At 65.1% G+C, this 56,761-nt stretch carries 48 protein-coding genes and 2 pseudogenes (2 of these 50 only partly in view); 26 read left to right on the top strand and 24 right to left on the bottom strand.

Annotation, left to right across the window (positions count from 1 at the left end):
• The 5 genes from dinG to ACQ4MJ_RS21300 all read left to right on the top strand — a co-directional run.
• Positions 1-282, top strand: partial view of an ATP-dependent DNA helicase DinG gene (dinG, locus tag ACQ4MJ_RS21320; RefSeq protein ID WP_431151356.1) — the 3' end only. Its footprint begins 1,881 nt before the window's first position; 282 of the gene's 2,163 nt are visible here — the last part of the coding sequence; its start codon lies off the left edge, out of view; its stop codon occupies positions 280-282.
• Positions 283-344: 62 nt separating this feature from the next.
• Positions 345-704 carry a zinc ribbon domain-containing protein YjdM gene (locus ACQ4MJ_RS21315; protein ID WP_121422966.1) on the top strand — a complete coding sequence of 120 codons (360 nt, stop codon included), beginning with the start codon at positions 345-347 and terminating at the stop codon, positions 702-704.
• Positions 705-950: 246 nt separating this feature from the next.
• Complete coding sequence (locus ACQ4MJ_RS21310; protein WP_431151357.1) at positions 951-1,454, top strand: pyridoxamine 5'-phosphate oxidase family protein; 504 nt, start codon at positions 951-953, stop codon at positions 1,452-1,454.
• A gap of 297 nt (positions 1,455-1,751) precedes the next feature.
• The gene (locus tag ACQ4MJ_RS21305; RefSeq protein ID WP_431151358.1) at positions 1,752-2,177 is read left to right on the top strand and encodes a CopG family transcriptional regulator; all 426 of its coding nucleotides are present in this window, start codon (positions 1,752-1,754) and stop codon (positions 2,175-2,177) included.
• Between the two features lie 61 nt (positions 2,178-2,238).
• Positions 2,239-3,510 (top strand): extracellular catalytic domain type 1 short-chain-length polyhydroxyalkanoate depolymerase, encoded by a 1,272-nt coding sequence (locus ACQ4MJ_RS21300; RefSeq protein WP_431151359.1) that lies wholly within the window; start codon positions 2,239-2,241, stop codon positions 3,508-3,510.
• 37 nt (positions 3,511-3,547) lie between these two features.
• Here ACQ4MJ_RS21300 and ACQ4MJ_RS21295 read toward each other — a convergent pair whose 3' ends face one another.
• The 3 genes from ACQ4MJ_RS21295 to ACQ4MJ_RS21285 form a co-directional block, all read right to left on the bottom strand.
• A complete protein-coding gene (locus ACQ4MJ_RS21295) occupies positions 3,548-4,573 on the bottom strand; it encodes a M28 family peptidase (protein WP_431151360.1) in 1,026 nt (341 codons plus the stop codon).
• Positions 4,570-5,997, bottom strand: coding sequence for a serine hydrolase domain-containing protein (locus ACQ4MJ_RS21290; protein ID WP_431151361.1), 1,428 nt, complete (start codon positions 5,995-5,997; stop codon positions 4,570-4,572). Before ACQ4MJ_RS21290 ends, ACQ4MJ_RS21295 begins: the two co-directional genes overlap by 4 nt.
• 175 nt (positions 5,998-6,172) lie before the next feature.
• Complete coding sequence (locus tag ACQ4MJ_RS21285; RefSeq protein ID WP_431151362.1) at positions 6,173-6,793, bottom strand: LysE/ArgO family amino acid transporter; 621 nt, start codon at positions 6,791-6,793, stop codon at positions 6,173-6,175.
• 176 nt (positions 6,794-6,969) lie between these two features.
• On the opposite strand from ACQ4MJ_RS21285, the gene ACQ4MJ_RS21280 reads away from it, so the two are divergent.
• The 4 genes from ACQ4MJ_RS21280 to ACQ4MJ_RS21265 all read left to right on the top strand — a co-directional run bounded on the left by ACQ4MJ_RS21280 (position 6,970) and on the right by ACQ4MJ_RS21265 (position 9,175).
• Complete coding sequence (locus ACQ4MJ_RS21280; protein ID WP_431151363.1) at positions 6,970-7,581, top strand: 3'-5' exonuclease; 612 nt, start codon at positions 6,970-6,972, stop codon at positions 7,579-7,581.
• Positions 7,582-7,758: 177 nt separating this feature from the next.
• Entirely contained in the window at positions 7,759-8,340 is a 582-nt protein-coding gene (locus ACQ4MJ_RS21275) for an NnrU family protein (RefSeq protein ID WP_431151364.1), read from the top strand.
• 103 nt (positions 8,341-8,443) lie between these two features.
• Positions 8,444-8,701 carry a DUF3297 family protein gene (locus tag ACQ4MJ_RS21270; protein ID WP_010464995.1) on the top strand — a complete coding sequence of 86 codons (258 nt, stop codon included), beginning with the start codon at positions 8,444-8,446 and terminating at the stop codon, positions 8,699-8,701.
• Between the two features lie 3 nt (positions 8,702-8,704).
• The gene (locus ACQ4MJ_RS21265; RefSeq protein WP_255424244.1) at positions 8,705-9,175 is read left to right on the top strand and encodes a ribonuclease HI family protein; all 471 of its coding nucleotides are present in this window, start codon (positions 8,705-8,707) and stop codon (positions 9,173-9,175) included.
• 54 nt (positions 9,176-9,229) lie between these two features.
• On the opposite strand, the gene ACQ4MJ_RS21260 is transcribed toward ACQ4MJ_RS21265, so the two are convergent.
• From ACQ4MJ_RS21260 to ACQ4MJ_RS21245, 4 genes are all read right to left on the bottom strand, one after another.
• The gene (locus ACQ4MJ_RS21260; RefSeq protein WP_431151365.1) at positions 9,230-10,522 is read right to left on the bottom strand and encodes an RNA polymerase sigma factor; all 1,293 of its coding nucleotides are present in this window, start codon (positions 10,520-10,522) and stop codon (positions 9,230-9,232) included.
• 164 nt (positions 10,523-10,686) lie between these two features.
• Entirely contained in the window at positions 10,687-11,094 is a 408-nt protein-coding gene (locus ACQ4MJ_RS21255; RefSeq protein ID WP_121421735.1) for a VOC family protein, read from the bottom strand.
• Between the two features lie 71 nt (positions 11,095-11,165).
• Entirely contained in the window at positions 11,166-11,702 is a 537-nt protein-coding gene (locus ACQ4MJ_RS21250; protein ID WP_431151366.1) for an SRPBCC family protein, read from the bottom strand.
• Positions 11,703-11,726: 24 nt separating this feature from the next.
• A complete protein-coding gene (locus ACQ4MJ_RS21245) occupies positions 11,727-12,140 on the bottom strand; it encodes a YciI family protein (RefSeq protein WP_431151367.1) in 414 nt (137 codons plus the stop codon).
• A 235-nt stretch (positions 12,141-12,375) separates the two neighbouring features.
• On the opposite strand from ACQ4MJ_RS21245, the gene ACQ4MJ_RS21240 reads away from it, so the two are divergent.
• The 5 genes from ACQ4MJ_RS21240 (at position 12,376) to ACQ4MJ_RS21220 (ending at position 19,870) form a co-directional block, all read left to right on the top strand.
• Complete coding sequence (locus tag ACQ4MJ_RS21240) at positions 12,376-15,183, top strand: WG repeat-containing protein (RefSeq protein WP_431151368.1); 2,808 nt, start codon at positions 12,376-12,378, stop codon at positions 15,181-15,183.
• Positions 15,184-15,374: 191 nt separating this feature from the next.
• Complete coding sequence (locus tag ACQ4MJ_RS21235; RefSeq protein WP_431151369.1) at positions 15,375-17,399, top strand: TonB-dependent receptor plug domain-containing protein; 2,025 nt, start codon at positions 15,375-15,377, stop codon at positions 17,397-17,399.
• A 3-nt stretch (positions 17,400-17,402) separates the two neighbouring features.
• A complete protein-coding gene (locus tag ACQ4MJ_RS21230; RefSeq protein ID WP_218300712.1) occupies positions 17,403-17,948 on the top strand; it encodes a YfiR family protein in 546 nt (181 codons plus the stop codon).
• A complete protein-coding gene (locus tag ACQ4MJ_RS21225; protein ID WP_431151370.1) occupies positions 17,945-19,096 on the top strand; it encodes a diguanylate cyclase domain-containing protein in 1,152 nt (383 codons plus the stop codon). The genes ACQ4MJ_RS21230 and ACQ4MJ_RS21225 overlap by 4 nt, the downstream gene beginning before the upstream one ends.
• 3 nt (positions 19,097-19,099) lie before the next feature.
• Positions 19,100-19,870, top strand: a complete 771-nt coding sequence (locus tag ACQ4MJ_RS21220; protein WP_431173713.1) for a putative bifunctional diguanylate cyclase/phosphodiesterase — start codon at positions 19,100-19,102, stop codon at positions 19,868-19,870.
• A gap of 19 nt (positions 19,871-19,889) precedes the next feature.
• On the opposite strand, the gene ACQ4MJ_RS21215 is transcribed toward ACQ4MJ_RS21220, so the two are convergent.
• The gene (locus ACQ4MJ_RS21215; RefSeq protein ID WP_055393669.1) at positions 19,890-20,252 is read right to left on the bottom strand and encodes a YciI family protein; all 363 of its coding nucleotides are present in this window, start codon (positions 20,250-20,252) and stop codon (positions 19,890-19,892) included.
• A gap of 412 nt (positions 20,253-20,664) precedes the next feature.
• Between ACQ4MJ_RS21215 and leuA the strand changes: the two genes are divergently transcribed.
• The 3 genes from leuA (at position 20,665) to ACQ4MJ_RS21200 (ending at position 24,253) form a co-directional block, all read left to right on the top strand.
• Positions 20,665-22,344 (top strand): 2-isopropylmalate synthase, encoded by a 1,680-nt coding sequence (gene leuA, locus ACQ4MJ_RS21210; RefSeq protein ID WP_121508049.1) that lies wholly within the window; start codon positions 20,665-20,667, stop codon positions 22,342-22,344.
• Positions 22,345-22,475: 131 nt separating this feature from the next.
• Positions 22,476-22,985 (top strand): C40 family peptidase, encoded by a 510-nt coding sequence (locus ACQ4MJ_RS21205; RefSeq protein WP_431151371.1) that lies wholly within the window; start codon positions 22,476-22,478, stop codon positions 22,983-22,985.
• 167 nt (positions 22,986-23,152) lie between these two features.
• Positions 23,153-24,253, top strand: coding sequence for a 3-deoxy-7-phosphoheptulonate synthase (locus ACQ4MJ_RS21200; protein ID WP_055393663.1), 1,101 nt, complete (start codon positions 23,153-23,155; stop codon positions 24,251-24,253).
• Between the two features lie 29 nt (positions 24,254-24,282).
• On the opposite strand, the gene ACQ4MJ_RS21195 is transcribed toward ACQ4MJ_RS21200, so the two are convergent.
• On the bottom strand, positions 24,283-24,741 hold the full coding sequence (locus ACQ4MJ_RS21195) for a PaaI family thioesterase (RefSeq protein WP_176887660.1): 459 nt from the start codon (positions 24,739-24,741) through the stop codon (positions 24,283-24,285).
• Positions 24,738-25,181 carry a MerR family DNA-binding transcriptional regulator gene (locus ACQ4MJ_RS21190; protein WP_121421742.1) on the bottom strand — a complete coding sequence of 148 codons (444 nt, stop codon included), beginning with the start codon at positions 25,179-25,181 and terminating at the stop codon, positions 24,738-24,740. Before ACQ4MJ_RS21190 ends, ACQ4MJ_RS21195 begins: the two co-directional genes overlap by 4 nt.
• A 333-nt stretch (positions 25,182-25,514) precedes the next feature.
• Between ACQ4MJ_RS21190 and ACQ4MJ_RS21185 the strand changes: the two genes are divergently transcribed.
• Entirely contained in the window at positions 25,515-30,401 is a 4,887-nt protein-coding gene (locus ACQ4MJ_RS21185; protein WP_431151372.1) for an EAL domain-containing protein, read from the top strand.
• A gap of 1,011 nt (positions 30,402-31,412) precedes the next feature.
• Here the strand turns inward: ACQ4MJ_RS21185 and ACQ4MJ_RS21180 are convergent.
• On the bottom strand, positions 31,413-32,009 hold the full coding sequence (locus ACQ4MJ_RS21180) for a Spy/CpxP family protein refolding chaperone (protein WP_431151373.1): 597 nt from the start codon (positions 32,007-32,009) through the stop codon (positions 31,413-31,415).
• A 416-nt stretch (positions 32,010-32,425) separates the two neighbouring features.
• Between ACQ4MJ_RS21180 and ACQ4MJ_RS21175 the strand changes: the two genes are divergently transcribed.
• Positions 32,426-33,490, top strand: coding sequence for a recombination-associated protein RdgC (locus ACQ4MJ_RS21175; protein WP_431151374.1), 1,065 nt, complete (start codon positions 32,426-32,428; stop codon positions 33,488-33,490).
• 69 nt (positions 33,491-33,559) lie between these two features.
• Complete coding sequence (locus ACQ4MJ_RS21170) at positions 33,560-34,597, top strand: acyltransferase family protein (protein WP_431151375.1); 1,038 nt, start codon at positions 33,560-33,562, stop codon at positions 34,595-34,597.
• 22 nt (positions 34,598-34,619) lie between these two features.
• Here ACQ4MJ_RS21170 and ACQ4MJ_RS21165 read toward each other — a convergent pair whose 3' ends face one another.
• From ACQ4MJ_RS21165 to ACQ4MJ_RS21125, 9 genes and pseudogenes are all read right to left on the bottom strand, one after another.
• Positions 34,620-36,485 carry a beta-galactosidase gene (locus ACQ4MJ_RS21165; RefSeq protein WP_431151376.1) on the bottom strand — a complete coding sequence of 622 codons (1,866 nt, stop codon included), beginning with the start codon at positions 36,483-36,485 and terminating at the stop codon, positions 34,620-34,622.
• Positions 36,486-36,685: 200 nt separating this feature from the next.
• Positions 36,686-37,420, bottom strand: coding sequence for a gamma-glutamylcyclotransferase (locus ACQ4MJ_RS21160; RefSeq protein ID WP_228897051.1), 735 nt, complete (start codon positions 37,418-37,420; stop codon positions 36,686-36,688).
• A gap of 174 nt (positions 37,421-37,594) precedes the next feature.
• Positions 37,595-38,392, bottom strand: coding sequence for an enoyl-CoA hydratase/isomerase family protein (locus ACQ4MJ_RS21155; protein WP_431151377.1), 798 nt, complete (start codon positions 38,390-38,392; stop codon positions 37,595-37,597).
• 87 nt (positions 38,393-38,479) lie between these two features.
• Positions 38,480-40,278 (bottom strand): annotated as a pseudogene (locus tag ACQ4MJ_RS21150) (AMP-dependent synthetase/ligase).
• Positions 40,275-41,093, bottom strand: a complete 819-nt coding sequence (locus ACQ4MJ_RS21145) for an ABC transporter ATP-binding protein (protein WP_431151378.1) — start codon at positions 41,091-41,093, stop codon at positions 40,275-40,277. Before ACQ4MJ_RS21145 ends, ACQ4MJ_RS21150 begins: the two are co-directional and overlap by 4 nt.
• A 13-nt stretch (positions 41,094-41,106) precedes the next feature.
• Entirely contained in the window at positions 41,107-42,288 is a 1,182-nt protein-coding gene (locus ACQ4MJ_RS21140; protein WP_431151379.1) for an ABC transporter substrate-binding protein, read from the bottom strand.
• A gap of 17 nt (positions 42,289-42,305) precedes the next feature.
• A complete protein-coding gene (locus ACQ4MJ_RS21135; RefSeq protein ID WP_431151380.1) occupies positions 42,306-43,343 on the bottom strand; it encodes a branched-chain amino acid ABC transporter permease in 1,038 nt (345 codons plus the stop codon).
• Positions 43,344-43,519: 176 nt separating this feature from the next.
• Complete coding sequence (locus tag ACQ4MJ_RS21130; protein ID WP_431151381.1) at positions 43,520-44,410, bottom strand: branched-chain amino acid ABC transporter permease; 891 nt, start codon at positions 44,408-44,410, stop codon at positions 43,520-43,522.
• Positions 44,407-45,249 (bottom strand): ABC transporter ATP-binding protein, encoded by an 843-nt coding sequence (locus tag ACQ4MJ_RS21125; protein ID WP_431151382.1) that lies wholly within the window; start codon positions 45,247-45,249, stop codon positions 44,407-44,409. Before ACQ4MJ_RS21125 ends, ACQ4MJ_RS21130 begins: the two co-directional genes overlap by 4 nt.
• A gap of 156 nt (positions 45,250-45,405) precedes the next feature.
• Between ACQ4MJ_RS21125 and ACQ4MJ_RS21120 the strand changes: the two genes are divergently transcribed.
• Entirely contained in the window at positions 45,406-46,236 is an 831-nt protein-coding gene (locus ACQ4MJ_RS21120) for a TetR/AcrR family transcriptional regulator (protein ID WP_431151383.1), read from the top strand.
• A gap of 350 nt (positions 46,237-46,586) precedes the next feature.
• Here ACQ4MJ_RS21120 and ACQ4MJ_RS21115 read toward each other — a convergent pair whose 3' ends face one another.
• The 3 genes from ACQ4MJ_RS21115 to ACQ4MJ_RS21105 all read right to left on the bottom strand — a co-directional run bounded on the left by ACQ4MJ_RS21115 (position 46,587) and on the right by ACQ4MJ_RS21105 (position 49,124).
• Positions 46,587-48,242, bottom strand: a complete 1,656-nt coding sequence (locus tag ACQ4MJ_RS21115; protein WP_409889194.1) for an ATP-binding protein — start codon at positions 48,240-48,242, stop codon at positions 46,587-46,589.
• 123 nt (positions 48,243-48,365) lie between these two features.
• On the bottom strand, positions 48,366-48,884 hold the full coding sequence (gene cueR / locus ACQ4MJ_RS21110) for a Cu(I)-responsive transcriptional regulator (protein ID WP_431151384.1): 519 nt from the start codon (positions 48,882-48,884) through the stop codon (positions 48,366-48,368).
• Positions 48,885-48,920: 36 nt separating this feature from the next.
• Positions 48,921-49,124, bottom strand: a complete 204-nt coding sequence (locus ACQ4MJ_RS21105; protein ID WP_431151385.1) for a heavy-metal-associated domain-containing protein — start codon at positions 49,122-49,124, stop codon at positions 48,921-48,923.
• A 167-nt stretch (positions 49,125-49,291) separates the two neighbouring features.
• Between ACQ4MJ_RS21105 and ACQ4MJ_RS21100 the strand changes: the two genes are divergently transcribed.
• From ACQ4MJ_RS21100 to ACQ4MJ_RS21085, 4 genes and pseudogenes are all read left to right on the top strand, one after another.
• Positions 49,292-51,553, top strand: a complete 2,262-nt coding sequence (locus tag ACQ4MJ_RS21100) for a heavy metal translocating P-type ATPase (RefSeq protein WP_431151386.1) — start codon at positions 49,292-49,294, stop codon at positions 51,551-51,553.
• A 120-nt stretch (positions 51,554-51,673) separates the two neighbouring features.
• Positions 51,674-53,236: pseudogene (locus ACQ4MJ_RS21095) on the top strand (methyl-accepting chemotaxis protein); the annotation flags it as partial.
• Between the two features lie 54 nt (positions 53,237-53,290).
• Positions 53,291-53,668 (top strand): CZB domain-containing protein, encoded by a 378-nt coding sequence (locus ACQ4MJ_RS21090; protein WP_431173712.1) that lies wholly within the window; start codon positions 53,291-53,293, stop codon positions 53,666-53,668.
• Positions 53,669-53,838: 170 nt separating this feature from the next.
• Positions 53,839-54,426 carry a hemerythrin domain-containing protein gene (locus ACQ4MJ_RS21085; protein WP_121421759.1) on the top strand — a complete coding sequence of 196 codons (588 nt, stop codon included), beginning with the start codon at positions 53,839-53,841 and terminating at the stop codon, positions 54,424-54,426.
• Between the two features lie 135 nt (positions 54,427-54,561).
• Here ACQ4MJ_RS21085 and ACQ4MJ_RS21080 read toward each other — a convergent pair whose 3' ends face one another.
• Positions 54,562-55,668 (bottom strand): alkene reductase, encoded by a 1,107-nt coding sequence (locus tag ACQ4MJ_RS21080; RefSeq protein WP_431151387.1) that lies wholly within the window; start codon positions 55,666-55,668, stop codon positions 54,562-54,564.
• A gap of 170 nt (positions 55,669-55,838) precedes the next feature.
• On the opposite strand from ACQ4MJ_RS21080, the gene ACQ4MJ_RS21075 reads away from it, so the two are divergent.
• Positions 55,839-56,761 carry the 5' portion of a YbfB/YjiJ family MFS transporter gene (locus tag ACQ4MJ_RS21075; protein ID WP_431151388.1) on the top strand. Its footprint extends 304 nt past the window's final position, so the window shows 923 of its 1,227 coding nt (coding positions 1-923); it begins with the start codon at positions 55,839-55,841; its stop codon lies off the right edge, out of view.

The raw sequence follows: 56,761 nt of genomic DNA, 5'->3' as shown, positions 1-56,761 counted from the left end.
GAATCGGTCTTTATCACCAAGCTGCCCTTTGCCCCGCCCGACGACCCGGTGGGCGAGGCCCGCGCCGAATGGCTGCGCGCCGTGGGGCGCGACCCGTTCAGCGAGCTGGTGGTGCCCGCCACCGCCATCCGTCTGGCGCAATGGGTGGGCCGCGCGATTCGCACCGAAGAAGACATGGCGCATGTGTACTGCTACGACAAGCGCCTGACGCGCACCAGCTACGGCCAGCGGCTGCTCAAAGGGCTGCCACCGTTTGCGCTGGAGCAACGCGCGCCGCTCTGAAGCGGCGACACTTTGCGCACCGATTTCACAACCACTACAACAACGACAGAGAGGACCCCACCATGCCCCACACCACCCCTGCCTGCCCCCAATGCGGCCTGGAGAACACTTACCCCGATGGCAGCAACTATGTGTGCCCCGACTGCGCGTTTGAATGGCCGCAGGTGGCCGATACTGCCGAGTCCGATGCCGCAGAAGCAGGCGATGGCGTGGTGCGCGATGCCAACGGCAACCCGCTGGCCGATGGCGACGCGGTGATCCTCGTGAAAGACCTCAAGGTCAAGGGCTCATCGTCCACCCTCAAGAAGGGCACCAAGATCAAGAGCATCCGCCTGGTGGATGGCGCCGATGGCCACAACGTGGACTGCAAGACCGACCTGGGCAGCATGCTGCTGAAGTCGGAGTTTTTGAAGAAGGCGTGAAGCGCCTTCCCTCCACCTGGCGCACCGCGCTTTACCGTGACAGCGCGGCAGGTGCTGCGCAAGGCGGAGTTACCGGTGCAGCCGCACGGGCAGCATAGGTAACGCCCGGTCCTGACCCATCCTGTATGAGCGGGTAGGACGGGATGTCGGACAAGCGCCCACGCACAGGCGGGCAGGGGGACGACGCGGCGCATGGCGCGGGCGGCCTAGAGTCGTAGCACCCCCTCCATTTCACGGAAGCCCCCCATGCACCACGACACCCCCGGCCACGAAACCTTGTGGAAGCTCATCAAGGACATTCGGTTTGGCATGCTCACGCACCGCACCTCCACGGGCATGCTGCACGCGCACCCGCTCACCACGCAAAACCGCCAGTTTGACGAACACGGCGAGCTGTATTTCTTCATCCCCAAGTCGGGCGAGCTGTACGAACGCCTGCTGACCGATGGCGAAGTCAACGTGTCGTATGCCAACCCGGACGACGACAGCTACGTGTCGCTGTCAGGCCAGGCCCGCGCTGTGGACGACCCTGCGCAAAAACAAGCCCTGTGGTCCCCCATGGCCCAGGCGTGGTTCCCGGGTGGCGCGTCCGACCCCAACCTGGCATTGCTGGCCGTGCGCATCCGCCATGCCGAATACTGGGATGTGGATGAAAGCAAGATGGTGCAGCTCTTCAAGATGGCCAAGGCCGCCATCACGGGCGAACCACCGCGCAGCCTGGGCGAGCACAAGGAACTGACCTTGTATTGAGCTGAGCGGCAGGCCCCCGGGCGGCTGTTTCCCCAAAGTGGGGCAGGGGCCGGAGGCACGCCACACCCTGCCGCGATGCCAGGAAGAGCGTCAGCGTCTTGCACAGAAATTCAAGAAAAAATGGGCTCCAGCGCTTTTCTATCAAGCGCTAATAGCTACATATTTCATAGCAAAACTACCGAACCATGGAGCCCACGGGCTCCTTTTTCTTTGGGCCACGGCTCTTGAAACAGCGTGCCCGGGGATCCACATGCCATCCATACACCATCCCATTGGATGTTTTATGGAGTTTCCCCGATGAACAGTATCGTTCCCATCGCCCCGTCGCGCGGCAAGGTGCCCGAGTCCGAGAAAGTCACGATCAACCTGGGCTTCGTGGACCTGGGCCACATCGATCTGCTGGTCTCCGAAGGCTTTTACGCCAACCGCACCGACTTCATCCGCACCGCCATCCGCAACCAGCTGACCGCCCAGAACGACGCCGTGCGCCAGGTGGTGGCCCGCAAGATGCTTGTGCTGGGGCTGCAGCGTTTTGGCAGGGCCGATCTGGAGGCCGTGTTGGCGGCGGGCCAGGCGCTGGAGATCCGCGTGCTGGGCCTGGCCAGCATCGACGACGACGTGCCCCCCGCCCTGGCGCAGGCCACGATTGCCTCGGTGACGGTATTGGGCGCGTTCCACGCCAGTGCGGCCGTCAAGGCCGCACTGGCCGGTCGCATGCATTGAACACCACCGACCCGGACCGCAGCGCACCGCTGCCGGACGCACCAACCACCAAGGAGTCCCCATGGACTGGAACCTCAATCTCAAGCGCCTGATGGGCGAAGCCACTCAGCTGGTGCGCAGTGGTCAGCTGGCCGACGCCACGCGGGCCATCCAGCAGACCCTGGGCGCAGCCGTGGCGCGCCACAGCAACGAACCGACACCTGCCAGCGCAGGGGCTACGCCGTTGCAAGCGCCATCACCCGCAGGCGACGAGGCCCCACGCTGGCGCAGCGCCGCCGCCGCACAAGATGTGGAAGACGCCGTGGTCATCGACCGCAGCGCCCCCACCCCCCAGGCCGAGCCAAAGGCCCCCACAGCACCACGCCCCGCCGCCAGCAATCACCCGCTGGCGGAGCCGCCCGGCAGCTTCACCCGCGTGGTCTTCACCCACCCGAGTGCACGGCACCACCCACACCACTACCACCTGTACGTGCCCCCAGGCGCCACGGCAGGCACCCCCATGCCGCTGGTGCTGATGCTGCACGGCTGCACGCAGAACCCCGTGGACTTTGCCACCGGCACAGGCATGAACAACGCAGCCGCCCCCGCCAACGCCCTGGTGCTGTATCCCGAGCAACCCCACAGCGCCAACCCCAACGGCTGCTGGAACTGGTTTCGCCCCGGCGACCAACACCGGGGCAGCGGCGAGCCCGCGCTGCTCGTCGCCATGCTGCAGGACGTGATGGCGCGCCACCCGGTGGATGCGCAACGCGTCTACGTGGCGGGCCTGTCGGCTGGCGGCGCCATGGCCGCACTGCTGGGCCGCGAATACCCCGAGCTGTTTGCCGCCGTAGGCGTGCACTCCGGCCTGCAGGCGGGCGCGGCACACAACGTGATGGCCGCGCTGTCGGCCATGAAAAACGGCGCCAAACCCGGCGCCGCCACCCACCCCACCGCCGAGGCTCCTGCACTGCCGCCTCCGCCGATGATCGTGTTCCATGGCGACGCCGACACCACCGTGCACGCCCACAACGGCGAGCAACTCATCGAGGCAACGCTGTCAGCACTGGCCGCGGCCCCAGATGGCGGCCAGACGACGGTGGAGACGGTGCACCAGGGCCAGTCCCGTGGTGGCCAGAGCTATACCCGCAAGGTGTACACCGTGGCGGGTAGCGCCCTGTCGGCCAGCACACTGCACAGCACGGTCGTGGCAGAACAATGGGTGCTGCACGGCGCAGGGCACGCGTGGGCTGGTGGGCACGCGGGCGGCAGCCATACCGACCCACGCGGCGTGGCTGCCACGCAGGAGATGCTGAGGTTTTTTCTGGAACATCCGCGCGCTCCGAGGCATTGACTCCCCACACGCGTCCCCTCACTCGGTCTTCGATGCGCTAAGGCCGGTGTGCAAGATCGCGTACAACACCTTCGAGCCCCTGAACCACGCGGGCCAATCGGTCGTAGTCCACCTTATCGGATGTGTCCTCGCGGGTGTGGTAGTGCGGGTAGCGGTAGGGGGCGGTGTCGGTCACCATCAGCGCGGGGTAGCCCGCGTCGATGTAGGCCGCGTGGTCCGAATAGTCCACGCCAGGAATGAAACGCGGCGCCGCGATGCCCTCGGACGGGAACGCCGCATGCGAACGGAAAGACCGGACCACCCGGCGCGCCAGCCCCAGGTCGGGCGTGGTTGCGACGAAGGCGATGAAATCTCCCTGCGTGGGGTAGAACTGGTTCAGCGGCCAGGGGTACTTCTGCGACCCTTCGGCGTTCGAGAAATACCCCATGGTCTCCAGCGACAGCATCGCCACCACCGGCGCACCACGGGCCTGCAAGGCCTGGGCGTGCACCTGGCTGCCCATCTGCGGGGTCTTGAAAAAGGGCGGCTCTTCGTTGGTGTAGAGCACAAACATCACGTCCGCCTGCGCGGTGGCGCCCAGGTGCTTGAGGCTTTTGGCCAGGGCCAGCACGGCGGCGGTGCCCGTGGCGTTGTCGTTGGCGCCGGGTGTTTCGTGCGCCGAATCGTAGTGCGCGCCGATCACCACCAGGAGCCGCCCCGGCGCGCTCTGGCTGGGCACCGTGACCTCCAGGTTGCGCACCGCCACGCCCCGCGCCTTGAACTCGTCGCGCCGAACCTGGTAACCATACGAGACCAGCTCTGACTCCAGGTAAGTCGCCACGGCCTCCAGCGCAGCAGGGTGCTGGGCGTTGTGCTCCTGCGCTGCAATCACGGCCACATGCCGTTGCAATTGCTGCGCCAGCGCCTGCTGCGCAGCACTGGCTACTGGGAGCGCGCCACGGTGCGAGCTGCCCGGCATGGTAGTGAACACCAGTATGGCCGCCAGAAGCAGGCCAAACACGGCGGCGAGGGCGCCTGTGATGCGCAGGAGACTTTGCCCCACACGCAGGGCTACGTCGCTCACGCCGATGTGGCGCTGCGGCCGGGGCGCGCCTTGCTCTTGCGATAGCGCTGGGTGGCCTCTGCCAGCATCGCGTCCTTGGGCAGAAGCTTGGAGCCGCCCACCCACAGTTCGGTCGGCACGCCGTGGGCATCGCGCACGCGGCGCACCGCCTGGCCCGGGCTGGCGTAGGCCGAGGCTTTCTGGACCACCCCGGTGTCGCGCCCGGTGATGGCCAGCTCGGTGGTTGCTGCGTTGAAGGGCACGAACATGGCAGGCACCACTTGGCACACCACCTTGCCCATGGGCACCAGATCAGTGGCGCCCCACAGGCTCCACCAGCGCCCGGCCCAGGCGGCCTCCTTCTTGCCAGGCGCGCCGTGCTGCTGGAACGCAAACAGGATGCTGGCAATGCCGTCCACCCACTCGGTGGACAGTCCATCCTGCGCGTTGGTAAGCGCGGTCACCGTCAGGTCCAGCGCGGGGTAGCGCGCCGTGCGCGACAGAAACCCCTGCAGCCCGCCGGTGTGGCCGATCCATTCACGCGGGCCCGGCGCGCTGAGCATGGTGCCCAGCCCGTAGTGGGACTCGAACACGTTGCAGGGGTCGCGCCAGCGGCGCTGCGCCATCTCGCGGCGGCTGGCGGGCGAAAGGATGCTGTGCTTGCTGTCTGGCGACAGCTGCGAAAAGAAGCGGGCCACATCCGACGCGGTAGACACAAACCCGGCCGCCGGGGCCATGGCGTCGCACACGTTGTCGCCAGGCACGATCAGGCGCTGGCCGAACGGAAACTCACTGCTGTGGCCCACAGCCATCGGGGCGCCCCGCGCAAGGCGCGGCATGTCGGGCACCGTTTCCTGCAAGCCTGCAGCATCAATCACATGGCGCACCATCCAGCTCGCGTACTCCGTGCCCGTGACCTGCTCCATCATCAGCCCGAGCAGGCCATAGCCGTGGTTCGAATACTTGAGCTGCACCCCCGCCTCCAGCGGCGGCTTGTCGCGCAGGTCCGCCAGCAATTCTGCACGGGAGAGAAAGGCCCGCCGGTCCAGGAACTGGCCCGCATCGGGGCCGTCGCGCGTGACGCCTGCGGCGTGCGACAGCAGCTCGCCAATGCGCGCCCGGGCCAGGTCCTTGTGCAGGCCATCGACATAGCGGCCAATGGGGTCGTCCAGGCCGATCTTTCCTTGCTCGCGCAGCAGCATGACCCCAGTGGCCGTGAAGCTTTTGGAGTGCGATGCGATGCGCAGGCGGTGCCGGGGCGTGAGGGGTTTGCCAGTTCGCATATCGGCCACGCCCAGCGCCAGCTCTGCCAGGGTCTCTCCCCCGCGTGCGATGGCCACGGAACACCCGGGCTGGCGGAAGCGCTCCAGCTGCAGGCCCAGCCATTGCGGCACATAGTCCAGTGCCGCCTTGAGCCAGGCTGAATCGGTGCCGTTCTTCTTCATGCGTTGCTCCGCTCGATCCGTCGAGAAAAAGGGATGGGCAGTGTAGGGCACGCGTTCCCGCAGGGCTTGCGCACGCGCACGCGGGCCAGGCCCGCGGGGCACTGGCCGACGCCCAGATGCCCCAGGCCGCGCAATCACAGACCGCAGGGGGTCATGCAGGCCATCCCCGGGTGTTTCACCACAGGTCCCAGGACATCCAAAGGGCCATCCCCCACATCGCCAGGGCAATGCTGACATCCAACGCTCGGCATGCGCTGGAGGCTCCCATGAATCGCTGCGCTTTGCGTGCACCCAAAACCCATATCGAAAACCACACCAGCGACGCATTCACCGCGCCAAGGGCATAGCTCCAGCGGGTATCGACCGGCAGCGCTGCGCCCACTGCTCCGATGATCAGTACCGTGTCCAGCCAAGCCGCTGGATTGAGCAACGACACCAACAGGAGCTGGTGCAATCCGTGCGATCCGGGGGCCGCTGCGGCGACGTCATTCAATGACGCGGCAGGACAGGCACGCATGGCGTTGCGCACTGCCAACCCGCCGTGCAGGACCAAAAGCGCAATGCCAAGCACCTGCGCGGCCAACCGCAATGCAGGTTCCGCCTGTAGCGCGGCAGACAGCCCGATAAGCCCCAGGGCAATCAGCACCGCATCGCTGCCGCAGCCCACAGCAATCAACTGGGCCGGAGAGCGTCCACGCAGTGCTTCGCGAAGGATCAGGACATCCTTCGGTCCTGGGCAAATGAACACGCCCAAGCCAAGTACAAAGCCCTGTAACAAGGTAGAGAGGTCAATCATGTCGGCGCCTTACCGACAACCTCTCAAGCTGAACCGGACGATTTGAAGAGCGATGATCATAAGGCCCTCGCAGCAATGGCCCCGAGCCTGTCCTGTATCTTGGTGCCCTGGTGCCAACGAGAGGCGGCCCAACCCACACCACGGACAATATGTCCCTCAAGCCACCCGCCCCACCCATGCCCCCCATCGCCGTCATCGACTTTGAAACCACCGGCATCTCGCCCGGCCAGGGCGCGCGTGCGACCGAGGTGGCGATCGTGCTGCTGGAACAAGGGCAGGTGGTGGACCGTTTTCAAAGCCTGATGAAAACGGGGGTGTGGATACCGTCGTTCATCACCCAGCTCACCGGCATTACCAACGCGATGGTGAACGCCGCGCCCGATGCGGCGGGGGTGATGCAGGACGCGGCGCGTTTTGTGGGCGATGCGCCCATGGTGGCGCACAACGCTTCGTTTGACAGCAAGTTCTGGCAGGCCGAGCTGGCCCTGGCCGGGCTGCCCGCGCCGCAGCCGTTTGCGTGCACGGTGCTGCTGTCGCGGCGGCTGTACCCGCAGGCGCCCAGCCACAAGCTGGGCTCGCTGGTGGACTACCACGGCCTGCCGAGCACGGGCCAGGCGCACCGGGCGCTGGCCGATGCTGAGATGGCTGCTGCGCTGCTGGCGCGCATGCAGCACGACCTGCGCACACGTTGGAGGGTGGCCGAGCCCAGCTACACGCTGCTGCAAACGCTGCAGCGCTGCGCCAAGCCCAAGGTGGGGGCGCTGCTGGCGCAGCATGCGGTGGCCTAGCGAGAGCCCGCTGAGGGCACGCCAAGCAACACCCATTAACTATCAATTTGATAGCTATCAGTGCATGATGGACGAGCGCAGAAGGCCATTTTTATTCAAATTTCTTGCATACTGAGGCCGCGACAATCCCACACAAGGTGGCTGCGCCCACAACAACCCCCGATGAAAGGTCTTGCCATGGAAATTCTGGTACTTGGACTGGTGCTGTTTCTGGGCGTGCATTCGGTGCGCATCGTGGCCGATGGCTGGCGCATGCAGACGCTGGCACGCATGGGTGAGATGCCGTGGAAGGGGTTGTATTCACTGGTCTCTGCCGTGGGCCTGGCACTCATTGTGTGGGGCTATGGCTTGGCGCGGCAGCAGCCGGTGGTGCTGTGGGTGCCGCCCATTGGCATGCGGCACGCTGCGTCGCTGCTGACGCTCATTGCCTTCATCCTGCTGGCCGCCACCTACGTGCCGCGCAATGCCATCAAGGCCCGGCTGCACCACCCCATGGTGCTGGGCGTGAAGGTGTGGGCGCTGGCACATTTGCTGTCCAACGGCAACCTGGCCGATGTGTTGCTGTTTGGCAGCTTTTTGCTGTGGGCCGTGCTGAGCTTTCGGGCCGCACGGCAGCGCGACCGGGCGATGAACACCGGCTACGCGCCCGGCACTGCGGCGGGCACGGGCGTGGCCGTGGTGGTGGGCGCTGTGGCCTGGGTGGGCTTTGCGTTCTGGGCGCATGCCTGGCTGATCGGCGTTGCGCCTCTCGCGCGGTAGGGTGGCAGGGGCTTGGCGCAGCACTGCAGGACCAAATCCCGGAGAATCCGCGCTTTCCGTTTTTGTTTTCTTTCCCATTGCCTTTTCACACTGAGCCTTCTGCATGACCGACGCAACCACCTCCACCACGCCACCCCCCTTGCCCGATCACCTGTCGGTGGACCCCCGCAGCCCGCACCATGTGGCGGAGGTGTTCAAGCACGACATCGGCATCCGCTTCAACGGCAAGGACCGCAGCGATGTCGAGGAATACTGCGTCAGCGAGGGCTGGGTGAAAGTGCCCGCAGGCAAGACGGTGGACCGCAAGGGCCAGCCATTGATGATCAAGCTCAAGGGCAAAGTCGAAGCGTTCTACAAATAGGCCGTGGCCACCGAACCCGCCCACTGGGTGGTGCACTGCGACGGCAGCGCCGTGCCCAACCCCGGGCGCATGGGGCTGGGGGCAGTGCTGGTGGGGCCCGGTGGGGCCACGCAACACACCATTTCTGAAGCCACGACCTTCACCGGTTGCAACAACGAGGCCGAACTGCGCGCTCTGCTGCGGGCGCTGCAGTGGCTGGAACCCCAGGTGGTGGCGACGGCAACCACCGTGCAGGTGCTCAGCGACAGCAGCGTGCTGGTGGAGCAACTGGGCAAGCAGGCCGTAGCGCCTATCGAGCGGCTGGCACCGCTGTTTGACGAGGCGCGCCGTGTGCTGCAGCGGTTTGCACAGGTGGACCTGCAATGGGTTCCCCGCCACCGCAATGGGGCGGCCGATGCGCTGGCGCGTGCCGCGCTGGGTCTGGCGCCCAAGGTGGCCACGCCACACGGCCGCACCCAGAAGCGTCGACGCTGATCCTGCCCTGCTCCGACCTGCTTCACGCAGCGCGCCGGCTGCAGTGCATGTCCATCACGCTCGCGCTCGCGCCAGCAGCAATGCCTTCTCCTGCGCATTGCGCGTCAGGCTGGCGGCCCGTTCAAACTCTGCACAAGCTTCCGTCTGGCGCCCCAGCTTGGCCAGCAGGTCGCCCCGCACACTGGGCAGCCAGTGGTAGTGGCGCAGGCTGGGTTCTGCGGCCAGTTCATCCACCAGGGCCAGTGCTGCGGCCGGACCCAGGGCCATGCCCACCGACACGGCGCGATTGAGAGCGACCACAGGCGAGGGCGCCACCTGCAGCAGTGCGTCATACAGCGCCACGATGTGGTGCCAGTCGGTGTCTTGGGCGCGGTGTGCGCGCGCATGGCAGGCCGCAATCGCACCCTGCAGCGCATAGGGCCCCCAGGCATGGCCTGCGCGTGCCAGCTGCTCGGCCTTGTCGAGGGCCACCAGCCCCCGTCGCACCAGCAGGTGGTCCCAGCGCGCGCGGTCCTGGTCCATCAGCAGCACGGGCTGGCCTTGTGCGTTGGTGCGTGCGGGCAGGCGGGAGGCCTGGATTTCGAGCAGTGCCACCAGCCCCTGCACCTCGGGCTCATCGGGCACCAGGCTGGCCAGCACGCGCACCAGTCGCTGCGCCTCGCCACACAAAGCGGGGCGCATCCAGTCATCGCCCGCCGTGGCGGCATAACCTTCGTTGAAGATGAGATAGATCACCTCCAGCACCGAGGCCAGTCGCGGCGCGCGCTCCGCAGGGCCGGGCACTTCAAACGGAACGTGGGCCGCAGACAGGCTTCGCTTGGCGCGAACAATGCGCTGGGCCACGGTGGGCTCGGGCACGAGAAACGCGCGTGCGATCTCAGCCGTGGTGAGCCCGCCCAACAGCCGCAAGGTGAGCGCCACACGCGCCTCGGTGGGCAGCACGGGGTGGCAGGCGGTGAAGATGAGGCGCAGCAGGTCGTCACCAATGTCGTCCTGCTGTACGTGCATCAGGGTCTCCACCACGTCGGGCGCGTACTGCGCTTCGAGCGCTTCGAGGTCGTGGCCCAGGGCTTCGTTCTCGCGCGTGTGCAGCGCCTGCTGGCGCAGGTGGTCGATGGCGCGGCGCTTGGCCGTGGTCATCAGCCACGCCGCCGGATTGGCGGGCAGGCCGGCGGTAGGCCAGTGCTCCAGCGCGGCCACCAGGGCGTCCTGCGCCAGCTCCTCGGCCCGGCCCACGTCCCGCGTCATGCGCGCCACGCTGGCGATGATGCGCGCGGCCTCGATACGCCACACCGAGTCGATGGTGCGGTGCAGGGCATCGCGGTCGGGAACGGCAGAGGGGGTCACGCGATGAAGGTGTGAAAGAGTCTGGCGTACCCGAGCGGGCCGCACAAACGTGCGCCATCAAGGCGCAAAGCGCAGCCATAGCTCGGGCTATGGCGAGCATTTGCAACGCCGAGGGGGTGCGTTTTTGCGGGACGAGCGGGCATGGCAGGCTCCTTCACACCTTCTCAGCCCAGCGCCTTGCTCGCATCCACCATGTGCACAAACTCCCAGGTGTGGCCATCCAGATCGTCAAAGCTGCGCGAGTACATGAAGCCCAGGTCCTGCGCGGGGCGGGGGGTGGTGCCGCCCGCAGCCACGGCCTTGTCCACCAGCGCATCGACTTCTGCACGGCTTTGGCAAGAGAAGCACACCAGCACCTCGGAGGTGGTGCGCGCATCGGCAATCGTCTTGCTGGTGAAGGTCTGGTAGAAGTCCTTGACCAGCAGCATCACGAAGAGGTTTTCGCCCACCACCAGGCAGGCGCCCTGGTCGTTGGTGAACTGGGGGTTGAAGTCATAGCCCAGTGCGCGGAAGAACGCCTGCGAGCGGGCCATGTTCTCGATGGGCAGGTTCACGAAGATCTGTTGGTGCATGAGGTGCTCCTGAGGAGTAAGGAAGGTAAAGCGAAACGAAAGGTTTTGCAAAGCGCAACAGGGGATGGGGCTCAGCCGGCAGGCTTTTGCGCCACAGCCTGCAGGTTGACCAGGCCGTCTTCAAAGTCCTGGCCCACCATGCGGTCCATGTTGAAAACCAGGTGCGCAATCTTGGCCAGGTAGGGCACAGGGCCGTGCATGGCCCAGGTGACGCGGGTGGTGCCTGCCCCTTCGGGCTGCAGCGTGAACTCGACCTGGTTGTGGGCTTCGAACGGGGCCACAAAGTCGAGCTTCATTGCCACGCGCGCCGGGGCCTTGGCATCGACGATCTCCATGCTGCCGGTGCCCACCTTGTCGCCCTGCCACGCATAGCGCGCGCCGGGGCCGATGGTGTTGGCGCTGTACTCGCCCTTGGCGGCGGGATCCTTGCGTTCGTACGGGTTCCAGGTGTTGAACTGGCGCAGGTCGTGGATGAGGCCGTACACACGCTCGGGCGGGGCGGAGATGACGCGGCTGCGCTCCACGCGGAAGGTGTCGGGGCGGGTGGCAGCAAACGCCAGGAAAAGTCCCAGCGCCGCCAGCAGCGCAAGGGCAATGGTCTTGACCATGGTAGAGGGTCCTCCCGGTTGGTTTCAGCCGCGCATCGCTTCGAGGTCGTGGAATTTCTCCACGCCTTCGACGTCGGCAAAGTCCTCCATCTCAAAGAGCTGGCGCACTTCGATCTCGGCATCGAGCCCCTCACCCCGCGGATTGGGAAAGCGGCGCGTCCATTCCAGCGCCTCGCCCCTGCTGCGCACCTGGATCAGGGTGTAGCCGGCAATGAGTTCCTTGGTTTCGGTGAACGGTCCGTCGGTCACGGTGCGGCCGCTGGCGGTGTAGCGCACGCGCCAGCCCTGCGCGCTGGGCTTGAGGCCGCTGCCGTCCAGCAGCACGCCCGCATGGGCCAGTTCTTCGTGGTAGCGGGCCATCTCGGCCATCAGGGCGGCGCTGGGCATGCAGCCTTGTTCGGATTCGGCGGTGGCTTTGACGATGATCATGAATCGCATGGGGTTCTCCTGAAAGCGATGGTTGAGGGCCCATGGGTGGACCTTCACCTGCACGACGAACGAAGGCCGGGCAGATCGACAGGACGGTTCAAAAAATCAGGGTAACTACGTAGAAAAAAGTCGCCAAGGTGTCAGGTGCAGCCCAAGGTGTGGGGCATTTGCCAAGGCGTGCAAATGGTTACGCGCCCGGCCAGACACCCTCGGTAGGATGCCGCGCGGAGAGCCCCCGAGCACAATGAACGAAGACAGCGACATCACCACCGAACCGGCCCCTCCCTGGCTGGCCAGCATTCCGCTGGAACCCAGCTGCCAGACCCCGGCCCTGGTCATCGTCCACCCAGGGCGGGCCGTGGTGCCACCAGAAGGCTTGAAGGCGGTATTGCGCTTCAACGCCGACGGGCGCGGCGGCTGGGTCAGCGCTGCCCAGGGCGACAACTCGCTGTGGGGCTATATCGATGGTGAAGGCTGCTGGCGCGTGCCGCCCGCGCTGCAGAACGCACGCAACTTTTCAGAAGACGGACTGGCGCGCTTTTGCGACGGGGGCCGCTGGGGCTTTGTGGACCTGGCGGGTGCGGTGGTCATTCCCCCGACCTTCGACAACGCCCACCCATTCCGCAACGGGGTGAGTGCCGTGCAGGTGGGCCAGGATGCATGGCGCCCCATCGACCGCGAGGGCCAGCCCACCAGCGACGAAGTTTTTCATGAACTGGGCCTGTTCGGCGCGAACGGCCTGGCCCGCGCCACGCTGTGGAAAAAGGATAGCAACCAGCGCACCCAGGGCTTTGTGGACCGCGCGGGTCGCTGGGTGGTTGAACCCCGCTTTCGCGATGCCAAGCCGTTTGGCGAGTCCCCCACCACGGCCGCATCGCTCGATGGAGAACGCTACGGGCTGATCAATGCCCGGGGCGATTGGGTGCTGAAGCCGCATTACCCCAGCATCGACGCCTTCAACAGCGATGGCCTGGCCTATTTTGACGAACCCAACGCCTGGGACAACGGCCACGGCTATCTCGACGCCCGGGGCAAGGTGGTGGTCAAGGGTGGCCGCCACCTGTCTCGGCGCATGGTCTGCGGCGTGGTGGCCAACAGCTACGACGGCACGGTCTTTCTCACGGCCGAAGGCAAGCCCTTGCCCGGCCCGCGCCTGAGCTATGGCTCGGACTTTTCTGCCGAGAGCGGCTTTGCCGTGGTGCGCACCGCCGCGCAAGGTCCGTCGGCCTGCGCCACCTGGGGCCTGCTGCATCCCGATGGCCGTTTCGTGCCGGCACCGGCGCATCTGCTGGAGCCGCTGACCAACGGCGATGGCTGGCTGGTGGGCAACACGCCCGATACCCCGCTGGTGCCGTTCCTCACCCGCGATGGTCAGCTGGCGTACATCGACGGCGAAGGGGTTGTGGTCTGGCGCGCGCACTATGACGGCCAGCAGGTGGCCTTGCTCGGCGCCGAAGGTGCGCCCCTGTGGCGCAGCGGCGTGCGCGAGAACTGCTGGCCGCCCCGGCCCTTTTTCCATGCCCCCCTGACCGACCACCTGGAAGGCCTGGACACGCTCGACGGCATCGTGCCCCTGGCCAGCCGCCTGCTGGCCCAGGCCGAGACACGCCTGCACCAACTGGCTGCGGGCGACATGCTGCAAGCTGACCGCGCGGGCACGGAAAAGGACGATGACGGCACCGACGACGAGGAAGATGCGGACGACCCAGACCAGGTGCAGGCCGACCGCACCGTGGTCGTGCGCCGGGTCATGCGCGCCTACCTGAGCGAGTCGCACAACGGCCCGTATGAATTCCTGTCTGCCGACCTCCACCGCGCGGTGAACGAAGCCCGCGAGGCCATGGTGCAGCGCCTGTCAGCGCGCTTTGGCCCGGCCGACCCCGACCCCGAACACGCCGCCCCCTGGCACCGCAGCGGCGACCACACCCAGGCCTGGGCCTCGCCGCTGGCCAGACCCCTGCCCGGTGATGGCGGAGTGCTGCGCGAATCGCGCGAGCAGTGGCTCACGCTGTACCAACATGCGGATTCCGGCGATGGCGACGCATGGTGGGAGCTGTGGCTGATGGCAGCGCCCAGCGTGGATGCGCTGCAGCTTGCGCAACGTGCGCGTTCTGCACAGCCAGCACCCCAGGCCCAAGCCGCCGACGAGACCACGCTGATGGCACAGCTGCAGTCGCACCCACGTACGCTGGCCGATGTGCCGCGTGAACACATCACCCACGCCATGGTGGACGCCGCGCTGGCCACCGATGAAGATACCGTGCGCTTTGTGCCCAGGCGGCTCATGACACCCGCACGCTACGCCACCGCACTGCGGCAGGGTGTGAAAAGCTTTGCGCAAATACCGGCCGGGATGCTCAGCGAGGACGCCTGCATCGCCCACGTGCAGGACGGTGGCTGGCGCCTGGAACAGGTGCCCGAGACCTTGCGAACCGTCGCTGTCTGTGCGCACGCGCTGCGCCGCAGCCCCAGTGCGCTGGAACACGTGCCCGAATCCCTGCGTGCACAGGCGCGCGAAGCGATGGCCCAGCTACCCCCGGACGCACAGGAAGAAGACCCGCCACGCGCGGGTGGCGACCTGGGCGACTGGTTGTCGCGGCGCGTGGTGAGCTCGGCCCTGCGAGGCCAGGACACCACGGCACGCAGGCTCCAGCACAAGGGGTTTTTGGCAGCGTTTGTGATGCAGGCAGCCCTGACCGCCAAGTCAGACACGCCCCCCACCCTCCGGGGGATGGCGGGGTGGTTCGAGCAGCGGCCAGTGCTGGCGCTGGTGGCCCACCTGCTGCTGGGCCTCGCAGCCTTGGTGGGCCATGCATTCGTCTCGGTCGCGGCCTGGCGGGCCGAGGGCCCGTGGATCGGGCTGGGCACCTTCGCACTGATGGGATTTGCGGAGCTGTACTGGGCGTGGCGTTTTGTAGCGTCCAGCCCCTGGAGCCCCGGGTTGGCGCTTGCAGCCACCCTGGTGGTGGTGTACGTGTTCGGCTGGCGCCGCCTGTATCGCCGCGTGGGGCTGGCCTATGCGGCACGTGAGGGCATCACGCCCGTCGAGTGAGCTCCGGCAAGGGTTCACGGGCCGGCCGCTGCATTTTTTACAGTTTTCTAGGGGTCATCACCGATCCCCGGAGGGACTGTTCGGTCCCGGCGATGGATACACTTTGTAAACCTTTCGCCCCACTGATTCACGAACCTCCAGAACGCCTTGGCCTGCATGCGCGGGCCTTCACCACAGCGGGTGCACCACCCATGCAAAGAGGATCGGAACCCAATACAACCCAGCGGACACAGCAGCTGGTGCTGGCGCTGCTGTGTGGCTTTGCATCCCACGCTGCCGCGCAGGCGGACATTGCCCAGCTGCCGCTGGAACAGCTCATGCAGATGGAGGTCCGGACGGCCAGCCGGTATGCGCAAACCGCCCTGGAAGCGCCCGCCGTGGTGAGCGTGGTGACCGCAGACGACATCCGGCTTTTTGGCTACCGCACGCTGGCGGAAGTGCTGGGCAGCATGCGCGGGCTGTATGTCTCGTACGACCGCTCTTACCACTACCTTGGCACACGCGGCTTTGCCACACCGGGCGACTACAACACCCGGGTGCTGCTGCTGGTCAACGGCGTGCGCTTTAACGACAACCTCTACGACCAGGCCACCATCGGCACGGATTTCCCGCTCGACCTGGACCTGGTGGACCGCGTGGAGTTCGTTCCCGGGCCGGGCTCTGCGGTGTATGGCGCCAATGCGTTCTTTGGCGTGGTCAACGTCATCACGCGCAACGGCCGCCAGCTGGCCGGGCCGCAGATCAGCGTGGAGGCGGGCAGCCAAGGCAGCGCCAAGGCACGCTTCTCGCTGGGCACGGTGGATGCCCAGGGCAGCGACTGGCTCATCGCGGTGACGCGCTCCAGCAGCCGGGGGGCAGACCAGTACTTTTCGGCGTTCGACGCGCCCGAGACCCACCATGGTGTAGCGCACCGCCTGGATTTCGACCGCAACACGCAGCTGTTTGCCCGCATGCAGCGGGAGGGGCTCACGCTCACCCTGGCCCATGGCGAGCGCACCAAGGGCACGCCCACGGCTTCGTTCTCGCAGGCCTTCAACGACCCACGCTCGCGCTACATCGACACCACCACCCGCCTGGCGGCCGAAACCACGCACCAGATTTCGTCCTCACTGGCGCTCACCGGCCGCGTACACGCCGGGCGCTACCGCTTCGTGGGCGACTATGTGTACGACTACCCACCCCTCACGGTCAACCGCGACGTCGGCACCGGGCAGTGGTGGGGCACCGACTGGCAGTGGGTCAGCACGGCGTTTGCACGCCACAAGCTCGCCTGGGGCATCGACTACCGGCGCGACACCCGCATCCAGCAGCTCAACGTCGATCTGGACCCACCCGCCCAGTACCTGGACACCCGCCGCTCGGGCGATGCGCTGGGCATCTACATGCAGGATGAATTTGCGCTGGCGCCCACACTCACGCTGCACACCGGGCTGCGCTGGGGCAAGCAGTCCGGCAGTGCGGGCAGCTTCCATCCCCGGCTGGGCCTGGTGTATTGGTGGAACCCCTCCACCGCCCTCAAGCTGCTGCACGGCACGGCCTACCGGCCCCCCAATGCCTACGAACGCGACTACCGCGTGGACCTGCCCGGCGGCATCGTCAGCTCGGAGGGGCTTCGGTCGGAAAAGGTGCGCACCACAGAGCTGGCCCTCGAACATGCCCCCACCGGCGCCACCCGCATGCTGCTGACGGCGTTCCGGTCGCAGGTGACCGACCTGATCGCGCTGGGCGATGCGAACGCAGCGGAAAGACTGACCTTCGGCAACACCGGCAGCGTGCGCGTTCACGGGCTGGAAGCCGAGGTGGAACAGCGCTGGCAAGGCGGCTCGCGCCTGCGTGTGGCCTATGGCTGGCAAAAGGCACGCAACACCAGCACCCCCCAGCCGCTGACGAACTCTCCCCGGCACTTGCTCAAGGTCCAGTGGTCGGACACCCTGGCGCTGGGCGCGTGGGGAACGCAAGGCGCTGGCAGGCCGGGCCAATATGCCGTGGAGGCCATCGGCGTGGGCGCGCGCGCAACCCGTTCGGGTGCACGCCTGCCGGGGACCATCGTCACCAACCTCGTCTACACACAACGCTTCGCGGATGTGGACGTGTCGATGGGCGTCTACAACCTGTTCAACCACCGGCATGCAGATCCCGCCTCGTACGAGATCCGCGAAGAATCGATCCGGCAGGATGGACGGACCTACCGGCTCAAGCTCACCTACGCGTTCTGAGCCATGTACAACGCCATCCACCTGGGCAAGATACTGTGGTTCGGCCTGTGTTTGCTGGGCGGGTTGGTCGGCCTGGCGCATGCCACCAACCCCGTGGAAGAACCCGACCTCAAGGCCGCCTATATCTTCAACTTCATCCAGTTCATCGAATGGCCTGACAACGACAGCGCCATGGGCAGCGAACTGACCGTCTGCGTCTCGCCCTTCAGTCCACTCAAGCGCCCCCTGACCGCCCTGGAAGGCAAACAGGCCGCCAAAGGCCGTACCGTGCGGATCAGGCTGCTGGAGATGGCCAGCCTGCGCGACTGCAGGGTGCTCATCCTGCAAAACGCAGACGTGGAGCAGGCATTGCGAGCGCTTCGAACCCTGTCTCAGGGCCATGGCGTGCTGACGGTCTCGGATGAGCTGACCTTCGTCAACCCGGAGATCGTCATCGCTCTCACCCAGCAGGAAGGGCGTATCGTGTTCGGCATCAGCCCCGACGCCGCCGCCAAGGCGGGTCTCACGATCAGCTCCCGACTGCTGCGGCTGGCCAAGGTGTACCGATGAGAACCCAGGCCCCCGAACCCCAGATTGCCATCCCGGCGCCACCGCTGCCGCCCGTGCTGCTGTCGTCCAGGCTGGTGGTAACGGGCATCCTGGCGGCGGGCCTGGCGCTTTTGACGGTGGTGCTGGCACTCACGGGGTTGGACTACTGGAGCACGCGCCAGTCCATGCTGCAGGACAGCCGGGTGGAGGCCGCCATCGTCGCGGACAACATTGCGGCCGCTGTCATGTTCCGAGATGCGCGCACGGCCAACGAGATGCTCGCGGCGCTGAAGTCGTCGCCCATGGTGCTGGGCGCCGGGGTGTACGACGCGCAGGGCCTGCTGCTGGCGCACTACACACGCGGGCCAGGCGACAGCTTCCCCGCCACGCTGGCGGCCGCTGGCATGGGCGGGTTGACCGAGCGTGCGGGGGTGAGCGTGCTGGAGATTGCCCGGCCGGTTGAAACGGCGGGCGTGGCAGAGGGAACCCTGTACTTTCGCAAGTCCATGCGTGCGGTGTACTCGCGCCTGGCCATTCGTTTTGTCAGCGCGTTGCTGATTGCCGGGTGTGTGATGGCCATGGCCGCCGCCATGGTACTGCGCAGCCAGGCGGCCGTGCGCAACGCCGAGAACCGGCTGCACGCGCTCGCCCATACCGATGCCGTCACGGGCACGGGCAACCGGCACGCCTTCAATGAACGCCTGGCCGCAGCGATCGAAGCCGCCCGGGACCAAGGCACCCGCGTGGCCCTGGTGTACATCGATCTCGACAATTTCAAGACGCTCAACGACACCTTCGGGCATGCGGCCGGAGATGGTTTGCTGCGCCAGGTGGCGCGGCGCCTGCAGTCCGTGGTGCGCAGCACCGACGCGATCTCGCGCCTGGGGGGCGACGAGTTCGCCGTGATCCTGCCGCTGGACATGGACGACGCAGCGCTCAACACCTATGGCCAGCGGATTGTCGGCACCTTCCACCATTCGTTCACCGAAGTAGGCCAGCAGATGACCATGACCTGCAGCGCTGGCATCGCCACCTTTCCGGGTGATGCGGCCGACATGGACGGCCTGGTCAGCAATGCCGATACGGCCATGTACCGCGCCAAGGAAATGGGCAAGAACCGCTGTGTACGGTTTGACGCGTCGATGAACCAGGCGGTGGTCCGGCGCTAGGCCATCGAGCATGCACTGCGCGCCGCGCTCCAGCAGGGCGAGGGCCTCGCGCTGCACTACCAGCCGCTTTTTGCCGCCACCGACCGCGCCCTGGTGGGCGCCGAGGCGCTGCTGCGCTGGTCGCATGCGGAGCTGGGCAACGTTTCGCCGCTGGAGGCCGTGATGGTGGCCGAGGACTGCGGCCTCATCGTGCCGCTGGGCTACTGGGTGATGCGCACGGCCTGCCGCGATGCCGCCCGGTGGCAGGCGGGCGGGCCGCTCCGGGTGTCGGTCAACATCTCGGCACGGCAGTTGGGCGACCCGCAGTTTCTGGAGCGCGTGATGGACATCCTGCGCGAAGAGGGCCTGCCCGCCCACCTGCTCGAAATCGAACTCACCGAAACCGTGCTGATGGACAACATGGAGGCCGGTGCGCACACCCTGCACCGCCTGAGCCAGCTGGGCATCCGCCTGGCCATTGACGACTTTGGCACCGGCTACTCCTCCCTGGCCTACCTGCGGCAGTTGCCGATGCGGCGCCTCAAGATCGACCGCAGCTTTGTCAAGGACCTGCCCGGCCAGGAACACAGCCGCACCATCGTCACCGCCATCGTGGCGCTGGCCCACGGTCTGGGGCTGCAGATCACAGCCGAAGGGGTGGAAACGCCCGAGCAGGCCGACTACCTGGTGCGCCAGGGCTGCGATGTGCTGCAGGGCTACCTGTTTGCGCGGCCCATGCCAGTGGGGGAGTTTCAGGCACAGCTGCAGGAAGGCACTGCGCGCCGGGGAGTGTGAAAAGCGTCAGCGCCCCGGATCACAAAGCCCCGTGGTAACACGGCGCCACTTCGCGCACCTCGACAGTGGCCCATTCGGCGGCCGGGCATTCGCGGGCAATGGCCACAGCCTCCTCGCGCGTGGCGCAGTCGAGCAGGTAAAAGCCACCCACCATTTCTTTCGTCTCGGCAAAGGGTCCATCGACCATGCGGGCCTGGCCTTCGCGCACCTGCAGGCGCACGGCCTGCTCGGTGGAGGCCAGCGATTCGGAGGCACGCAGCAGGCCCCGGGCCTGCAGGCCTTCGCCAAAACGCAGCATGCGCGCATAGGCCTCCTGGCCCCCCGCCAGCCCCCGCTCGGCCCGTTGGCCGTGGGGTTCCATGATGAGCAGCATGTAGGCCATGAAAAGATCTCCTGACGAAACAGATGGGGAGGGCACGCAACGAAAGGCGCCATCCTATCAGCAGTATTCACTATTATTTTGATAGCTATCAGCGCTTATCCATCAAGCGCTAGCGGCAATTTTCATCAAAATTATTGCGCACCGCAGCAAGCCTGTGCTATCTTTGCCCCCTATGCAACGCAGCATGCTCCTATCCACCCTATCGCTAGGCCTAGTGCCTGGCCGGGGTCTGCCTGCGTTCGCCACCGTTGCCTGATCCGCTCAGCGCAACACCTGATCTCCCCCTGACCCCGGCCCGCGAACCAGCCTTTGCACATGCAAAGGGCTGCAGGGGATGTCATTCGTTTCTAGATTCGTTTGACCTGTGCACCGTGTCTTTCACACCGCACACACCGTTCGTGGAGCCTTTGTCATGATTTCCAAACCCGCCACCAAGTACCAGCCCATTGCCCCGGTCGCGTTGACCGACCGCCAGTGGCCCACCCGCAGCATCACCCACGCGCCCGTGTGGCTGTCCACCGATTTGCGTGACGGCAACCAGGCCTTGTTCGAGCCCATGAACGGCGAGCGCAAGATGAAGCTCTTTGAAGAGCTGGTGCGCATCGGCTTCAAGGAGATCGAGGTCGGTTTTCCGGCAGCATCGCAGACGGACTTCGACTTTGTGCGCCGCCTCATCGACGAGAACCTCATCCCCGATGACGTGACCATCATGGTCATGACCCAGTCGCGCGAGGACCTCATTGCGCGCACCGTGGAGGCCGTGAAAGGCGCGCCCCGCGCCATCGTGCACCTCTACAACGCCACGGCCCCCGCATGGCGGCGCATCGTGTTCGGCATGAACGTGACGCAGGTGATGCAGCTCATCGCGCACCACGTGGGCTACCTCAAGCAGCTTACCGATGCACAGCCCGAAACGCAGTGGACCTTGCAGTATTCACCCGAAACCTTCAGCGCCACCGAGCTCAGCGTTTCCCTCAAGGCCTGCCAAACCGCGATTGCCGCATGGAACGCGGGCCCCGGCCGTCCCATCATCATCAACCTGCCCACCACGGTGGAGAACGCCACGCCCAACGTGTTCGCCGACCAGATCGAGTGGATGGACCGGCACCTCAGCCCGCGCGAGCACATCACGCTCTCGGTGCACCCGCACAACGACCGGGGCACGGGCGTGGCGGCGGCAGAACTTGCGATGATGGCCGGCGCCGACCGCGTGGAAGGCTGCCTCTTCGGCAACGGCGAGCGCTGCGGCAATGTGGACATCGTGACGCTGGCGCTCAACATGTACACGCAGGGCGTGCACCCGAACCTCGACTTCTCGGACATCACCTCGGTCGCGCGCATTGCCGAGGAATGCACGTCGCTGCCCGTGCACCCGCGCCACCCCTACGCTGGCGACCTGGTGTTCACCGCATTCTCGGGCTCGCACCAGGATGCGATCAAAAAGGGCTTTGCCGCGCAAGACCCGAACGCCTTGTGGGAAGTGCCGTACCTGCCCATCGACCCGGCGGACCTCGGCCGCACCTACGACAGCGTGATCCGCGTAAACAGCCAATCGGGCAAGGGCGGCATTGCTTTCCTGCTCGAACGCGAACACGGCGTGGTGATGCCGCGCCGCATGCAGGTCGAATTCAGCGCGGTAGTGCAACGGCAGACGGACGCGAGCGAGGGTGAAATGAGCGGCGAGGCGCTGTGGGACTTGTTCCAGACCACATACCTGAAAGCGCCTGCGCACGCCGCCATCACCTGCCACAGCCACAAGCTCGATGAAGACGGGCAGGGCATCGAGCTGGACGTGACCATCGACGGCACGCGCCAGCATTTGCGCGGCCAGGGCAACGGGCCGATTGCCGCGACGGTGGATGCGCTGGGCCTGCCGCTGCGCGTGGACCACTATGAAGAGCGCGCCACCGGCACGGGCGCCAACGCCCAGGCGCTGGCGATTGTGGAAGCGGCCATGGACGGCGTGGCGGGCTCCACCTTTGGCGCGGGCGCGAGCCACAACATCGTGACGGCGTCGGTACAGGCCATCGTGAGCGTGGCCAACCGGTTGCTGCTGCGGCGCCAGACGGCCGAAATCACTGCGACGGCATGAGCTCCCAAGTGTTGTAAAAAGATAGCTGCCAACGCTTGATGCACAAGCGCTGGCGGCATTTTTGACCAATATCCCCAAGGCAGGAACGGGGTCAGCGCATGCACCGGGCTCCATCCGTTACCCTTCGGTCCATGCGCGTTTTTCACAGCCTGGCCTTTGCCGCCTGCACAGCCGCCCTGCTGGCCCTGGGCGGCTGTGGCACCTCACGGCCCCCTTCGACGTCTTCTTCTTCTTCGTCCGCCCCGATCCGCACCACGCCGCCCCTGACCGCCGAGCAGGCACACGACATCGCCATCCACGCACTGGGCCTGGTGGGCACGCCGTACCGTTACGGCGGCAACACGCCCGACTCGGGCTTCGACTGCAGCGGGCTGATTGGTTACGTGTACCGCAACCAGGTCGGCACACCGCCGCCGCGCACGGTGGCGCAGCTCAACAACTGGGGATACCGAATCGACGGTGGGGAGTTGCGCGCCGGAGACCTGGTGGTGTTTGGCACCGGCCGCCAGCCCAACCATGCGGGCATCTATGTGGGGGAAGGGCGTTTTGTGCACGCGCCCTCCACGGGCGGAACGGTGCGGCTGGATCACCTGCAGTCGCGCCATTGGTCGCGGCAGAATGCGGCGTTCCGCAGGCCGTAGAGGCTCCCCCTGAGTCGCCTTCGGCGCCTTCCCCCTGAGGGGGACGACGCACTCGCTGCGGGGCGGCCCTTGCTCTGCGTCACTGGCCTGGGCCGCGCCAGTTCCGAGCCGTGTGACCACCTCCTTGACCAGCAGGCAACAGCGGCTCCGCGACAATCGGGGCCACCATGACCCACGCACACCGCTCCGCCAACCCCATTTCCACCCACGACACCACACGCATTGATGACACGCGCATCAAGGCCGTGCGCCCGCTGATTACGCCTGCGTTGCTGCAGGAGTGGCTGCCCGCACCCGATGCGGCGCAGGCGCTGGTCGAATCGAGCCGCGCCGCCATCTCACGCGTCCTGCACGGGCAGGACGACCGGCTCATCGTGGTGGTGGGGCCCTGCTCCATCCACGACCACGACCAGGCCATGGACTACGCGCGCCAGCTCAAGCAACAGGCGGATGCGCTGCAGGCCGATCTGCTCGTCGTCATGCGCGTGTACTTTGAAAAGCCGCGCACCACGGTGGGCTGGAAGGGCTACATCAACGATCCGCACCTGGATGGAAGTTTTGCCATCAACGAAGGGCTGGAGCTGGCGCGCCAGCTGCTGCTCGATGTGCTGGCCACGGGCCTGCCGGTGGGCACCGAATTTCTGGACCTGCTCTCGCCACAGTTCATCAGCGACCTGGTGAGCTGGGGCGCGATAGGCGCGCGCACCACGGAGAGCCAGAGCCACCGCCAGCTGGCCAGTGGCCTGTCGTGCCCCGTGGGTTTCAAGAACGGCACGGATGGCGGCGTGAAGGTGGCCAGCGACGCCATCCAGGCCGCGCAGGCATCGCACGCGTTCATGGGCATGACCAAGATGGGCCAGGCCGCCATTTTTGAGACGCGCGGCAACCAGGACTGCCATGTGATCCTGCGCGGCGGCAAGCAGCCTAACTACAGCGCTGCCGATGTGGATGCTGCCTGCGCCATGCTCAAGGCAGCGGGCCTGCGCGAGCAGGTGATGATCGACGTGAGCCATGCCAACAGCAGCAAGCAGCACCAGCGTCAGATCACGGTGGCGGCAGAAGTGGCCGAGCAGATTGCAGCCGGTGATGCGCGCATCACTGGTCTGATGATCGAAAGCCATCTGAACGAAGGCCGACAGGACATCGTGCCCGGCCAGCCGCTGCAACACGGCGTGTCGGTGACTGACGCCTGCATCAGCCTGGCGCAGACCGTGCCGGTGCTTGAAGGGTTGGCGGCAGCCGTGCGGGCGCGGCGCTCGCGGGCGTAATCCCACCGCAGAACGGGACGGCCCGCCATCTACCGCGCAGCGGCGGGATCGATATTGCGCGCCGTGGCCAGAAGCGTGGCGCACAGGGTTTCCTGGCCGTTCCCGTCCACCGCAAAAACGTCGGACGCGCAGACGGTGAGTAACCGCCCCGCATCCACCACACGCCCGCGCGCACGCAGGCAAACGCCCCGGGCAGGCGCCACGAGTTTCACGGTCGCATCCACCGTGGCATTGGTCCACCCCGGCGGCAACACGCTGCCTGCTGCCGCCACCGCCGCAAAGTCGGCCACGGCAAACACAGCCGTGGCCTGCAACTGGCCGGGGCGAAAACTGAAGGCCTCACTCACCGGAATCTCCATCTCAACCCGGCCCGGTTCGGCGTGGACGAAGCGCAGCCCGAGCGTGCGGGCCATGGGCATGGCCAGCACAAAGGCCTGCAATGCGGCGATGGAGGCCGTGGGCAAAGGGGATGGCGAAGACAAAGTCATGGCGTTTTCCTGGAGGTTGGGGTTTGGGAGGGGGACTTGGTGGATGTGCTGGGCCGCACGCGCGGCCAGGCGCGGGGTGTCTCTCGCTTGCGTGTCTGTTGCGCCTGCAGCCACGCCTGGTGGTCGAGCACCACCTGCTTTTGGGCCTGCAACTGGCCGATCTGCTGCTCCAGCATGGCCACGCGTTCCTGCAGGGCCAGCACCATGTCGTCGATGCCCAGCGTGCCGGCACGGTAGTCGTCAAGCCGCCGGGCAATCTGCGGCAGCGCAAAGCCCAGCTGGCGAGACATGGCGATGAACACCACCTCGCGCTTGATGCTGGCGGGATAGTCCCGGTATCCGTTGGCCCGGCGGTGCGGGCGAATCAGCCCCAGCCGTTCATAGTGGCGCAGGGCGTGGACGGACACAGAGGCCTGGCGGGCAAGTTCGGAGATCTGCATGGCACACAGGCTAGCAAGCCTGATGCTGCGCGAAGGTTGCCTTGGCGACTGTTTCCGCGCTGCCCGTGGTCGCTGGGCCGGTTTCCCCTTTGGGGCAAACCCGCATGCTGCGGTGCGTCAACATGGGTCTGTGCGGTGTAGCATTGCTGCTTTATTACAAGTTGTGGCCCCGGCGTTTGCGACTTCCTGCAGCGGCTGGGCCGTCCGGCATGTGCCGCCTTACCGCTCCACTTCCTTGTTGACGCAACTCCGGCCCTCCTACAACCCTCCCCAGGCAGCAAGGCGCCTGGAGGTCGGATGCGTGCCCCTGGGCCTGGCCCCAGCGTAACCACCATGCCGCCTGCGCACGCACCCCAAGAGGCCGCGCGGCTCCACGCACTGCAGTCCTACGCCATCCTGGATACCCCCCCGGAAGACGCGTTTGACCAGTTGGCCACACTGGCCGCGCGCGTCTGCGGCTGCCCCATGGCCGTGGTCAACTTTGTAGACAGCGAGCGCCAGTGGTTCAAGGCAGCTGTGGGTGTGCCTTTCGCGCAGACCGACCGTGCCATTGCCTTTTGCGTCCATGCGCTGGATGGCAACCGCGATGCCGTGGTGGTGCCGGACGCCCGCCAGCACCCCGCATTTGCGGGCAATCCGCTGGTGGTGGGCGAACCCCGTGTTCGTTTTTACGCCTGCGTGCCCCTTGTTACGCCGGAGGGCTTTGCACTGGGAACGCTGGCGGTGCTGGACACCGTGCCCCGCACGCTGGGGGACGAGCAGCTCGACGGTCTGAAGATCCTGGCAGGCCAGGCCATGGTGCAGCTGGAGCTGCGCCGCCAGAAGCGCCTGCTGGCCCAGCTGGTCCAAGAGCGCGACCAGATGCACGCGGAGATGCTGGCCCAGAGCGATGCGCTGCGTGTGGCAGGACAGATTGCGCGCATCGGGGGATGGACGGTAGAGCTCCCCAGCCTCCAACTGACCTGGTCACAGGAGATCGCTGCCGCCTACGGGCTCACCCACCGCGTAGGCAGCCTGGCCCAGGTGCTGCAGCTGTACACCCCGCCCTACCGGGTGCACCTGCAAAAGGCCTTTGATGAATGCATGCACCATGGCACCCCCTTCGACGTCGAGGCTGAGGTGGCCATGCCTGGTGGCGGGCGATTCTGGGTGCGCACAGCAGGACAGGCGGCGCGTGATGCCCATGGCCAGATCATCCGCATCCAGGGCGCCTTCCAGGACATCTCGGTCCAGCACCAGGCCCGGCAGGCACGCCGCGAAAGCGAAGAACGCTTTCACCTGGTCTCGCGTGCCACGGCCGATGCTGTGTGGGACTGGAACCTGCACACGGATGCCATGTGGTGGAACGAGGGCATGCAGAACCTGTTCGGCGTGCCGCTGGACGAGCTGCCCCCCGACAGCACCTCCTGGACCCTGCGGCTGCACCCCGACGACAGCCAGGAAATCCTCCACAGCATCCATGCAGCCATTGATGGCACCGACAACCACTGGTCGGCCGAGTACCGCTTTCTTCGGAAGGACGGCACGTATGCCTGGGTGCTGGACCGGGGCTTCCTGATCCGCGACTCCGCCGGCAAGGCCGTGCGCATGGTGGGCGGCATGACCGACATCAGCGTACAGAAGCTGACCGAGCTCGACGCGCAGCGTGATGCGCAGAACCATGCCGAGCTGCTGCATGTGCAGCAGCGCATCTCGTCGCTGGACATGCCCCTGCCCGACGTGCTGCAACTGGTGGCCGACACGGTGCTGCGCCAGACGCTGGCCCGGGGCGCGCTGGTGGAGCTGTTGCAGGGCCACCAGCTGGTGGCGCAGGCCTCGGCAGGCGACCATGTGCGGCCCGTGGGGCACCTGCTGGCCGTGGACCAGAGCCTGCTCTGGCCCGCACTGCGCGAAGGGCGCACCGTGGTGTGCAACGACACCGAGGCCGAGGGCTGGGACATGGCTTCGCTGCCCCATCGCCATGGCGTGCGCTCCGTGATGGCGGTGCCGCTGCGCACGGCGCAGGGGGTGGTGGGCTCGCTCAAGGTGACGTCTGACAAGCCCAACGCGTTCTCGCGGCGCGACGTGGCGCACCTGGAGATCCTTACCGAATCCCTGGGGGCCATGGTGCAGCTGCGGCATGTGGCCGGGCAGCTCCGAGCGTCGGAGCAGCAGTACCGCATGCTGTTCAACGAGCATCCCCATCCCATGTGGGTGTACGACAAGGAAACGCTGCGCCTGCAGGCTGTGAACCAGTCGATGGAAACCCACTACGGCTACACCGAGGCCGAGCTGCTGGCCATGGACATGACCGAACTGTGGCCCGCCGAGCGGCACGCAACCATCCGGGAGGCCCTGCATGCGATTGCGATCGACCAGCGCAACAAGCCAGTGATCAGCCGCCACGTCAAGAAGGACGGCAGCTTCATGGATGTGGAGATCACGGCTGGCAGCATCAGCTTCAATGGCCGCCCGGCACGCCAGGTGCTGGCCACCGACGTGACCGAACGCCTGCGCACCGAGCGCGAACTGGCCCGCATGGGACGTGCGCAGCGCCTTCTGAGCGCCTGCAACGAAACCCTGGTGCGCGCCACCTCCGAAACCGCGCTGCTGCAGGCCATCTGCCAGATTGCCGTGGACATTGGCGGTTACCGCATGGGCTGGGTGGGGTTTGCGCTGGACGACGAACGCAAGTCCATCCAGCCTGTAGCCCACGCGGGCTACAACCAGAACTACCTCGAAAACCTGCAGCTTTCCTGGTCGGCCGATGACCCCTACGGCCGGGGGCCGGCGGGCATGGCCGTGCGTTCGGGCAAGCCCGTGATCGTGCAGGACATCCGCACCGAAGGCGACTTTGCCGACTGGACCGAGCGCATGCTGGACCACGGCTTCCACGGTGTGATCTGCCTGCCTTTGCAGGACCGTGATCGCAATCGCGACCGTACCTTTGGCCTGCTGTACCTCTACGCGCCGGACATTCTGCAGATCAGCCCTGAAGAGGCCGCCCTGCTGCAGGAACTTTCCAACGACCTGGCCTTTGGCATCACCAGCCTGCGCGCGCACAAGGCGCAGCAGCGGCTGCAGGCCTCGGTGCTCAAGGTGGCGGCGGCCGTGTCGGCCAGCACGGGCACCGAGTTTTTTGTGCAGCTGGTGCGCAACATGGCCGATGCCCTGGGGGCCCAGGGCGGCTGCGTGGTGCGGTTGCTGCCCCATGCGCAAGGGCAACCACCCCGGGTGGTCACGCTGGCGGCGGTGCTGGACGGCCAGATGCTGCCCAATGACGAATACAGCCTGGAGGGCACGCCCAGCCTCATGCTGCTGACGCAGCGCGAGTACGTGGTGACCGACAAGGTGCAGCAGCGCTACCCGGATGCGCCCGTGCTCCGTTACGTGGGCGCTCAGGCCTACGCAGGACAACAGCTGTGCAATGCCGACGGCGAGGTGGTGGGCATTGTGTTCGTGCTGTTCCGCCAGGCCATTGCAGAGACGGATTTCATCGCCTCCACGCTGCAGATCTTTGCCGCGCGCGCTTCGTCCGAGATCGACCGACAACTGGCCGACGCCCGCATCCGCCACCAGGCCTCGCTGCTGGACAAGGCGCAGGACGCCATCCTGGTGCGCGACCTGGAACACCGCATCATCTTCTGGAACAAAAGCGCCGAGCGCCTGTACGGCTGGTCGCAGCTGCAGGCGCTGGGCCAGTCCATCGAGACCCTGCTTTACGACGACCCCGCCCACTTTCGCCATGCCACCCAGTCGGTGCTGGAGCAAGGCGAATGGACTGGCGAGATCGTGCAGCGCCACCGCGATGGCAGCACCATCGAGGTCGAGGGCCGCTGGACCCTGGTGCGCGGTGATGACGGCCAGCCGCAATCCATCCTCGCCATCAACACCGACATCCGGCAACGCAAGGCCAGCGAGCGCGAAATCCAGCGTCTGGCGTTCTACGACGCGCTCACCGGCCTGCCCAACCGCATGCTGCTCATGGACCGCATGGCCCATGCGCTGGCCAATGCCCAGCGGCGCCAGCAGGGCGGGGCGCTGCTGTTCATCGACCTCGACAACTTCAAGACCCTGAACGACACCCTGGGCCATGACCAAGGTGACCTGCTGCTGCAGCAGGTGGCGCAGCGCCTGAACACCTGCGTGCGCAGCGTGGACACGGTGGCCCGGCTGGGCGGCGACGAGTTTGTGGTGATGCTGGAAGAGCTGAGCCCCAAATCCCACGAACTGGCCCTGCACGCGCGGGGGGTGGGCGAGAAGATCCTGGCCATGCTGGCCGTGCCCTATGCGCTGGCAGGCTACCAATACCGCAGCACACCGAGCATCGGCATCGCGCCCTTCACCGGCGAGTTGACCAGCGTGGGCGAGCTGCTCAAGCAGGCCGACCTGGCCATGTACCAGGCCAAGACGGCAGGGCGCAACACCCTGCGCTTTTTCGACCCCGACATGCAGGCCGTGGTGACGGCCCGCGCCGGGCTGGAAACCGACCTGCGTGCCGCACTGGCGCAGGAGGAATTTTTGCTGCACTTCCAGCCGCAGATGCACCAGTCGGGCCGCTGTGTGGGCGTAGAGGCCCTGGTGCGCTGGGCCCACCCGCAGCGCGGCATGGTGCCCCCTGCCGTATTCATACCGCTGGCCGAGGAAACCGGGCTCATCCTGCCACTGGGCCGCTGGGTGCTGCACACGGCGTGCAAGCTCCTGGCCACCTGGCAGGCCGACCCGCAGCTGGCCCACCTGACCATGGCGGTGAACGTGAGTTCGCGCCAGTTCCGCCACGCCAGTTTTGTGGACGACGTCGCCCGGGTGCTGGCCATCACCGGGGCACCGGCCCACCTGCTCAAGCTGGAGCTGACAGAAAGCCTGCTGGTGGAAGACATGGAGACCACCATCGCCACCATGGCCGCGCTGCGTTCGCACGGCGTGGGCTTCTCGCTGGACGACTTCGGCACCGGGTACTCGTCGCTGAGCTACTTGAAGCGCATGCCGCTCGATCAGCTCAAGATCGACCAGAGCTTTGTGCGCGACCTGCTGACCGACCCCAACGACGCCGCCATTGTGGACACCATCATTGGCCTGTCGCGCAGCCTGGGCCTGGAAGTCATCGCCGAAGGCGTGGAAACCCCCGAGCAACGCGAGCTGCTGGCCCGCGCGGGCTGCCAGCTCTACCAGGGCTACCTCTTCAGCCGCCCCCTGTCTGCGGACCTCCTGGGGGCCTTCCTGCGCCCTGCGGCTGCGTAGACGGCCTGCACGGCCCCGCGTTTTCCCCGATCGCCTTGCCGCAACCGGCCCCGTGCACGGTGGTCGGCTGCGCTTTTCTCCCTGGGATTGTGTCCCGTGCGCCCCCAAAAATCGCCCCGTCCAGATGACCACCCCTGCCCTCGGGTGTGCCCCAAGTTGTCCCTCTGTCTTCTTCTTATGTTGTCTATAAATACATAGTCGTAGTAGTAGAAGGCGGCACGGAATGTGGACAACCGTATTTTTCCCAACGGCAGCGCGCACTTGCAGGTGCGCCAACCCTGTGCACCGATCCCTCTTGCCGTTGTCACGGGAACGGGGACAAAACACAGCGGCTGTCTTTTTCTGTGGATAACCACGTGGTTGTGCCAGAACTATCCCCAGTCTTACGCACCGACCCTGGTTCGTCATGAATTTTTGCCAAAAATTGGCTCTAGCGCATTCTGCATAAGCGCTATTAGCTACTTTATTGATAGCAAACATGAATTGCAGGAGCCGTGCAGCAAGTGCCGCTCCACCTCCACCTCAGCAAAGCGGTGCCCAAAAACGGAGGTCCGCACCCAGGTCTTGTTCATCCCCCCTTTCTGGGGCAGCCCACCAGAACGCGCGTGCGCCGCGGAATGGTGTTTCGAAGGGTTCTGGTTATTCTTCTATAGTTCTATATATAAATAGCAGTAGTAGTAGAGCAAGCCACTTTCTGTGGACAAGGCCAATTTGTTCAATGCTGGCGCGGGGTTGCGCAGCTGCAAAGTCTGTGTGGCGGTCTGCACAAAGGGCGGGGCTCGCAGACAACAACTTCGGGCCATCGCCTTTTTGTGTGGATAACTGTCCAGTTGTGCCAGAACTGTTCCCAGTGTTATCCACAACGGGTGCCCGTCGACAACCTTTTCCATCCCACAAAGCACAAAGCCCGGGGTCCGTGGAGGACTCCGGGCTTTGTCAGGCAAGAAGAGAGGGGAACCGCCGCCTACCTCTGAGCCGCCCCCTGCGTCAGGGCGGTCCCAGCAGGGGGATTTACTTCGCGGGTGCTGCCTGAGGTTGCTGATGGCGGCTTTCGCCACCCCGCATGCCGTGGTGCCCGTGTCGGCCTTCGCCGTCGCCCCTCATGCCTGCCATGCCTCCCATGCGGTGGCCGTGGTGGGCCTGGGCGTCAAAGGTTTTTTGCTGCTCGGGCGTCAGCGCCGCGTAGAAGGCCTTGGTGGCCTCGCCGCGGCGGTCGGCCTCGGCGGCGTGCTGGGCGCGCATGGCCCGCATGCGGTCGATGCGCTCGGGGGTGGTCAGTTTGTCCATGTTCTGGCGGTCCAGACGGGCAGGGCGTTCGCCCGGTTGCATGGCCGCAGTGAACGTTGTCCACGCGGGTTCTTGCGCGGCGGTCAGCTTGAGCTGGCCCTTGAGGGCGGCCAGGCGTTTGGCATGGTGCTCGGCACGTTTTTCTGCACGGTCGCCATGGTGGCGTTCGTGCCGTTCTCCGGCCTTGTAGCGCGGGGCGGCTTCGGTTGTGGGGGCGCCAGCAGCGGGTGGGGTGGCCGGGGCTGGCTGGGCCAGAACAGGCAGGGCCAGCGCGGCCAGAACAGCGGTGGCGGCAAGGCGGTGTTGGAAGCGGAAAGCCATGGTGTGGGTCCTTTTACGGGGGTGGCTCGCTGGAACGACCGTTCCGGCGATTGAGAGTCAGTGTCCGCCCCGCATGTATCGCGGCCGTGCGCGTTGGATGACGCTGTGTAAAGTTGTGCCAAGAAGCTGCAGGCCTGCGCGATCAAGGTTTTGATAAAAAATGGCCGCTAGCGCTTATCCATAAAGCGTTAATAGCTATTATATTTATAGCTAATTCAGACGGCCATCGTTGCTTGTGCGCTCCGGCGGCAGGCTGCGTGCCGACGACCACCGACAATGGCATGTTCCGTGTCGGGCGGGCTGTTTTGCTCACGGGTTCGATCGCTCGATCATCCGTTGGCAACAGCTTCACCGATAGAGAAAGTGCTCTCGCTGAAAGCGCTTCACCACCAACGCTCCCGAACAAAAGGTTATCTGTGTTCAAGAACATGATCGTGTACCGCATTGCCCCGCAATGGCAGGTTGAATTGACGCAAGTAGAAGAAGCCCTGGCCAAGGCGCCCTTCATGGAATGTGGCGCCACCCAGGAAAAGTCCCTGGGCTGGGTGCCCCCGCGCGGTGATGCACACGGCCCGCTGGCCGAGTCGGTCGGGGGCCAGTGGATCCTGCGCTTCATGGTCGAATCCAAAGTGCTGCCCGGCAGCGTGCTGGCCCGCCGCGTGAAAGAAAAAGCCGAGCGCATCGAGCAGGAAACCGGCCGCAAGCCCGGCAAGAAGGAAAGCAAGGAGCTGAAAGACGAGGCCAAGCTGGACCTGCTACCCATGGCCTTCACCAAGCAGGGCTCGATGTGGGTGTGGATCGACACCACCTCGCGCCTGCTGGTACTGGACACCTCCAGCCAGGGCCGCGCGGACGAAGTGGTCACCCTGCTGATCGAGGCGCTGCCCGGCCTGTCGGTGTCGCTGCTGAACACCCAAACCAGCCCGCAGGCCGCCATGGCCCACTGGCTCAAGGAACAGGAGCCGCCCGTGGGCTTCACGGTGGACCGCGAGTGCGAACTCAAAAGCGCCAACGAGGAAAAAGCCGTGGTGCGCTACGCCCGCCACCCGCTGGATATCGAGGAGGTGCAGGCCCACATCGACGCCGGCAAGCTGCCCACCAAGCTGGCACTGACCTGGGACGACCGCGTGTCCTTCATGCTCACAGAGGGGCTGCAGATCAAAAAAGTGTCGTTCCTGGACACCGTGTTCGAGGGCACCAAGGCCGATGACGGTGGTTTTGACACCGATGTGGCGATTGCCACCGGCGAGCTGGTCAAGCTGATCCCGGACTTGATCGAGGCGCTGGGCGGAGAGGCGGAGAGTGGCGTGGCCAGTGCGGCAGCTGCGGTGGCTTCAGAGGGGGCCAGCATGCCAGCTCCTTCTGTGGAATCACGCGCCCCCACGAATTCAGCGCCTGCGCGAAAGAGTGGCGCTGGTGGCGTGGTGACGGGGCCTGCGCAAGTCCCGGTGGATACGGATCCGGAGTCGGCGCCGTTTTAAAAAGCGGGAACTGATCGGTTCGCAGGGATAAATTTGGGAACTATAAAAAATCCTAAAAAGAAATAAAAAATGGAAAATTCTCAAAATCAAAAGAATGCTTCTATTGAGACGTTAAGAGCTTTGGCGGTTGCCTTGGTGTTTGTGCACCATCTTCATTCAGGAGCCAATATTGGCCTGCCCTTTTTTTACCAAATTGGTGGCTGGCTCGGTGTACAAATATTCTTTGTGATCAGTGGATATTTGATTATTTTGAGCGCCATTCGATATTCGGCAAGAGATTATTTTATTCATCGATTTTTTAGAATATATCCAGCGTACATATTTTGGTTTTTATTTTTTTCATTGGCTTTTAATCAATTGACGCTGGATAGCCTCGATGTAAGGGCTCTGTTGGCGCACCTGACATTCTTGCAGCATCTATTTCCTGGTTATTACTTCAAATATAATGCTCTGTTTGTGAGTTGGACGCTGACCATAGAATTGGTCTGGTATGTAATCGCATTCCTCTGCGCTACAAAATTTTCAAGACATCCATTGAAAATAACGTTTGTTTTCATGGCTATTGCATACGTGTGGACTTTGTGGGGATGGTCCAATCCTGCGATCTACAAGTCTTTAGATTCAAATGGCAGATATTTCTTTATTAACAACAATTTTATCAGTCAACTACCATTTTTCTTTTTTGGAGCATATATTGCTGTTAAAAATCCAAAATTTGATAAGGCAGGATTGTTTGCGGTTTTCTTGGTTGCTGTGATTCTATCAACGTCATGGAAACCACACTTTCCAGATCCGATATTTATCACTGGATTTGGTGTTGCATCGCTTTTTCTTATATTAAAAGATACCGATTACAAAAATCCAAAATTTGTCAATGTATTGTCTGATATTTCTTATTCGTTTTATTTGATTCACTACCCGGTGATAGTTTCTGTGGCACGAGTGATCGAGAACAAGGGAATGTTAGTCATCTTGTCTATCGTTATTACCGTTGCACTTGCCTTCATTAGCCATCGATTTATTGAGCAGCCTTTTATCAGGATGGCAAAGCGTCATGCTGGAAAGTTTGTCCAGAAAGGTGGAAACATCAAACCAGCTTCTCAATAGACAAGTTGCACTGAATCTATATTTATTTGGATGCAGAAGTATTTGAATTTGCCACGTTGCTTATTTCTCGCACAAACAACTTCCGCCAGGCATCTCGGGTTTCATCTTCCACCAGCTGAGGCATAAAACCGAAGGCCAGGGTGCGTTCTCCACGCACCATGATGCCGCGGTCCTCTCGCTTCAGGGGTTCCCTGGCCAGCACCTTGTAGCCCGGACGGGGCGCCATGGATGCATAGCTTGTGTACATGCGTCTTGTAGGCTTGAGTCGGTAGACCTTGCCGTCAATGAGGAAGACACCACCGTTCTTCTTCCACTCAATATTGGCAATACCAAACACCTCATGCATCCAGTCAAATGTGGGTTTGCCGTTTTCGTCAAATTCACCCAGGCGCATGTCCTGAATCAGTACCCCGCCTTTTTTCCAGTAGGTGGCTAGCTTGGTCTTAATGTTCTGGGGCATGGCGGCCTGGTGAGGCACCAGGATGGCATCCAACTGTTGGATGATGGGTTCGTCTGCGAGAAGGGTCTTTTCGCCGATGACGTGGACCTGCATGCCGGGCTCGCTGCTCAGGATCTTGTAAGACGCGAACAGCGCATCGCGGTGGGTGTTTCTGCCCGCGCTTTTCTCACCGTGCCACACGTGGAAGTTGGTGGTGGAGCCCAGGATGCCAATTCTGACCCTGCGTTCCGTGCCCGCTGTGACGGCGGGGCCCGGCTTGGCAATGCGGGCGTGAAGCTTGTTCAGCTGCAGGCCAGCCAGCGGCCCCCCACCTGCCTGGTGGTGGAAGCCTCCGATCTCGTAGCCCATCACATGGGGCTGGGCCAGCGACTGGGCCACCGCCTGCTGGATGACGGGGATCAGCTCTGGCGTCTTCTTGGCTGCTTCCCACCGCTCACCATATGCGCCCACCATGACTTTCTTGTAGCCCAGTGAACCCATGTAGTTGGCCAGCGTGGGCAACACATCGGGGTCTGCCACCAGCCCATAGCCATCGTAGAAATTGAAGTCGATGACTGCGATGTCAATGCACGGGGCCAGCTTTTCGACGACACCCGTGGCGTAGATGGCGTCGTGGGAGGTAAAGGTTTCTGCAAAGTAGCCAATCGCCTCTGCCCCCTTGCTCCGGATCACATTGGCGTAGGCACAGGTGGCTTCCTGGAGCCGGGTTTCCCGGAATTCCTTGTGGGCGTGCAGCAGGGGCTCTGCTTTAGGAACACCTGCTGCGATGTGGTTGTTGTAGTTGATGATGGGCTGTTTGGCGTTGTACTTTTTGGCAAACGCATCCTGGGTGGACTCCTTGTAGTCCCGCCACTGGTAGCCCATCTGCCCGTACTTGATTTCGTGCTCTTCCTGCAGGCCAATGGCGTAGCCCAGGACCTTGCCGGGGTAGCGCTTGGAGAAGTGATCGACCGTCTGTGCAATGAATGGGTCTGCATACTTCCTGATCGACGCATCGGTGAAGTCGGGCTGCCAGCTGGGGTCGCCCGAGAAATTGCGCATCGCCATGTCTGGATGCGCCGTGGTGATCCATTGCGGCACGGTGGACATGTTGGGCACGAGCTGGCCCGTCTCGTCCTTGTAGGGGCGTCCACCCATGTCAATGACCAGCAGCAGCGACAGGCCGCCGTTGACGATGGCATCCAGATGGCGGTGGTACTGGGCAAATTCGTACTGGCCCTTGCGACTTTCGATATCGGACCAGTTGAGATAGACGGTGGCGTGGCTGAAGCCCTGGGCCTTGAGTTCGCGGGGCAGGTTCTGGTTCTGATTCAGATCCCAGGGCATGACGATGATGCTGGAGACGGGAGCGGGTGGAGGTGGGGCTGCTTGGCTGGCCAGCGCAACCAGCGAAACAAGAACGGCGGCAATGCGGAGTATTTTTTTCATGAAAGCGCTGGAAGAAAGATTCCGTAGGAGGCGTTGGGCGGCCTGGATTCACAAAATGCGCCCCTCGCTGGGCGGTCAAAGCGCTGGCAACAAGAGGGATTTCCATTCCATTGTTCCATGAACAACAGGGGTACCTTGATCATGTGCTGCGCTACACCGGCACGGGTAGGTATTGCGCCACCACCCGCTCGGAAGCCCGTTCAGCAGGCCGTCTGCACCATCTCCGCCAGCGCATGCACATACGGGTCTTTGATGCCCAGCACGCCGAATTGCGCGACCAGCTGATCGAGGTATTCGCGGTTGCTGCCGATGCGGCCACAGGCGCTGGCTATGGTGGCGGCGGTGGCCTGCATGGACAGGTCGCCCCTGTAGTGTGGATGGGCTGTATTGGCCGTCAGCACCAGCGCCTGGTTGACAGCACCCTGTGGCGTCTGCAATGGCAGCAGGGCGGGGCAGTAGGCGCCGGTGATCATCTCGCGGCGCCAGAGCAGGCGCGACTCCTCTTCAACCGCACAGGCCGGAATGCGGAACACCAGCCCGTCGCAAGACTGCGCTGCGTCGCGCTGCAGCGTGAGCACAAGGCCGGGGCAATCCGGTGTGCCCCGGCCGATGGTGGTGCTCAGCGCAAAGCGCCGGGCGAATCCCGGCAGGTGCGCCCTGCGGACTTCGGCAAACTCCAGGCCGGGGTTCCACATCAGCGATCCATACGCAAACACCCACAGGTCGTCCCGGCGTTCGGACACGCCCGCCAGCACCTGGCGGCGCGAGCGTTCGACGTCGCCGTCGGGCAGGCGCCAATCGATGGGCAGGCCCTGGCTGCGCGCCTGCGCGTCCCATTCCGCCAGGACCTCGTCGGTCAACCGCAGTCCGCAGGCGTGGGCGGGGATGAGCCGTCCTTGAAGTTCGGGAAGGTGCACAAAGGCAGGGGGCGTCATGTGCTGTGGCTGCAGGAGATCGTGGGGCAAGCTCTACTGTAGTGGTCCGAGAACGGTTGGATCAATGGGCCGACTGACAACTCAGTGTTCCAGACATGGTGTTGATGGCGGCGCGCGGTGACGTGTTACGGCAGAGGCCATGAAAGAAGGGGGCGCCGCCGTAGCGATGGCCCGTCAGCGGCCCACAAATTGCGCGCTTTGGCGTTGGTGAAAAGCCTCCACCCCCGCACGGAAGTCCTCGGTGCCTGCGCACTGCACAAAGGCGTCTTTTTCGGCCGCCAGTTGTTCGGGCAGGGTGCAGTCCATCGATGCGCGCATGAGGCGCTTCATCGCGCCGTAGGCCACGGTAGGCCCGGCGGCCAGGCGCTGGGCCAGGGTGGTGGTGGCACTGTCCAGTTCAGCGGCAGGCACGACGCGGTTGATGAGGCCCAGGCGCAGCGCGTCGTCTGCCGTGAAGGCTTCGCCCAGCAGCGCAATCTCCAGCGCCTTGCGCAGGCCCACGGTGCGCGGCAGCGCCCACGAGGCGCCCACGTCGCAGCTGGTGCCCAGGTTGATGTAGGCCAGGTTCAGGCGTGTGCCTTCGGCGGCGATCACGTAGTCGGCCATGAGCAGCAGGCTCAGGCCCGCGCCAGCGGCCACACCGTGCACTTGCGCAATGACGGGCGCGTTCATCTGCGCCAGCAGGAGCAGTGCTGCGTTGAGCGGCGTGAGAATGTCGATGGCACCCTGCACTGGGTCGGCGCGCAGCGTGGCCAGGTCGCCACCGGCCATGAAACCCCGGCCGTTGCCACACAGCACCACGGCGCGCACGGCAGGGTCGGCGGCAACGGTCTGCACGGCGGCTAGGATGGCGTTGGCCATGGGCACGTCGATGGCGTTGAGCGCATCGGGCCGGTTGAAACGCAGCGTGGCGATGGCGCCGTCGCGCTCCAGCAGCAGGGGGGCGGTAGGGTCGGCGGCGGTGGTTTTCATGTAAAATTGGCATCTAGCGCTTTATGGATAAGCGCTGATAGCTCCTGTTTTGATAGTAATCTACGCGACAAGTGGTGAGCCCCGGGGCTAGCGGTACAGCGCCTCGATCTCGGCCGCATAGGTCTTGTAGATGCTGGAGCGGCGCACCTTCATGGTCGCGGTCACCTCGCCATCGTCGTGGTCCAGCTCCTTGGTGAGCAGGTGGAACTTGCGGATCTGCGAGACCTGGGCCAGGCGCTGGTTGCCCTGGTTGATTTCAGCGTCGATGAGGCTGCGCACGTCGGGGTGCTCCACCAGCGAGCGGTAGTGCGTGAACGGTATGCGCCGCGCCTAGCCCACTTGCCCACGGTCTCGTAGTCGATCATCACCAGCGCGCCGACGAACTTGCGCGCCTCGGCAACGATGATGCATTCCTTGATGAAGGGGCTGCCCTTCATCGTGTTCTCGATTTCGGACGGCGTGAGGTTCTTGCCACCGGCCGTGATCATGATGTCCTTGAGGCGGTCCACGATCTGGATCTGGCCTTGCGATTCGCGCACCACGTCGCCGGTGTGCAGCCAGCCATCCACGATGCTGCTGGCCGTGGCCTCGGGGTTCTTGTAGTAACCCGCAAACACCATGTCGCCCCGCAAATGCAGCTCGCCGTTGTCGGCAATGCGGTGTTCCACGCCTTGCGTGGGCACGCCCACGGTGCCCACCACCACGTGGTCCAACCGGTGGCCTGTGACCATGCCGGTGGATTCGGTCAGGCCGTACACCTCGATGAGTGGCACGCCCAGCACGCGGAAGAAGCGCACCACATCGGGCGGAATGGGCGCAGCGCCGGTGAGCGCCACATGGGCATTGCGCAGGCCGATGAAGTTCTGCAGCGCGCGGAAGACGAGCCAGTAGCTGCCAGCAAAGGTCAGCTTGTCGGCAGCGCTCCAGGCACTGCGCGGCTTTTCGGCCAGCGGCTTGCAGGCGTTGTAGGCCTTGTGGAACAGCGCGCGGCGCAGGCCACCGGTTTCCTGCAGCTTGATGTGGATGGCGGCGTGCAGCTTCTCCCAGATGCGGGGCACGCCCAGGAACATGGTGGGAGCGACCTCGCGCAGGTCCTCCTGCACGGTGCGGATGGACTCGCCAAAGTTCACTTGCGAGCCGATGTACACGGGCACAAAGCTGGTGAGCATCTGCTCGGCCACATGGCACAGCGGCAGGTACGACAGGTGGGTGGTCTCGCGCGACAGCTCCAGCCGGTCCACGATGCCAGGCACCACGCCCCGGATGTTGCGGTACGAAATCATCGCGCCCTTGGGCTTGCCGGTGGAGCCCGAGGTGTAGATCATCAGGCCCACATCGTCGAGCCGCTGGCGCGCCAGGGCGTCGTCGATGATGGCTTGCTGGCCCGATGCCGCGCCGAGCTGTTCCACCTCGTCAAACGTGGTGATGAACTTCCGCATCTCGGGCGCAAAGCTGCGCAGGCCCTTGGTCTCCATGACCACGATCTTTTTCAGGCGCGGCAGCTCGGGCAGTGCAGCCAGCAGCTTGTCGGTCTGCTCCTGGTCTTCGCAGACCATGATCTCGATGTCGGCATGGCCCACCACATAGGCCACCTCGTTGGTGGGGCTGGTGGGGTACACACCCACGGTCACGGCACCCACCAGGCCCGCGCCCATCTGGGCCAGCACCCATTCGATGCGGTTCTCGGAGATCACGCCCACATGCCCGTCCGGAGGCAGGCCCAGTGCCTTGAGGCCCAGGCCAAAGTGGCTGGCGCGCTGGTGGTACTGCGCCCAGGTGAAGGGTTTCCAGATGCCGAAGTCCTTTTGCCGGATGGCGATGCGCTGCGCGTCGGTACGCGCGCGCTCGCGCAGCATCTGGGGCAGGGTGAGGTCGGGGAGCGTCATGACAGCCATCTTTTGCGGCGCTTGTAGTGCTTGATCTCTTTGAAGCTCTTGGCCTCGCCACCACCGCCCATGCCGAGGTAGAACTCACGCACATCGGGGTCGTTGGCCAGGCGCTCGGCCGTGCCGTCGATCACGATCTTGCCGTTCTCCATGATGTAGCCCCGGTGCGCCACCGCCAGTGCTACGGTGGCGTTCTGCTCCACCAGCAGCATGCTGGTGCCCCGCTCGGCGTTGATGCGCGCAATGATGGTGAAGATGTCTTCGACCAGCTTGGGGCTGAGGCCCAGCGAGGGCTCGTCGAGCAGGATGAGTTGGGGCTGCGCAATCAGCGCGCGGCCAATCGCCAGCATCTGCTGCTCGCCGCCTGACAGGTACCCGGCCAGGCCCTTGCGCCGCTCATGCAGACGCGGAAAGTAGCTGTAGACCAGATCGAAATCCGGCGTTGCATCCTTGCGGCCCGTGAGTGCATAGGTGGCGGCCACCAGGTTCTCTTCGACCGTGAGGTCTTCAAACACGCGGCGGCCTTCCATCACGTGGCTCAGGCCGTTGCGCACCAGCTGCTGCGGGGCCACGGCGGCCGTGGGCTGGCCGTTGAAGTGGATGCTGCCGCTTTCGACCACGCCATCTTCCAGCGCCAGCAGGCCCGAGATGGCTTTGAGCGTGGTGCTTTTGCCCGCCCCGTTGCTGCCCAGCAGCGCCACGATCTGCCCACGTGGCACGGCCAGCGACAGGCCCCGCAGGGCCTGCACCACCTTGTTGTAGATGACCTCGATGTTGTTGACTTCGAGTACGTTGGCCGGGGTTGGCTGGGTCATGGCAAAGGCGAGGTCAGAGCTTGATCCAGTCAGATGCGGCCACCATTTTTTGCGCCTTCATGTCGGCGCGGTACACGCGCCCCACGGGGATCGAATTGCCGCTGATGGTGATCGGCACGCCGATCAGCCCGCCCGTGTCGAAGTCCTTGATGGAATTGAGCGCGGCCTTCAGGTTGGGGCCTGTGAGGGGCTTGCCCGCATCCAGCGTGCGCTTGGCTGCCTCGGTGAACAGCATCGCGGCCAGGAAGCCCTGGATGTAGGCCGTGCTCTGGTACTCGGGCCGCAGCGCGCGGATCTTCTCCAGCATCGGCGCCTTCTCGGTGTCGTAGTAGTAGCGGTAGGGCATCACACCCATGAAGCCGTCGGCGGCGTCGCCCATCTTCATGACGGTGGAGCTGTCCATGGTCCAGAAGGTGCCCATCCACTTGCTGGTCATCCCCTGCTGTTTGCCCTGGGTGATGAACTCAGGGATGGGCGCGAGGATGTAGCCGTGAAAGATGGTGTAGTCGGGAGCCGCGCGGCGCAACTTGATGACCTCGGTGGACACATCCACGCTGCCGGCGGGCGTCATGATCTTGATGGGCACCGACAGGCCCAGCTGCTTGGCCATGGCTTCGCTGGACTCGATGGGGTCGCGGCCGAATTCCGAATCGGAGTACACGAAGGCCACCTTGGCGCCGGGCTTCTCTTTGGCGATGTGCTTGAGCAGGATGCCGAACATCTCGGTGTAGTCGGGGCCCACGAGGAACTGGTTGGGGTACTTCTTGGGGTCGTTGAGTTCGGTGGCAAACGATGCGCCCGCCATCAGGATGTTGCCGTTGCGGTCCAGCTCGGGGTTGATGGTTTTGGAGAAGCCGGTGGAGTCGCCGTAGTACAGGTTGACCTTGTTCTGGCTGGTGATCTTCTTGAACGCAGCCACCGACACATCGACCTTGTAGCCCGTGTCCTCGGGCACATACTTGACCTTGCGGCCCTTGATGCCGCCCGCGTCGTTGAGCATCTTCACGTAGTCGCCCATGCCGGCGTTGATGCCCACACCAGCAAACGCGAACACGCCGGTGAGCGGGATGGAGCCGCCGATCACGATCTCGTCGGCGCCTTGGGCCAGCACCGACAGCGGGCTGGTGAGGGCTGCGGCACCAGCGGCTCCGAGCAAGAGTTGGCGGCGCTGGAAGGAAGTGCGTTGTGTGTCCATGGTTGTCTCCTGTGAATTTAGTTGCGGAAAGGCCAGAGATGGAAGAAACGACGGACGCGCCGCCACACTTCGGCCAGGCCATGGGGCTCGAAGACGAGAAAACCGATGATGAGCAGGCCAAAGATGACCGTGCGCACGGGCGAGAGGAACACGGTGAGTTCGCTGCCGCCGGGCATCAGGTCCACCACGAGCTTGAGCAGCTCCGGCACCATGGTCATGAACGCTGCGCCCAGGATGCCGCCCAGGATGGAGCCCATGCCACCGACGATGATGGCCGCGAGGAAGAAGATGGACATGAGCAGCGGAAAGCTCTCGGGCGTGACCACCCGAAAGAAGTACGCCCACAGCCCGCCTGCCACGCCCGCATAGAACGACGACAGGCCAAACGACAGCAGCTTGTAGCGCAGCAGCGGTATGCCCAGCACCTCGGCTGAGATATCGCGGTCGCGAATCGCAATGAACGCGCGGCCCACGCGCGTGCGAAACAGGTTGGCCGCGCCCAGCAGCATGAGGAGGGTGACCGGCACGATGAGCCAGTACAGCCGGAACGAGGTGTCGAGCGCCATGCCGAACAGCTTGGCGGGCGGCACGCTCAGGCCACCGGTGCCGCCGGTGAACTTCCAGTTGGCAAAGATGAAGTGCGCGATGAACGATGCGGCAATGGTGGCAATCGCGAGGTACAGCCCCTTTACGCGCAGCGAGGGAATGCCCACCACGATGCCGCCCAGCATGGCGACCAACCCTCCGGCTAGCAGGTTGAGCACAAATGGCGTGCCGACCTTGGTTTCGAGGATTGCCACGGTGTACGCGCCCAGGCCCATGAACGCCGCCTGCCCCAGGCTGACCAGCCCCGTATAGCCCGTGAGGATGTTGAGGCCCGTGGCGCTGGCCACATTGATGCTGACCAGGCAAGCCAGGTAGAGCCAGTAGTCGCTGGCCATGAAGGGGAACAGCACCAGCAGCGCAGCGCCCACGGCCAGCCATACCTTTTGCGTGCGCGAGTCGAACAGCGCCGCGTCGGCGATGTAGGTTTCCTTGAGGGTTCCGATGCGCATGGATCAAGCCTCCAAGGCGCAGATGTGTTTTGGCATCGTCGGCCTGGCCTGTGCCAAGCCGTTGTGCGAAAGGCCGCGGAGCAGGCCATGCGAGTGACCGCCGTGGAACCGGCTTTGCCGGGCCACCGGCGGTGTCCCCCTTGAGGGGGAAGACGCGAAGCGGCGCAGGGGGTGTTTCATAGTCTTTCGATTTCGTGGGTGCCGAACAGGCCGTAGGGCCGCACCAGCAGCACGGCCACCAGCACGATGAACGTGGCCAGCAGCTTGTATTCGCCACCCAGGTAGGCCCCGGCCAGCGCCTCGATCAGGCCGATGAGGATGCCGCCGACGAGCGCGCCCAGCACGCTGTCGAGCCCGCCCACGATGACCACCACCAGCACTGACAGACCGAACACGCCCATGCTGGAAGAGATGCCGCCAATCGAGCCAACGATGATCCCGGAGATGGCAGCCAGCATGGCCGAGGCCACCCAGGCCAGCGAGAACACGCGCGGCACGTTGATGCCCACCGAATACGCGGCGGCCTGGTCGCTGGCCGTGGCGCGCAGGGCCACGCCGCCGCGCCAGAAGCGGAACACCACCAGCACTGCCGCGATGAAGACGATGGCAATCACCGCACCCCAGAACACCTTGGGCGCGAGGAACGCGTCACCCACCATGATGGGCTGGCTGGGCATGAAGTCGGGCAGGCGGCGCTGGTCGGCCGTCCAGATCATTTCGACCAGGCCCACGAGCACCGAGGCCAGGCCCACGGTGACCATGAACACGGAGATCGGCGGCTCGCCCAGCAGCGGGCGGATCATGGTGCGCTCGATCACCGCGCCCAGCAGGCCCGTGCCCAGCACGGCGGCGGGGATGGCCAGCCACAGCGGCAGCGCGAACATCGATGCAAAAGTGAAGAACAGGTAAGCGCCCACCATCAGCAGCTCGCCAATGGCGATGTTGACCACGCGCGTGGCCTTGTAGACCATGACGAAAGCCAGTGCGGCCAGCGCATAGAGCCCGCCACCGGCGATGCCGGTGAGGCTGATCTCAAACAGGTAGGCCCAGTCGAAGTTGCCGGTCATGCGGTGGTCACTCCCTGCAGCTTGGCACGCAGGTCGCCCACGTCGCCCGCGCCCAGGTAGGCGCGGATGACCTCGGGGTCCGCCTGCACCTGCGCGGGCGTGCCCTGTGCGATGACCTGGCCGAAGTTGAGCACCACCACGTGGTCGGACAGGTCCATCACCATGCCCATGTCGTGTTCGACCATGAGCACCGTCACGCCCCACTCCTCGCGCACGTCGAGGATGAAGCGCGCCATGTCTTCGGTCTCTTCGCGGTTCATGCCCGCCACGGGTTCGTCCAGCATCAGGATCTGCGGCTGCATGGCCAGCGCACGGGCCATCTCCACGCGTTTTTGCAGGCCGTAGGGCAGGGCCGAGACGGGTGCGTGGCGGATGTGGTCGATTTCGAGGAAGTCGATGATGCGCTCCTCGATATCGCGGCGCAGCTCGGCCTCTTCGCGGCGCGCGCGGCCCAGGTAGAACAGCGCGTCGAGCACGTTGGTTTTGAGGTGCGCGTGGCGGCCCAGCTTGATGTTGTCGAGCACGGTCATGCCCCGAAACAGCGCAATGTTCTGAAAGCTGCGGCCCAGGCCCAGCTTGGCGCGCTGCGGTGCGGGCACGCGGGTGATGTCCTGCCCCTGAAAGCGGATGGAGCCCTGGCTGGGCCGGTAAAAGCCCGAGATGGTGTTGAACAGCGAGGTCTTGCCCGCGCCGTTGGGGCCGATGACGGCGGTGATGGAGCCCGGCTGCACATCAAACCCCACACCGGTCAGCGCCTTCACGCCACCGAACGCCAGGGTCACCCCCTGCACCTGGAGCAGGGGCGTGGCAGCAAAGGGGCCGGAAGGGGTTGTCTCCATTGGCTTTCTAATACGGGTTGTCCGCAGCTTCTGAACAGAAATTTCTTGCAGACCCTGCAGAAATTTCCTACTTGTGCGTAAACTGTTTACTCGTGAGTAGATTCTGGAAGCCGCCACCCCATTCAGCATCCGTACTTTCCCGAGGAATCGCCACCCATGCCCCAGGCCAAAGCGGCATCGACCCGACGCAGCAGCACGAGCAGCGGCAGCAGCACCCAGCGTGCGGCCCCCAAGCCCTCATCCTCAGCCCCGGCCCCCGGGCCCGAAGACGCGCCCGACGCCGCTTCGCCCTGGGCCCCTGTGTCGCACCGCGAACGACAGCGTGAGGCCAAGCGCAACGCCGTGCTGCAGGCGGCGGCCCAGCTGTTCAACGAGCGCGGCTTTCACGCCACCTCGCTCGACGACATCGCTGCGCGCCTGAACGTGACCAAGCCCACGCTGTACTACTACGTGAAGAACAAGGACGAGATCCTGTTGCAGTGCGTGGGCAAGGGGCTGGCGATGATGCTCGAAGGCATCGACGCATCCCGCGCCGCAGGCGGCAAGGCCATCGACCAGCTCATGACCTGCATGCAGGTGTATGCGCGCATCGTCACCATGGACTTCGGCATGTGTCTGATCCGCGTGGGCGACGAGCAGGTGCCCCCCGAAAGCCGCAAGGAGCTGCGCCGCCTCAAGTCCGCCATCGACCAGGAGTTCCGCCGCCTGGTGGCCGAGGGCGTGGCCGAGGGCTCGATCCAGCCCTGCGACCCCAAGATCACGGCCTTTGTGATTGCGGGCGCCTTGAGCTGGATCGGCCGCTGGTACCAGCCCGGCGGCGAGTACACAGCCGAGCAGGTGGCGCAGCAGTGCATTGCGACTTTGTGTGATGGGGTGTTGCGGCGGCCTGCCCAGGCTGCTGTGCCGGAGGTGGTGCCTGTCCCTGCCGCCCAGCGCAAGGTGGGGGGTGCCAAGGCCAAAACCCCGGCTCGGTCCGGCAAGGCCTGATGCCTCCCAGGGGCTAGGATCTCAAGGTTTTTTGGCCTCTTCCGCGCGATGGGAATGTCTTGATAGCTATCTATTTAATAGCCTTTTGCAGGGCGTTGCGTTTGCATCCCTGATGCTTGCGCACCCGTCTAAGTTGAGCTTTTTATAACCTCACGCTGCGCTTGGACAAGCTCAGCGTGACAGGTTGTCGTCAATGCCGTGCCTTTGCTGCATGGTGCGTCAGCGGCTTCCTGTGATGGGCTTGCTTAAACAGGTTGTTTAACCCGCTACCGTGTTCTTAGTGCTGGTTTGGGTTTTATAAGTCGTTGATTTATATGAAATATTCTGCGGCATAAAGCATTGCTTTACCTCTAGGTATTGCCAGTTGGCTTAAAGACGGCTGCATCTGACAGATACCAACGGGCCCAGCGCCGCTGACCGAGAACATTGATCACCCCTTCATTGCGCAACTCCTCCAAGAGCTTTTGTACGGCCTTCATAGGAAGGGACGGAAGCACTTGTCTGAACTCGCTCAGTGGCGCACCGGCTTCGCCTTGGTCTTTGAGATGCTGCAGCAGCAAAGCCTTGTTGGTTCCATGATCCAGCCCCCGTTTTCGGGTGTAGGTGCCTTTGCCGCCCAGCGACGCATACAAGGCAGCCGCCAGGATGTATTTGGTGGTCTTACCCCTACCAATAGTTTCTACGGCACCCACTTCCGCAAGGGCTGGCAATCGTTCCTGTAGCTGGGGTGCCATGGGCCGACCCTGTTGCAGGCATTCCAGGGCCAAATAGTCCAGTGTAGATAAGCTGCGCAGCGTCTCCTCCCCCAGCCGCTCCATGAACCGCACAAACGCCGGGTTGCGTACGCCACCCTCCAGCGTCAGCCGCACCTCGTGCGCGGCGGTGCCGGCAAAGCTGGGCAGGGGCTTGCCTTGACGCACAGCACTTTCCATCATTAGGTTCAAGCCCTGGCCGGACCGTTCGATTAGCCCGCAGCGCCCCAGGGCTTCGGCCAGTCGGCGGTTGCGCGGGTATTGCTGGTCGATGATGTTCTCAGGCGTGATGCCAGGCGGCAGGCCGCCGGGGCTCACTACCTCCAATCGCTTGGCAAATTGCCGCACAAAGACCGAGCCGCCCAGGCGGTAGTCGCGGTGGGCCACCGCGTTCAGGATGGCCTCGCGTACAGGCACCTCGTCAAAGGTGGGCAGGTCCATGCGAAAGAAATCGTCCTGGTAACTCTGCCGGTCGTTACGCAGGTTGATCTTTTTCCACAGTGCGTCTTGCCAGGCGAAGAAGCCTGCGCGGTATTCCTCGCGGTCGGCCGCCGGGCCTGCGGATTCCGAAGAGCGGTATTCAAACACCAACTCGGCCTGCGCCAGCCACCGCGTGAGTCCTGTGCGCGTGCCAAACAGGATAAGCGCCGCGTAGCTCACTTGGTCGCCGTCCACCAGCAGTTCGGCATCGCGCAGCGTTTGCAAGTCGCTCAGTTCGCGCCTGCGCGTGTCACCGCTCTTTTGGGCCCAGCGTTCCCGGAACAGTGCAATGGACGTCGGCTCCAGGTCGGCCAGCGTGGCACCGGGACAGGGCTGGGCTGAAAAGTCAGGGCCCGTTTCGGCGAACATCTCTCGCAGTTCCTGGCCACTAAGAGCAGCCAGATCGTCGCCCGCACGCTTGAAATAGCGACCATCGATCTCCCACGCCGTACCCGGCAGGCGTGGTGGAACGTGAACGATTAGTACGCGCCCTCCGGGCAACAGCAGCTCTTCCACTGGAATGCGGTGCCCCAGCCGCTGGTGTAGCCCAGCCTCAGTCCGTTCCGGTGGGTCAAACGCCTGGGTCCCCACGATGCTCCGTGGGCGTTTGTCCGTCACGCCCAGCACGATGGTGCCGCCGCCCTCGTTAGCCATTGCCACGCAGTACTTGAGCAGCTTTTCAAAGTCGTAGCGCTGCTTGGCCTCTTTGAATTCCAGGCGTTGGCCTTCGGGTTCAAGTAGCCATTGTTGAAGCTGGGCGACAGAGGTGGGCATGAGGCAGGCAGTAGCAGGCAGTGGGAACGCCTGAGAGTCTGCCATGCGGCGCCGCCGGGGGCCTAGTGTGAGCAGTTTTGGAGCTCTTTGTGTCCCAAGCGCTACCCGATCATGCGCAAGTAGCTATTGATTTGATAGCGTTTTGCGCGGTGCCCTGGGGGCTTGGTGTTCCGCCTGCCCTGCCGCCAGGTCATCCAATATCGGACAGTCCGGCCGGTCGTTGCCCTTGCAGCAGGACACCAGGGTTTGCAGACTGCGCTGCATGGCCTGCATCTGGGCGATGCGTTCGCTCAGGTCGTCGATGTGCTGCTGGGCGATGCGCTTGACCTGGCTGCTGGCGCGGCTGCGGTCGTGCCACAGGCCCAGCAGCTCGGCGATTTCTTCCATCGAAAATCCCAGGTCGCGGCTGCGGCGGATGAAGTGCAGGGCGTGTACGTCGGCCTCGGTGTACTGGCGGTAGCCGCTGTCGGTGCGCGCCACGCCGTTGATGAGGCCCAGCGATTCGTAGTGCCGCACCATGCGTGCCGAGATGCCAGCGCGCCGGGCGGCGACGCCAATGGGCACGGGCCAGGGGGTGGCGCGGGGCGTTGCGGCCCGGGTGCGCGGGGCCCGTGTTGTATTCGGAGAGTGGGGCGTGGTCATGGTGTGGCCCTCGCTGGGTGCATGGTGGCGCGGCGCTCAGGCCGCGACGGAGTAGCCTTCTTCGGCAATGGCGGCGGCCAGGGCTTCGCGCGGGGCGGTGCTGTCCACATCCACCTTGCCGCTGGCGCGGTCGATGCGCACCTGGGCGTCGGGGTCTACCTGCTGCACGGCCTGGGTGACGGCGCGTTCGCAGTGGCCACAGGTCATGCCTTGAACTTGGAAAGTAGTGGTGGTTGTCATGGGGTGTCCTCGGGTTGGTTTTCAAGAGGGCCGTTGAAGCGACCCAAGTGAATGTTGAAGCTTGACATCGTGGCAGAGTCAAACACCGCTCAAGACACTCATGGTGTGAGGGTTGATCAAGATCAATGCTTGACCTTGCCATCACGTCAAGGATCAGCATCCCGGCCATGAACACCATCACCACCCCCCCCAACACCGCGCCCGGGTCTGTGCACTCGCTGGACCTGGGCATTTCTGGCATGACCTGCGCAAGCTGCGTGGGCCGTGTGGAGCGCGCGCTGCGCAAGGTGCCGGGCGTGCAGGAGGCCTCGGTCAACCTGGCGACCGAGTCTGCGCGCATTGCCTTTGTCACGCAGGTGGGCGCCGACGCCGCTGCCATGGAGGCCGTGCTGCGCCGCGCGGTGCGCAATGCGGGCTACGAGCCGCGTGCGGCGGGGCAGGAGGACGCGCCTGAGGACTTGTCACCCTGGGCGGGCTTCATGCCCGTGGGCATTGGCCTGCTGCTGTCGGCGCCGCTGGTGCTGCCCATGATCGGTGACCTGTTCGGCCAACACTGGATGCTGCCCGCCTGGGTGCAGTTTGTGCTGGCCACGCCGGTGCAGTTCATCCTGGGGGCACGGTTTTACAAGGCGGGCTGGCATGCGGCCAAGGCGCTGAGCGGCAACATGGACTTGCTGGTGGCGCTGGGCACCAGCGCGGGCTGGGGCCTGTCGATGTGGCTGTGGCTGACGGCGCCCACGGACCACCCGGGGCATGCGCCGCATCTGTACTTTGAGGCGTCGGCCGTGGTGGTCACGCTGGTGCTGCTGGGCAAGTGGCTGGAGGCGCGCGCCAAGCGCCAGACCACGGCGGCCATCCGTGCGCTGCATGCGCTGCGGCCGGATGTAGTGCATTTGCTGACCAAGCAGGGCGAGGTGGATGTGCCAGTGTCCGAGGTGCTGGTGGGCGACGAGCTGGTGGTGCGGCCGGGCGAGCGCATCCCGGTGGACGGCACGGTGCACGAGGGCCACACGCAGGTGGACGAATCCATGCTGACGGGCGAGCCCTTGCCCGTGGCGCGTGATGTGGGCGCGGCGCTGACGGGGGGCTCGATCAACGGCGATGGCCGCATCGTGATGGCGGTGACGGCCGTGGGCGCCGAGACGGTGCTGGCCCAGATCATCCGGCTGGTGGAAGACGCGCAGGCGGCCAAGGCGCCGATTCAGAGGCTGGTGGACCAGGTGTCGGCCGTGTTTGTGCCCGTGGTGCTGGTGGTGGCGGTGGTCACGCTGCTGGGCTGGCTGTGGATGGGCGTGGGCATGGAGGCCGCGCTGATCCACGCCGTGGCCGTGATGGTGATTGCCTGCCCCTGTGCGCTGGGATTGGCCACGCCGGCGGCCATCATGGCGGGCACGGGCGTGGCGGCCAAACACGGCATTTTGATCAAGGATGTGCAGGCGCTGGAACTGGCGCACAAGGTGGATGTGGTGGCTTTTGACAAGACCGGCACGCTGACCGTGGGTCAGCCTCGGCTCACGGCGTTTGAGGTGGTCCCAGGCTTCGACGATGCGGCCGTGATGGCGGCGGTGGCTGCGGTGCAAAGCGGCAGCGAACACCCGCTGGCGCGTGCAGTGGTGGCGGCTGCGGGCGAGCGGCAGATCCGCGTGGCCACCGCGCAGGACGTGCGCGCCGTGCCTGGGCGCGGCACTGAGGGTGAGGTGGAAGGCCAGAGCTACCTGGTGGGCAGCCTCCGCTGGATGCAGGAGCTGGGGGTGGACCTGGGTGCGCTCGCGGTGCGGGCACAGCAGCTGCAGAACGAGGGGGCCACCGTATCAGCTGTGGCCCAGCGCGTGACGGAAGGGTTAGCGCTTCGGGCCCTGATGGCTTTTGGTGATGAACCCAAGCCCGGTGCGCGCGAGGCGCTGGCGGCACTGAAGGCGCGTGGCATCCGCACCGTGATGATTTCGGGTGACAACCGCGGCGCGGCCGAGGCCATGGCCCGGCGCCTGGGGCTGGACCCCGACGCGGGCGAGGTGATGGCCGAGGTGCTGCCGGGTGACAAGGCCGCGAAGGTGGTTGCATTGCAACAAGGGCCTGATGGCAAGCGCCATCAAGTGGCGATGGTGGGCGACGGCGTTAACGATGCCCCAGCCCTCGCGGCTGCGGATGTGGGCATGGCCATGGGCAATGGGACCGACGTGGCCATGCACGCGGCGGGCATCACGCTGATGCGCGGCGACCCGATGCTGGTGGCAGCGGCGCTCGATATCTCGCACCGCACGGTGATGAAGATCCGGCAGAACCTGTTCTGGGCGTTTGCATACAACGTGGCGGGCATCCCGCTGGCGGCCCTGGGCTTTCTGAGCCCGGTGGTGGCGGGGGCTGCGATGGCGCTGAGTTCGGTGAGCGTGATGGCGAATGCCCTCTTACTCAAGCGGTGGCGCATGTGATAAATACGTACAACACGGGCATCGATGTCTGGCAAACTGCAACGATTTGTTGCGAATCCGTGGCCTCGGGGGAGGTGCGACGGGCGCACAGGCATACCAATATATGAAGGACGACAGATCATGAATCTCTTCTCGCTCATGCGGCAGTTCACCATACGTTTGCGCATGCTGGGGGCCATTGGCGTGGTGCTGGGCCTGCTGGGGCTGCTGGGGGGCGCGGGCATGCTGGGCATGTTCCGCATCCACAACATGAGCCAGGACTTCATGGACCACTCCTTTGCCGAGGTGGGCTACATGGCCGAGCTGCGGGGCGAGATGGGGGCCATTCGCCAGTTCGAGAAGGACATGATCATTGGCTACGAAAAGCCCGAGGCGGTGAAAGCGGCGCACGCCAAATGGCTGGAAAGCCAGGACAAGGCCAAGAAGATTGCCAACAAGTTCCTGGAAGGCGAGGAAGACTCTGACAACCCTGTGGTGCGCAACATCGTCAAGCGCCTGGACAGCTACCGCGAGCTGTTCGCGCACGTGGCGCGCCAGCTGGAGGCCAGCGGCTACGACACGGCCACGATTGCCAACCGCATGAGCGGCAAGGCCGTGGCCGAGTTTGCCGAGGCCGACAAGCTGATGGCGGAGCTTGATTCCGTGCTGCGCGCCGAGGTGGCCAAGTCGGTGGAGCAGCAGGGCGAGGTGTCTGACCAGACCAAGTGGCTGTTTGTGCTGGCCGTGCTGATCACCGTGGTGGTGGTGGTGCCCACCACGCTGATGAACATGAACTCCATCTGCCGCCCGTTGGAAGACGCACGCAGGATGGCGCAGGCGATTGCGGGGGGCGACCTCTCGCAGCACATTGCGGCCGAGGGCAAGGATGAAGTGGCCGACCTGCAGCGCGCTCTGCGCGACATGCAGCAGGGCCTGGGCGCGCTGGTGGCGCAGGTGCGCGATGCCAGCGGCAACATCGCCACAGCCAGCCAGGAGATTGCCACGGGCAACCAGGACCTGTCGCAGCGCACCGAGCAGACGGCCAGCAACGCCCAGGAGGCCGTGTCTTCGCTGTCGCAGCTGACCGCCACGGTGCAGCAGACGGCGTCGTCGTCGCAGATGGCGAACCAGTTGGCGGCCTCGGCCTCGCAGATGGCCACGCACGGCGGTGGCGTGGTGCAGCAGGCCGTTGCCAGCATGCACGAGATCTCCACCTCCAGCCGCAAGATCGGCGACATCATCGGCCTGATCGACTCGATTGCGTTCCAGACCAACATCCTCGCGCTGAACGCTGCCGTTGAGGCCGCCCGCGCGGGGGAACAGGGCCGGGGCTTTGCGGTGGTGGCCAGCGAAGTGCGCAGCCTGGCGCAGCGCTCTGCCGCAGCAGCCAGCGACATCAAGGGGTTGATCCAGAACAGCGTGACGGCCGTGGACGGTGGCGTGCGCCACGTGGAAGAAGCGGGCACGGCCATGAAGGACATCGTGAGCAGTGTGCAGCGCGTGGGCGACATCATTGGCGAGATCACGGCAGCGGCGTCCGAGCAGTCGGCCGGCATCGGCCAGGTGAATGGCTCGGTGGGCGAGATCGACCGCATGACGCAGCAGAACGCGGCATTGGTGGAAGAGTCCGCTGCTGCCGCCGAATCACTTCGCGAGCAGGCCGCGCGGCTGTCGCAGGTGGTGCAGCAGTTCCATCTGGCCGACGACCAGCACTCCGTCGGCGTGCGGCAGACCGTCGCCCTACAGCACGGTACATCCATGGCGCTGGCGGCTCCATCCGTCCAGGGTGTTGACCTTGATTCGGCCATCAAGGCCCATGCGCAGTGGCGCACCAAGTTGCGCGATGCCGCCAAGAAGCATCAGCAGCTTGATGCCGACACGATCAGGCGCGATGACTGCTGCGAGCTGGGTCGTTGGCTGCATGGCAAAGGACAGGGGTCTTATGGCGCCTTGCCTGCCTTCCAGTCGTTGGTGGGCAAGCACCGCGACTTCCATGAAGTGGCAGGCGCCATTGCCCAAACCATCAACCGGGGCAACTACGCGGACGCCGAGCAGGCATTGGCGGGCAATACCCCGTTCTCGCAGGCCTCCAGCGCGGTCGGTGCCGCCATCATCCAGTTGCGCAACAGCCTTTGAGGATCGGGTATCAGGGCCGCAGCTGACGGACCGGATGATCCTGGCCTCGGATGGGTGAGGCGTCTTGGGGCCCCCGGCGTGGCAGCCCCGGTATCTCTTGATCTGCGTCAGGCGGTGTAGGCGCGCATCGTGGCAATCTTGAAACCCCGTATCACCCTGGGGAGTGCACCATGCCGTCGATCAGCCTGCGGACCATTCGCGAAGAGCATGCGTCGCTTGCGGCTGTGCTCCATTCCTTGCGCCTGATGCTGGACCAGGGCCCGGGCGATGCGCCTGCCGCGTTCTTTGACGTGATGCGGGCCATGCTGTTCTACATCGACGAGTTTCCCGAAAGGCAGCACCACCCCAAAGAGTCGCAGTGGCTTTTCCCCAAAGTGGCCGAGCGCGCGCCCCAGGCCGCTGAGGCCATTGCGCAGCTGGAGCGCGACCACGAAGGTGGCGAGGCAGCGGTGCGGGAGCTGCAGCACCTGCTGCTGGGCTGGGAGCTGATGGGTGATGGCCGCCGCGAGGCCTTCGCCGACGCGCTGCAGCGCTATGTGCGCTTTTACCTGGAGCACATGCGCACCGAGGAAACCGTGGTCCTGCCGGCGGCGCAGGAGTGCCTGCAGCCCGGTGATTGGGTGGCCATTGACGCGGCCTTTGCCAGCAACACCAACCCGCTGGCCCCGGGCAAGCCGCGCGATGCGGCGTATGACCGGTTGTTCACCCGCATCGTGATGCGGGCGCCCAGCCCGATTGGGCTTGGAAGCCCCCCCTGAGTCGCCTTCGGCGCCTTCCCCCTCAAGGGGGACGCCGCCAGCGTGGCGGGGCGGCCCTTGCGCGGCGGCCCTGGCTTGGGGCGCGCCGGTATCCACCGTTGTGTGGCGAGACTGCCGCTTGGTGGACAGGGCTGTTCAGCCCGCTGCCAAGGCTGGATAGTCGGTGTACCCCTCAGCACCGCCTCCGTACAGCGTCGCGCGGTTGATTTCGTTCAGCGGGGCGTTGCTCTCCAGGCGCGCCACCAGGTCGGGGTTGGCGATGAAGGGGCGGCCAAAGGCCACGATGTCGGCACCGTGGGCCAGGGCGGTATCGGCCAGCTCGCGGGTGTAGGCGTTGTTGACCATCCAGGCGCCCTTGCCACCGGCTGCGCGGTAGGCGGCCTTGAGAGCGGCGTAGTCAAACGGGCGGCCTTCCACCTCGCGCGGGCCGCCGGTGGCGCCTTCGATGATGTGGATGTAGGCCAGGTCCAGGGGCGCGAGCTGGCGCACCACGTGGTCGAACAGGGGCTGGGGGTCGGCGTCGACGATGTCGTTGGCGGGGGTGACGGGCGACAGGCGGATGCCGGTGCGGCCACCGCCGATTTCCTCGACGATGGCGCGGGTCACTTCCAGCAGCAGACGGGCGCGGTTGGCAATGCTGCCGCCGTAGTCGTCGGTGCGCTGGTTGGCACCGGTCTTGAGGAACTGGTCGATCAGGTAGCCGTTGGCCGCGTGGATCTCCACACCGTCAAAGCCCGACGCAATGGCGTTGCGTGCGGCGTGGCGGTAGTCCTGCACGATGCCGGGGATCTCTTCGGCATCGAGCGCGCGAGGCATGGAGGTCGGCGTGAAGGTGGGCACGCCGTCCTTGATGAGCACGGTCTTGGTGTTGGCCTGCACGGCCGAGGGCGCGACGGGGGCGGCGTTGCCGGGTTGCAGGTCGGTGTGCGAGACACGGCCCACGTGCCACAGCTGCACAACGATCTTGCCGCCGGCGTCATGCACGGCGCGGGTCACCCTCTTCCAGCCATCCAGCTGCTCGGTGCCGTACAGACCGGGCACATCGGCATAGCCCTGGGCTTGCGGGCTGATGGCCGTGGCCTCGGAAATGATGAGGCCGGCACTGGCGCGCTGCGCGTAGTAGGTGGCAACCAGGTCGGTGGGGATGGCCTCGGGCGAGCGGTTGCGCGTCAGGGGCGCCATGGCAATGCGGTTGGCCAGCTGAAGGTCGCCTGCGCGGGTGGGTTCAAACAATGAGGTCATGGTGAGGGTGTCCTGAGGGCTGTGTGCAAGAAAAGCAGTCTTCCAGCTTAATGCTGCAGCGCAAAACGTGCAGCACACTTGCGTCAACAAGGGCACAGGTTTTGTGTTAGCCCGGTCGCTCAGACTGTCGTGCCAGCGGCGCGGGGGCCGTTGCACGAGAATGGACTGCCATGCCCTTGCCACCGCCTTCCGCACCGTTGTTCGTCTCCCCGTTGCGCAGCCTGTGGCTGGCCGTGGCCTTGTCGATGGGTGCTGCCATCTCGCTGGGCATCACGCGGTTTGCCTATGCCTTGTTGTTGCCGCCCATGCGTGAGGACCTGGGCTGGTCGTACACGCTGGCGGGCGGCATGAACACGGTGAACGCGCTGGGCTATCTGCTGGGGGCTCTTGCCACGCCGCTGCTGTTGCGGCGCGTGGCCCCGGGGACGGTGCTGGTGGCAGGTGCGGTGATGGCCACGGTGTTCATGGGCCTGAGCGGATTTTTCACGCAGGCAGCGCCCCTGCTGGTGCAGCGCCTGCTGGCCGGTGGTGCCAGTGCGCTGGTGTTCATTGCGGGGGGCCTGCTGGCGGCGCGGCTGGGCGCCCAGGTGCCGGGGCGCAGCGGCTTGCTGCTGGGCCTGTACTACGGCGGCACGGGCTGGGGCATCAGCCTGTCGGCCTTGCTGGTGCCTGCGGTGCTGGGCGTGGCGCCTGCGCCGCATGGCTGGACCTGGGCCTGGTGGGCGCTGGCGTTGGCCTGCGTGGCGGCCACGCTGGCGCTGCTGTGGCCGGCGCGGGTGTTGAGCGGGCTGGCTGCAGCTGTGGCTGCTGCATCGGGGACCCCACCGGCGGCTGCAGCGCCCGACCGCGTGCGCTGGCGGGCCCTGGCCCCTGCGCTGCTGGGTTATGGCCTCTTTGGCGTGGGCTATATCGGCTACATGACCTTTGTGGTGGCGCTGCTGCGCGAGCAGGGCCGGGGTGCGGGCGAGGTGACGCTGTTCTACGCCTTGCTGGGGCTGGCCGTGGTGCTGTCCTCACGCATTTGGGCCGGGCTGCTGGACCGCAGCCGGGGCGGAGAGGCACTGGCGCGGCTCAATGCGCTGCTGGGCGTGGC

It is taken from the genome of Acidovorax facilis (assembly GCF_050626955.1).
In the GTDB taxonomy this organism is placed as follows: domain Bacteria; phylum Pseudomonadota; class Gammaproteobacteria; order Burkholderiales; family Burkholderiaceae_C; genus Acidovorax; species Acidovorax facilis.
The sequence above is the reverse complement of the archived record's forward strand: the minus strand, read 5'-3'. Positions and strand labels throughout refer to the sequence as shown.

Bases quoted from the DNA above. Each gene is read 5' to 3' on its own strand.
- ACQ4MJ_RS21250 (WP_431151366.1), bottom strand. From the start codon at position 11,702: ATGGTCAAGACCATTGCCCTTGCGCTGCTGGCGGCGCTGGGACTTTTC.
- ACQ4MJ_RS21275 (WP_431151364.1), top strand. From the start codon at position 7,759: ATGGAAATTCTGGTACTTGGACTGGTGCTGTTTCTGGGCGTGCATTCG.
- ACQ4MJ_RS21300 (WP_431151359.1), top strand. From the start codon at position 2,239: ATGGACTGGAACCTCAATCTCAAGCGCCTGATGGGCGAAGCCACTCAG.
- ACQ4MJ_RS21215 (WP_055393669.1), bottom strand. From the start codon at position 20,252: ATGGCCTACATGCTGCTCATCATGGAACCCCACGGCCAACGGGCCGAG.
- ACQ4MJ_RS21240 (WP_431151368.1), top strand. From the start codon at position 12,376: ATGAACGAAGACAGCGACATCACCACCGAACCGGCCCCTCCCTGGCTG.
- ACQ4MJ_RS21255 (WP_121421735.1), bottom strand. From the start codon at position 11,094: ATGCACCAACAGATCTTCGTGAACCTGCCCATCGAGAACATGGCCCGC.
- ACQ4MJ_RS21185 (WP_431151372.1), top strand. From the start codon at position 25,515: ATGCCGCCTGCGCACGCACCCCAAGAGGCCGCGCGGCTCCACGCACTG.
- ACQ4MJ_RS21270 (WP_010464995.1), top strand. From the start codon at position 8,444: ATGACCGACGCAACCACCTCCACCACGCCACCCCCCTTGCCCGATCAC.
- ACQ4MJ_RS21085 (WP_121421759.1), top strand. From the start codon at position 53,839: ATGCCGTCGATCAGCCTGCGGACCATTCGCGAAGAGCATGCGTCGCTT.
- ACQ4MJ_RS21225 (WP_431151370.1), top strand. From the start codon at position 17,945: ATGAGAACCCAGGCCCCCGAACCCCAGATTGCCATCCCGGCGCCACCG.
- ACQ4MJ_RS21100 (WP_431151386.1), top strand. From the start codon at position 49,292: ATGAACACCATCACCACCCCCCCCAACACCGCGCCCGGGTCTGTGCAC.
- ACQ4MJ_RS21140 (WP_431151379.1), bottom strand. From the start codon at position 42,288: ATGGACACACAACGCACTTCCTTCCAGCGCCGCCAACTCTTGCTCGGA.
- ACQ4MJ_RS21155 (WP_431151377.1), bottom strand. From the start codon at position 38,392: ATGAAAACCACCGCCGCCGACCCTACCGCCCCCCTGCTGCTGGAGCGC.
- ACQ4MJ_RS21200 (WP_055393663.1), top strand. From the start codon at position 23,153: ATGACCCACGCACACCGCTCCGCCAACCCCATTTCCACCCACGACACC.
- cueR (WP_431151384.1), bottom strand. From the start codon at position 48,884: ATGACCACGCCCCACTCTCCGAATACAACACGGGCCCCGCGCACCCGG.
- ACQ4MJ_RS21145 (WP_431151378.1), bottom strand. From the start codon at position 41,093: ATGACCCAGCCAACCCCGGCCAACGTACTCGAAGTCAACAACATCGAG.
- ACQ4MJ_RS21125 (WP_431151382.1), bottom strand. From the start codon at position 45,249: ATGGAGACAACCCCTTCCGGCCCCTTTGCTGCCACGCCCCTGCTCCAG.
- ACQ4MJ_RS21115 (WP_409889194.1), bottom strand. From the start codon at position 48,242: ATGCCCACCTCTGTCGCCCAGCTTCAACAATGGCTACTTGAACCCGAA.
- ACQ4MJ_RS21135 (WP_431151380.1), bottom strand. From the start codon at position 43,343: ATGCGCATCGGAACCCTCAAGGAAACCTACATCGCCGACGCGGCGCTG.
- ACQ4MJ_RS21280 (WP_431151363.1), top strand. From the start codon at position 6,970: ATGCCCCCCATCGCCGTCATCGACTTTGAAACCACCGGCATCTCGCCC.
- ACQ4MJ_RS21315 (WP_121422966.1), top strand. From the start codon at position 345: ATGCCCCACACCACCCCTGCCTGCCCCCAATGCGGCCTGGAGAACACT.
- ACQ4MJ_RS21180 (WP_431151373.1), bottom strand. From the start codon at position 32,009: ATGGCTTTCCGCTTCCAACACCGCCTTGCCGCCACCGCTGTTCTGGCC.
- ACQ4MJ_RS21235 (WP_431151369.1), top strand. From the start codon at position 15,375: ATGCAAAGAGGATCGGAACCCAATACAACCCAGCGGACACAGCAGCTG.
- ACQ4MJ_RS21160 (WP_228897051.1), bottom strand. From the start codon at position 37,420: ATGACGCCCCCTGCCTTTGTGCACCTTCCCGAACTTCAAGGACGGCTC.
- leuA (WP_121508049.1), top strand. From the start codon at position 20,665: ATGATTTCCAAACCCGCCACCAAGTACCAGCCCATTGCCCCGGTCGCG.
- ACQ4MJ_RS21245 (WP_431151367.1), bottom strand. From the start codon at position 12,140: ATGCGATTCATGATCATCGTCAAAGCCACCGCCGAATCCGAACAAGGC.
- ACQ4MJ_RS21285 (WP_431151362.1), bottom strand. From the start codon at position 6,793: ATGATTGACCTCTCTACCTTGTTACAGGGCTTTGTACTTGGCTTGGGC.
- ACQ4MJ_RS21310 (WP_431151357.1), top strand. From the start codon at position 951: ATGCACCACGACACCCCCGGCCACGAAACCTTGTGGAAGCTCATCAAG.
- ACQ4MJ_RS21165 (WP_431151376.1), bottom strand. From the start codon at position 36,485: ATGAAAAAAATACTCCGCATTGCCGCCGTTCTTGTTTCGCTGGTTGCG.
- ACQ4MJ_RS21105 (WP_431151385.1), bottom strand. From the start codon at position 49,124: ATGACAACCACCACTACTTTCCAAGTTCAAGGCATGACCTGTGGCCAC.
- ACQ4MJ_RS21190 (WP_121421742.1), bottom strand. From the start codon at position 25,181: ATGCAGATCTCCGAACTTGCCCGCCAGGCCTCTGTGTCCGTCCACGCC.
- ACQ4MJ_RS21120 (WP_431151383.1), top strand. From the start codon at position 45,406: ATGCCCCAGGCCAAAGCGGCATCGACCCGACGCAGCAGCACGAGCAGC.
- ACQ4MJ_RS21170 (WP_431151375.1), top strand. From the start codon at position 33,560: ATGGAAAATTCTCAAAATCAAAAGAATGCTTCTATTGAGACGTTAAGA.
- ACQ4MJ_RS21305 (WP_431151358.1), top strand. From the start codon at position 1,752: ATGAACAGTATCGTTCCCATCGCCCCGTCGCGCGGCAAGGTGCCCGAG.
- ACQ4MJ_RS21205 (WP_431151371.1), top strand. From the start codon at position 22,476: ATGCGCGTTTTTCACAGCCTGGCCTTTGCCGCCTGCACAGCCGCCCTG.
- ACQ4MJ_RS21130 (WP_431151381.1), bottom strand. From the start codon at position 44,410: ATGACCGGCAACTTCGACTGGGCCTACCTGTTTGAGATCAGCCTCACC.
- ACQ4MJ_RS21080 (WP_431151387.1), bottom strand. From the start codon at position 55,668: ATGACCTCATTGTTTGAACCCACCCGCGCAGGCGACCTTCAGCTGGCC.
- ACQ4MJ_RS21290 (WP_431151361.1), bottom strand. From the start codon at position 5,997: ATGAAGAAGAACGGCACCGATTCAGCCTGGCTCAAGGCGGCACTGGAC.
- ACQ4MJ_RS21230 (WP_218300712.1), top strand. From the start codon at position 17,403: ATGTACAACGCCATCCACCTGGGCAAGATACTGTGGTTCGGCCTGTGT.
- ACQ4MJ_RS21090 (WP_431173712.1), top strand. From the start codon at position 53,291: ATGGCGCTGGCGGCTCCATCCGTCCAGGGTGTTGACCTTGATTCGGCC.
- ACQ4MJ_RS21195 (WP_176887660.1), bottom strand. From the start codon at position 24,741: ATGACTTTGTCTTCGCCATCCCCTTTGCCCACGGCCTCCATCGCCGCA.